Genomic DNA, 57671 nt, shown 5'->3' on the forward strand with positions numbered 1-57671 from the left:
CCAACGTCACCGGGTTGTTTGGCCCCCCCGGGTGCGCCGGCCGCGGCCCGGGTGGCCCCCCCCCCACGGGCGGGGGCGCCCGGCCGGGCGTGTCCCCACCCGCCCCCCCCGGCCGCGAGCACGTCGCTCCGCGTCAGGCCTGGTGAGCCGCCCTGGTGCGCTACGGGAAGGGTCAGAGGGAGGCGGCGCGTTCCGCTTTCCGGACCAGTTCGATCACCGGGCCGAATGCCTCCATCGCCGGGCGCTGCACGGTGAACGAGGTGAAGCCGTAGCGCTCGCGGTGGCGCAGGACCTGCTCGGCGATCTCCTCCACCGTGCCGATCAGGATGAACGGGCTCTCCAGTGCCTGCTCCGGCGTCAGGAACGGCTCTTCGGCGGCCACCGCTTCGGCCTCGGCCCAACGGTCGTCGGTCACCCGGACGTCCAGGACGAAGACGTCATGCTCGATCGCCGGCAGCCGATCGCCGGCCATCTTGCGGAAGAACCCCACCCGCTCGTCAGCGTGTTCGGCGGGAATGATGCCGAGCGTCCCGGTCGGCCGGCCGGGGACCTGCACCCAGCCGCTGAAGCTGACGGTGTCGGCCCGTTCGGCGGCGATCCGCAGCAGCCGGTCGCTGGTGCCGCCGAGCAGCAGCGCAGGTCGGGTCAGGTCGGTCTCCAGGGCGAAGAGCCGGTCCAACTCGTCCAGGGTCGACTCCAGCCGGTCCATTCGCTGCCGGAAGGGTGCGAAGGGGATGCCGGCGCTGTCGAACTCCGCCTTCACCACGCCCGCGCCGATACCGAGTTCGACCTTGCCCTCGGTCAGGCGGGAGAGCGTGGCCACCTCTCGGGCGAGGATCGACGCGTTCCAGAAACCGCAGTTGAGCACGTAGGTGCCCAACTGCAGCTGCTGCCCGGCATGGGCGGCGGCCAGCAGGGTGAGGAAGGGCGAGCTGCGGTTGGCGCCGAGGTGGTCGACCGTCACCGCCCTGTCGTAACCGTACGACTCGGCGGTGCGGACGGTCTCGGCCAGTGCGGCGGGCGTGCGGTGGCTGGCCAGCGTAAAGCCGAATCTGAAGCTGCGCATGTGGCTGATTGCTCCTGATACTTCGCCCGACTGCCACAAAGGGCGTCGGTGATCCCCCGGAAAAGTCCACGTCAAAGAGTCGGCGAACCAACCGGGGCCCAGGTGAGGCCAGTTGAGCGGAAGCGGTGGGTCCGGTCGTGACGAGATGACGATGGCTCCTGGAATCTAAAGTGTGCGACCAGGTGCGGTCAACACTCGCCCGGTCCGAATTTCAGTTCAACTCCGTTCTGCAGAGCCATTATTGACATTTTGACAGCGGACACGGACTCGGCGCTCGCACGGCTGTCCGGGTCATGTCGGCGGTAGGAATACCAGCTCACGCAGCGGTCGGGTCGAGCTGATGCGGCATCTTCCAACCTTCGGCGAGGCTCGACGGATGAACGTTGTGCCCACCGCCGAAGTACTCGCAGAACTTCATGATCAGCGGGTCCCAGCCGAGTGGGTCGATGTAGTGCGTCCCCGGGATGATCAGGTGCTCCTCGACGTGGGCGCGTAGCACCTCGACCTCGAATGCGGTGACGTCTGAGGCGCCGGCGAGCGAGTGCACCGCGACGACCCTGCACTCCAACTGGATCGGGCACTCCGCGACCCGGGGCGGCGCGACCAGCTCCGATGCCTGCTCGGTGAGTTGCGCCACCGAGAACTTGTCCGGCTCATAACGGTAGCCGCGTTCCAGCTTGAAATCCGAAAGGACGGGCGTTCCCGTAGTGAGCGCGATCCGGTCAACGGCATCGACCATCGACGATGACGGCAGGTTGAGCACGCACTCGCGCTCGCGCAGCAGATTCGCCGTCGTCTGATGCATGCTCCCCAGACCGAGCATGCAGGACTGGCCCAGCCACCACGCGGACGACATCGGAGCGAGGTTCGCGGTGCCGTCCTCGTTGCGTGAGCTGATCAGCACCACCGGAGTGCCGAAGTACAACACCTTGAGCCCGGGCACGACGTGCATTCGTACACCTTCCACGAAGTATGAATCGAACGGACTCGTGATCAGGAGCACGAGCCGTCAATGACTCTGCCCGGGGGCGGACGAATGCCGCTGGCGGTAATCGGACCTTGCATGTCTCTTGCCAACCCACGCTCCTAGCGGACGAGTTCGGGGTGGGTCTCAAGTACGGCGGTCAGCAGGCCGGGGAAGCAGGCGTCGAGGTCGCCGGTGCGCAGGCTGACGATCCGCTGCGCGCCCTGCACCCGCTCGCGCAGCACGCCCGCCTGCCGCAGCACGCGCTGGTGGTGCGAGAAGGTCGGCTGGCTGATCGTCAGGCCTGCGGCGTGGTGGAGGTCCACGCAGGGCGACTCGCCGAGGCCGGCGAGGGTGCGGACGATGCTGACGCGCACCGGGTCGGCGAGGGCGGCCAGCACCTTGACCAGTCGGAGGTCTTGGGTGGCGGGGTGGCGGTCGTCAGTCGTCGTCATGCGTTCAGGGTATCGACATTCATCAATCTCATCGACTACTGTCACGGACATTGATGATCGTCGATGACCGGGGGATGCCGTCATGACCTGGACCACTGCCTACCTCGCCGCACTCGGAGACCCGGCCGGAACGCCGCCGTTCATGCCGCAGCCGCGCACCTTCGCGCCGGCGGAGACCGTGCGCCAGTGGGTCCGCGTCCTGCGCGGCGGCACCGCGCTGCGCCTGGTGCTCAGCAACGAGTTCGGGCGCGCGCCGCTGGTCTTCGAAGCGGTCACGATCGCCGACGCCGGTGCGACGGTGACCCGTGAGGGCCGGACGCGCTGGGAGATCCCGCCGGGCGGGACAGCGACCAGCGATCCGGTCCAACTGGCCTTCGCCGCCGGGCAGGAGCTGACGGTCGACGTCACGCTCGGCAGCAGCGCCGAGGCCAGTGCCTACCAGACCGGCGTCTACCAGGCCGGTGCCTATCTGCACTCCGCACAACGGACCGGCGAGGTGCTCGGCTCCGGCGAGCGCTTCGCGTCGCTCTACTGGATCACCCGGGTCCTGACGGACGCTCCCGCGAGCGGCCCGGTCATCGTCACCTTCGGCGACTCGATCACGCGCGGCGACGGCACCTCGGCGGACCTCGACCAGCGCTACCCCGACCATCTCCAGCGCAGGATCGGCTCCGCCGGAACCGTCCTCAATGCGGGGATCGGCGGCAACCGCCTGCTCGGCCCGCTGTTCGGCCCCACCCTCCCCGACCGCTTCGCCCGCGACGTGCTGGGCACCCGGGAGGCCACCCACCTGCTGCTCCTGGCCGGCCTCAACGACCTCGCCTTCGGCGCCACGGCCGCGGAGATCACCGACGCGCTGTTCGCACTGGCTCGACTGGCGGAGGAGCACGGCATCCGCCCGATTCTCGGCACCCTGACGCCGATGATGGGCAGCGTCTACGAACCGTTCCGCGCGGCGGGCAATGAGGCGACGAGGCTTGCCGTGAACGAGGCGCTTCGCGCCCAATCCACGTGGCCCGTGGTCGACTTCGCCTCCGAGGTGGCCGATCCGCAGGACACCTCCCGCCTTGCCGCCGGCTTCGACTCCGGTGACGGCGTGCACCCGGGCGGCGCCGGGGCGGCGGCGCTCGCGGCGGCGGTGGACCTGGAACTGTTCGCGGGCACGGGAGTTGCGGCGACCCTCTAGTTCCGCGGTGATCAGTGGCTGGTGACTGTCACGCGAGTTGTCGGATGGGCTCCCGGCGGCGTGCGCGGAGTGTGAGAACTATGCGGTAACTTGATCATCAATCAGCGAAACGAATCAAGTTATGTTCTGATATCGGGGGATTCCTACGTTGCACTCTTTGCGTATCGCCTTTGCCATGGCCGCCGTCGCTCCGCTCGCCCTGGCGCTGACGGCCTGCGGTCCCGATGACACCGGCTCTTCCGGCTCCGCGTCCGGCTCGACCACGCCCGCCGCCACCGGTGCCGCGTCCCAGGCCCCGACGGGTGCCGCGCCCGCCGCGCCCGCCGCGTCGGGGGCGGGCAAGACGGGCAAGGCATTGACCCAGGACCAGCTCGTCAAGGCGCTGCTCACCGTGCAGGACATGGGTGCGGACGCGAACCGCTCCACTCTCGGCCCGGCCGGCAAGCAGCACAGGTCGACCGCGGACAAGCCCGCCTGCCAGCCCCTGGTGGACCTGACCGACGCCGGGAACGCCTCGCCGGCGCCGACCGGCGCCGCGACGGGCTTCTACTACGCCACCAACGGCCGCGAGTACCAGGAGATCCAACTCGCCCAGTACGCGCCCGGGCAGGCGGAGAAGGCCATGGCGGCCGCCGAGTCCGCGCTCGCCGGGTGCGCGAGCTTCAAGACCACCACCCCGGGCGCCCCCGTGCCGAAGGCCGCGGTCAAGTTCAGCAAGGGCACCTACCAGGCCCTCGGCGACGCCACCGTGGCCCTCCAGGCCGAGTACGACCAGGACGGGAGTGACCATTCGGTGATGGAGACCAAGGCCTATGTCTTCATCCGCACCGGTGACACGGTCACGATGATGGCCGACTCGGCCCTCGCGGACCCCGGTATGCCGGACCAGAAGTCGGTCAAGAAGCAGCTCGACAAGCTGCACACCGCCCAGTAGGGCTGATCAGCCACCCGCATCACGCGGGAGCATTCCGCGGTGCGTGGGAACGGAACGCCGCCGGTCTGCTCGGCACGGGGAGCACCTGCCGCTGACCGAGCGGATCGCCGAGCGGCTCGAACTCGACGCCGGTCTCCGAGGCTTGCCTTGGAGACCGGCGTCTTGTCGTTGTGTCAGAACGGTCAGCGGTCAGCGGCCCGTGATGGCTGCTGCCTCGGCGGCGTACAGCTGGGCCGGATCGAACCCCATGCCGCTGAAGTGGCCGGCGAGTTCGAGCGAGAGCACGCCGTGGAGGCGGGTCCAGAAGACGAGGGCGCGGTGCCGCGCCGATGATGCGGCGGGGCGTTGACCGCCCCAGGCCGGCTGGTCGACCGGCTGCGTCTGGAACGGTGACGGCGGCAGCTCGGGGAGTCCGTCGGCGGCGCAGGCGTCGAGGAGGACGGACATGACATCGTCGGCGGTGCGGGCGGTGTCCTCGGGGGCCTGGTAGCCGGGCACGGGGGTGCCGTAGATCAGCAGGTAGCGCTGGGGGTCGGCCAGGGCCCAGGCACGCAGGGCGTGGGCCAGGTCGGCGAGGTCGGCGCCGGCGGCGGCGCGGGCGCGGAAGGTGTCGGCCAGGCTCCGGTAGGCGTCCCTGATGAGCTCGGTGATCAGCTCGTCGCGGTTGGCGAAGTAGCGGTACAGGGCGGGCCCGCTCATGCCCATCTGCTTGGCGATGGCGTTCAGGGACAGGGCAGACGCTCCGGCGGTGGCGATCTGCCCCCAGGCGTGCTTCTTGACTTCGTCCCGTACCTGGGCGCGGTAGCGCTGCCTGGGCGTCGCCGCCTCCGACTCGTTCACGACCGTCTCCACCTTCTCTCTCCTCCCTCTCGACCAGTTCAGTTAGAAGGTATCACCAGTGCGATTGCCCATCGCCGACGAAAGGTGTTATAACTTCTAACGAACGCAAGACCTTCTAGGCCTTCTGGAGAAAGAGGAGTCGCCATGACCGACCACACCCTCGTCGAGGTGGTTCTGCCGGGCATCGTGGAACCGGAAGACCTGCAGGTCAGGGCCGCTTCCGTGGCACAGCCCGGCCCGGGGCAGCTCGTGATCGCCATGGAGGCGACCGGCGTCTCGTTCGCCGAGCAGCAGATGCGCCGCGGGCGGTACTACGACCAGCCCCCGTTCCCGTTCGTGCCCGGCTACGACCTGGTGGGCCGGGTCCAGTCGACCGGCCCGGGAGTCGATCCGGCCCTGACCGGACGGCGGGTGGCCGCGCTGACCAAGGTCGGCGGCTGGGCCAGCCACGTGCTCGTCGACGCCCGGGACGCGGTCGAGGTCCCCGAGGGCCTGACTGCGGAGCAGGCCGAGACCGTGGTAGTCAACGGTGTCACCGCCTGGCAGATGCTGCACCGCGCCGCTCGGGTGCGCGCCGGCCAGACCGTGCTGGTGCACGGAGCCGGCGGTGGGGTGGGACTGGTTCTGGTCCAACTCGCCCGCGCGGCAGGCGTGAAGGTGATCGGGACGGCCTCCGCCCGGCACCACGACGCGCTGCGCGCACTGGACGTCACCCCGATCGACTACCGCACCGGGAACGTGCCGGCCCAGGTCCGCGAGCTGGCCCCCGGCGGAGTGGACGCCGTGTTCGACCACGTCGGCGGCCGCAGCGTCATCGACTCCTGGCACCTGCTCGCCGCCGGCGGCACCCTCGTCGCCTACGGCAGCGCCTCGACCCGTGACGACACCGGTTCCAAGCAGTGGCCCGTGCTGAAGATCCTCGCCCGCACCTGGCTGTGGAACGCCCTGCCCAACGGTCGCCGAGCCCACTTCTACAACATCTGGGCCGGCAAGAAGCTCCAGCAGAACCGCTTCCGCGCCCGGCTGCACACCGACCTGTCCGAGGTCTTCGCGGCCCTGCGCCGCGGCGACATCTCCGCCCCCGTCGCCGCCCGGCTGCCGCTCGCCAAAGCCGGCGAGGCGCTGCGGCTGGCGGAGTCCGGCACCGTCACCGGCAAGATCATCCTGACGCCCTGACGATCACCGGGTACTGATCGGTCGGGTTCGGGCGGCGCGCAGCAGCAGGGCGATCCGGGCGACGGGCAGCACGCAGACCGCCTGCATCGCCGCGTACCAGGGCGGGCAGACGCCGGGGATCAGGTCGATGCCGACGATGGCGATCGGCATGACGACGGCGAGGGTGCGCAGGCGGTCGAAGGCGCGGCGGGAGCCCCCGGCGGCGGAGACCGCCAGACGGTGGATCAGGACGGCGACCACGGGCAGCAGCACGGCGGGTGCGGGCGGTGCTGGCCTATCTGAACAGGCAGTTCTGAACAGGCAGTTCTGAAGAGGCAGTTCTGAACAGGCAGGCGCGCTAGGGCCGCCAGTGGGGGGCTTCGTCGTCCGGGGTGTCCGGGCTGGCGAAGTGGAACGGGACCGCGAGGTGGGCGGCCAGGGCGCGGCCGGCCCGGTCGGCGGCGATGGCGGGGAGCGGGCGGGGGTCGGAAGTGTGCTGCGCGGCAAGGTGGTTCTTGGCCGTGGAGTAGTAGACGGTGGCGAGGTGGTGGTCCGTCTCGGGGTCCTCGGTGACGGCCAGCAGCTCCACGAACCAGTCGTGGACGGTGTCGCCGTCCCAGATCGCCTCGATCGCCAGGATGCGGCCGGGAAAGCCGGCGGCGCGGTAGGCCAGGGAATCCAGGTCGAGGGGACTGTCCGGGGTGCGGGCGATGCGGTCGCCGTAGTGCTCGTAGCGGTCGGCGACGATGGCCTGAGCGGTGTTGAGCCCGATGCCGTGGGAAGCGCGGCCGACATTGAAGACGAGGCGCACCGCCCCCATGACGGAGTCCTGGAGGACGTACCCGTCGATCTGCTCCCGGATCCCGGCAGGCAGGCTCTCCCACCACTCGGTCCTGGCTGCGTCACTCATGACCATCAAGCACCCCCTGCGCTGCGGTGGCTCCTCGCTCCGGGCGGAGTGAGGAGCCGTTGCGGCAGGTTACAGCGCCGTCAGGGCGCCGCCGTCGACCGGGATCATCACGCCGGTCAGGTAGGAGGCGGCCGGGGAGAGGGCGAAGGCGGCGACCTTGCCGAACTCCTCGGGGGCGCCGTAGCGGCCCAGCGGGATCGCGGCACTGGCGGCGGCGCGGGCGGCGGCGGGATCCGGGGCGAGGGCGTCGAGTTCGCGCACCCGGTCGGTGTCGATGCGGGCGGGCAGCAGGCCGAGGACCCGGATGCCGCGCGGGCCGAGCTCGTTGGCGAGCGACTTGGCGGCCATCGCCAGGCCCGGGCGCAGGCCGTTGGAGATGCCCAGGCCCGGGATCGGCTGGCGCACCGAGCTGGAGAGCACGAAGCCGATGACGCCGCCTTCGGTGAGGGACTCGGCGGCGGTGCGGGCCAGGCGCAGGGCGCCGAGGAAGACGGACTCGAAGGCGCTGCGCCAGTCGTCGTCGGCGGCCGTGAGGACGGGGCCGGCGGTCGGGCCGCCGACGCTGATCAGGACGCCGTCGAAGCGCCCGAACTGGTTGGTGGCGGCGGCGATCACCTGCTCGGCAGCGGCCGGGTCGGCATTGTCGGCCACCACGCCGTGCGCGTGGTCGGGGCCGCCCAGCACGGAGACGGCGGCGTCGAGGCGGTCCTTGTGACGGCCCGTCAGCACCACCCGGGCACCGTCGGCCACCAGCTCGCGGGCGGCGGCGAAGCCGAGGCCGCGGCTGGCGCCGGTGAGCACGTACACCTTGTCCTGCAGTCCGAGATCCATGGTGCTCATCCTGCCGCAGGGGGCGGGGGAGGTGGCGGAGGGGCTGCGTTCGGGACAGGGGGCTGGCCGGACGTGGTGATGGGCCCTGCGGTGCGGGGCGGTAGCGGTCGGGGGTTGGCCGGAGGTGGTGATGGGCCCTGCGGTGCGGGGCGGTAGTGGTCGGGGGTTGGCCGGAGGTGGTGATGGGCCCTGCGGTGCGGGGCGGTAGCGGTCGGGGGTTGGGTGGGGTGGCCACGTGGTGGGCCCGCCGGTGGGGGCGCTGGGGCGTGCCTGGGTGTGGGGAGGGCCCACCCGCTTGGGGGTGGTGGCCTTGGTAGCTGCCGGCTCTACCCGCGGGGGAGTGCGCGGCGGGCTGGGGCGTACCTGGGTGTGGGGAGGGGCCCACCGCCTGGGGGTGGTGGGCCCGCTAGGGCGTGCGGCCGGCGCCTAGCGGCGGCTGGGGCCCGGGGCCGGGTGGGGTGCGACGTCGGACAGGAGCTGGAGGAAGGCGTCCTCGCCGATCACCGGGGTGCCGACCTCGCGCGCCTTGCGGGCCTTGCCGCTCCAGCTGCCGGGCTCGTTGGTGACCAGCAGGCTGGTGAGCCGGCTCACCGAGGCGGCGATGTGCAGCCCGGCGGCGATCGCCCGGTCCTCGAGGAGTTCGCGGTCAGTGGCGGTGTCGCCGGTGATCGCCACCCGCATGCCCTGGATGAGCGGCCCGCCCTCCTGCCAGCGGCCCGGGTTGGGGTACGGGCACGGCGGCCGCTTGCGGATCTGGCGGTAGGAGGAGGACCAGGAGCCGCGCGCCGGGGCGAGCGGCGCCGCGGCGGTGTCCTCGCCGAGGTCGGTGACGGCCACGCAGGTGGTCAGCGGGAGCGGCACGCCGCCGCTGCGGGCCAGGTGCAGGCTGGGGCGGAAGGCCTCGGCGAGCACCCGGGCGTCGTCCAGCGCGTTGTGCGCGTGGCGCTGCTGCACTCCGAAGTACTCGGCGAGGGTGGCGAGTCGGCCGTTGGGCAGTGGCAGGCCGAGGTCGCGGGAGAGCACCATGGTGCAGACCCGCTGCTCGACCGGCGCGCGGGATCCGGCGCGGGCGAACTCACGCGAGATCATGTTCCAGTCGAAGAGTGCGTTGTGCGCCACCATCACCCGGCCGTGCAGTCGCTGCGCGAACTCCTCGGCGATCTCCGGGAAGGTCGGGGCGTCGGCCAGCATCGCGCTGGTCAGGCCGTGGATCCAGACCGGCCCTGGGTCGCGCTGCGGGTTGACCAGGGTGTACCAGTGGTCGATCTCGTTGCCGTCGGCGTCCAGCCGGTAGAGGCCGATCGAGATCACCCGGTCGGTGCGGCCCAGGCCGGTGGTCTCGACGTCGACCACCACGAAGCCGGCAGGCGCAAGGTCTTCCGAGGGTGCGCCGACCGCCGCACCGGTGGCCTCGGCCGGGCCGGTGCGCTGGAACGGGATCGGGCCGGCCGGCGGCTGGAGCGCATGCATGGTGCAACAGCTTAACCTCGCGCTCACGGGCCGATCACGGTCCGCTCGCGGTGCTGTTGCCGGGCGACCCGGGCAGCGGCACGGCCACCGGTCACATCGAAGCCGGGCAGGCGGATGCGTCAGGGGTGCTGGTCGTCGACGTATCCGGGGGTGGCGCCGCGGTGGAGCGGATCCGATCCGGCAGGACCCGTTCCCTACACTCGATCGGATGAATTCGTGTCCAATCCCTGTCGCTTTGGCGCGCTCGGTGCAGTGCGGGGGCTACCCACTTCGGGAATAAAGTGACCAATGGGATCAGTCGTACAAGCGGCACAATCTCTTTGTCGATGTGAGGAACAGCACTTATGCGCGCCACCGTGATCCACGGCCCGAACGACATCCGGATCGAGGAGGTCCCCGACCCGGTGATCCAGCAGCCCACCGACGCGGTGGTGCGGGTGGTCAACGCCTGTATCTGCGGCAGCGACCTGTGGGCCTATCGCGGGGTCGCGGCCCGTGAGGCCGGCCAGCGAATCGGACACGAGTTCCTCGGGATCGTCGAGGCGGTCGGCACCGAGGTGAACGGCGTCAAGCCGGGCGACTTCGTGGTGGCTCCGTTCGTGTGGTCCGACGGCGTCTGCGACTACTGCCGCGAGGGCCTGCAGACCTCCTGCCCGCACGGTGGCTTCTGGGGCAGCGTGGGTTCGGACGGCGGGCAGGGCGAGGCGGTCCGGGTGCCGTTCGCCGACGGCACCCTGGTGCGGCTGCCCAAGGAGGCGGCCACCGACCAGGCGCTGCTGCCGAGCCTGCTGGCGCTGTCCGACGTGATGGCCACCGGTCACCACGCGGCGCTGGCGGCCAAGGTGCGCCCGGGGGCCACGGTCGCCGTGGTGGGCGACGGCGCGGTGGGGCTGTGCGGGGTGCTGGCCGCGCAGCGGCTGGGTGCGGAGCGGATCATCGCGCTCGGCCGGCACGAGGTGCGCACGGCGATCGCCCGGCGGTTCGGGGCCACCGATGTGGTGGCCGAGCGCGGTGAGGCGGCCATCGAGGCGGTGCGCGAGCTGACCGGCGGTCAGGGCGCGCACGCGGTGCTGGAGGCGGTCGGGACCGAGGAGTCGATGCGGACCGCGATCTCGATCGCCCGCGACGGCGGCGCAGTCGGCTACGTCGGGGTGCCGCACGGCGGCAGCGCCGGTGTCGACATCGGCCAGATGTTCGGCCGGAACGTCGCGCTCGGCGGCGGCGTCGCGCCGGCCCGCGCCTACATCCCGGAGCTGCTCGTCGACGTGCTGAACGGCCGGATCGAGCCCGGCCTGGTCTTCGACCGCACGGTGGACCTGGACGGCGTGCCGGACGGCTACCGGGCGATGGACGACCGCTCGGCGCTCAAGGTGCGGATCGCGTTCTGATTCGCGCTTCTGTTCGCATTCTCATTCGAGGATAGAATTCAGGTTCGATTACCGCCCGCCACTAATGGGCATTATTAAACGGACCAGCAGATAATCTGAAGCGCCTGACGGGTGCTCAACTCTCCCACAGGGGCGGTGTCGTAGGTTGACACCGCCTCTGTGGACTTTTGGCGCACGTAAATTCGCCAAGCGATGTATTTCGGCCAGAGTTTGGGTACATCGATCCGAAGAACCGATTGGATGATCACGACGTCAGGAGAGATGGAGTGGACCATCCCGCTCAACCCGAGCCCCAGGCCGGCGGCGACCTCACCGCAACCGCCCCCGCCCCCGCCCTCGCGGATCAGATCACCCAGGACCCCGCCCTACGCACCCTGCGCAGCACCACCCGCGGTTTCGCCTTCCCGGTGACCGTCGGCTTCCTGCTCTGGTACCTGCTCTACGTGCTGCTCTCCAGCTACGCGCACGGCTTCATGGCCGCCACGCTGTTCGGCAGCATCAACGTGGCACTGCTGATGGGCCTGCTGCAGTTCGTCAGCACCTTCGCCATCGCCGCCTGGTACGCGCGGTTCGCGAACCGCCGGCTGGACCCGATCGCCGAGGACCTGCGGCACCGCCACGCCGCGCCCACCGTAGCCGAGCAGGCACCCCGCAACGCGACCCCGCAGGAGGCCGGCGAATGACCACCTGGACCCAGCTCACGGCAACCCGCCTGGCCGCGACCCACCCGGCCGCGACCGACCTCGCGGCCAACCCGGCCGCCGGCCACCGCGACCTGACCCTGGCGCTGTTCGCGTTCTTCGTCCTGGTCACCCTGGGCATCACGGTCTGGGCCGGCCGCCAGACCAGGACCGCCACCGACTTCTACGCCGGCGGCCGCGGCTTCTCCGGTCTGCAGAACGGCCTGGCGATCTCCGGCGACTACATGTCGGCGGCCTCTTTCCTGGGCATCGCCGGTGCCATCGCCCTCTCCGGCTACGACGGCTTCCTCTACTCGATCGGCTTCCTGGTGGCCTGGCTGGTCGCCCTGCTGCTGATCGCCGAACCGCTGCGCAACTCCGGCCGCTACACCATGGCCGACGTGCTGGCCTTCCGGATGCGCCAGCGGCCGGTCCGCACCGCCGCCGGCATCTCCACCATCGTGGTCTCGGTCTTCTACCTGCTGGCCCAGATGGTCGGCGCCGGCTCGCTGGTCGCATTACTGCTCGGCATCGACGGCAGCGCCGCCAAGACCTGGACCGTGGTCGTGGTCGGCGCGCTGATGGTGCTCTACGTCACCGTCGGCGGGATGAAGGGCACCACCTGGGTGCAGATCGTCAAGGCCGTGCTGCTCATCCTGGGCGCCGCGCTGATGACCGTGATGGTGCTGGCCAAGTACCACTTCAACCCGTCCACCCTGCTGGGCGCCGCCGCGCACGCCAGCGGCAAGGGCTCCGCCTTCCTGCAGCCGGGGCTCAAGTACGGCGAGAACGGCACCACCAAGCTGGACTTCATCAGCCTCGGCCTGGCCCTGGTGTTCGGCACCGCCGGCCTGCCGCACATCCTGGTCCGCTTCTACACCGTGCCCACCGCCAAGGCGGCCCGGAAGTCGGTGCTGTGGGCGATCGGGATCATCGGCGTGTTCTACCTGATGACGCTGGCGCTCGGCTTCGGCGCGGCGGCCCTGGTCGGCCCGAAGACCATCAAGGCCTCCAACGCGGCCGGCAACACCGCCGCCCCGCTGCTCGCCCAGTCGCTCGGCGGCGGCGCCGGCACCACCGGCGGCGCGATCCTGCTGGCGGTGATCTCGGCGGTGGCCTTCGCCACCATCCTGGCCGTGGTCGCCGGCCTCACCCTGGCCTCCTCGGCCTCGTTCGCCCATGACCTCTACGCCAACGTGATCCGCCGCGGCAAGGTGGGCGAACGCGAGGAGGTGCGCTCGGCCAAGCTGGCCGCCGTGGTGATCGGCGCGATCGCCATCGGCTTGAGCATCTACGCCGACAAGCTGAACACCGCCGCCCTGGTGGCACTGGCCTTCGCGGTCGCCGCCTCGGCCAACTTGCCCACCATGCTCTACTCGCTCTACTGGAAGCGGTTCACCACCGCCGGGGCGGTCAGCTCGATCTACGCCGGGCTGGTCAGCTCGGTGGCGCTGGTGGTGTTCTCCCCGGTGGTCTCCGGCGGGCCCGCCTCGCTCTTCCCGCACAGCGACTTCCAGTGGTTCCCGCTGGAGAACCCCGGCCTGGTCTCGATCCCGGTGGGCTTCCTGGCCGGCTGGCTGGGCACCGTGCTCTCCCGCCGCCCGGCCGACCCGGGGAAGTACGCTGAACTGGAAGTCCGCTCCCTCACCGGGATCGGTGCGCACTGATCACGGCCCGCTGAGCCGAGGTCTCAAGATGCCACTGGTCCAAAGATCATGCTGGTCCAAAGGTGGCCGTGGTCCAAAGCTCCAGCTGGTCTGAAGATCCACCTGGTCTAAGCTGGCGCCCGGTCCATCCCGACGGTGGGCCGGGCGCCACTTGCGACTGGGGAAGGTGCGCACCGTGCTCCTCGACACGTTCGGCCGCCAGGCCGTGGACCTGCGGGTCTCACTGACCGACCGGTGCAATCTGCGTTGCACCTACTGCATGCCGGAGCAGGGTCTGCAGTGGCTGGCCAAGCCGACCCTGCTGACCGACGAGGAGATCGTCCGGCTGGTCGGCCTGGCGGTGCGCGAGCTGGGGATCCGCGAGGTGCGGTTCACCGGCGGCGAGCCGCTGCTGCGCCCCGGACTGGTGTCGATCGTGGCCGCCTGCGCCGAGCTGGAGCCGCGCCCCGAACTGTCGCTGACCACCAACGCCGTCGGCCTGGCCCGCACCGCCGAGGCGCTGAAGGCGGCCGGCCTGGACCGGGTCAACGTCTCCCTGGACACCCTGGACGCCGAGACCTTCCACACCCTGACCCGCCGGCAGCGCCACCAGGACGTGCTGGACGGCCTGGCCGCCGCCGAGTCCGCCGGGCTCACCCCCGTGAAGATCAACACCGTGCTGATGCGCGGGGTCAACGACCACGAGGCCGCCGACCTGCTGGCCTGGACCCTGGACCACGGCTACCAGCTGCGCTTCATCGAGCAGATGCCGCTGGACGCCCAGCACGGCTGGACCAGGGACGGGATGGTCACCGCCGCCGAGATCCTGGAGCGGCTCGGCGAACGCTTCACCCTCACCCCCGAGCCGTCCGCCGCGCGCGGGGCCGCCCCGGCCGAGCGCTGGCTGGTGGACGGCGGGCCGGGCACCGTCGGGGTGATCGCCTCGGTCACCCGGCCGTTCTGCCGGGCCTGCGACCGCACCCGGCTGACCGCCGACGGCCAGGTGCGCGACTGCCTGTTCGCGACCGGTGAGACCGACCTGCGCACGGCGCTGCGCGAGGGTGCCGACGACGCCGAGCTGGCCGCGCTGTGGCGGGCGGCGATGTGGGGCAAGAAGGCCGGGGCCGGGATCGACGACCCCGAGTTCCACCAGCCCGAGCGGCCGATGTCGGCCATCGGAGGCTGACCCCCAACAGAGCTGCGCGGCAGCCGGGTTGACGGTCGGTCAGTCACCAGTCCAGTCGGCCAGTGGCACGGTGTCGCGCAGGAAGCCGCGCACGCCCAGGAACTGGCTCAGGTGTTCGCGGTGCTCCTCGCAGGCGAGCCAGGTCTTGCGGCGGTCCGGGGTGTGCAGCTTGGGGTTGTTCCAGACCAGGACCCAGTGCGCGTCGGCCCGGCAGCCCTTGGCGGAGCACTGCGGTGGCCCCTGCGGCCCCTCGGGCTGGTCGCCGAAGAAGTCGATGCTCATGATCGACAGTCTCTCATCCGCGCGGTGTGCCCGCGGACTATCGCGCCTGGACTATGCCTCAGTGAATATGCCGCTGTGACATGCATGATCGCTGGCATGATCGCGTCAACGAATGGGCAGCATCCCTCTGACGGCATGGCGACGCCGGGCAGCCACGGGGGGAGCCGCCCGGCGTCGGTCCGTCGCTCCGACGGGGGATGCGGAGCGCGTATGCAGTATGTCACGGCCCACAGGGGCATTGGCTAGGGCTATCAAGATTTATTTGAGCTTTTCCTGAGGTTCGCGGGCGTCATAGGCCAACAAAAACGGGCGAATCGGGCGCCATTATTCTGTGATGAGAATGTGGCGACCCGACCCGCCCGTCACGGAGAGTCAGTCTGACGGTCTGACAGGTTACGCTCAGAGGTTTTCGGTCTGGTCGGACTCCGGCGCCCCGGCACCGCCCCGGCCACCCGGGCCGAGCATCAGGGGTGTGGTGGGCGGCACATCGAAGGTGCTCGGCAGCCCAGGCGAGCGCTCCCGGCCGGCGTTGGCGATGACCACCGCGATGTACGGCAGCAGTACCCCGCCCGCCAGCGCGACGAAAGCCAGATAGCGCTCCACGTTCCAGAGCACCACGGCCAGCAGCACGCAGGCGGTGCGGATCAGCATCGAGATCACATAGCGGCGCTGCCGCCCGCGGACGTCCTCCGTGAGGCTGCTCCGGGCCCCGGTGATCCGGAACACCTCGCCGTCCGAGCTCCTGCCCATCTCTTCCGCCTCCGCTGAGTGCCCGCGCGGTACCGATTCCGCCTGCCCGGTTTGCCCGGGTAGCAGACACCACGGTACGCCGCGGTCCGCCGCCCGGGCAGACCGGGGCGGGCGGCTTCTCAGCCGATGGTGTGGCGGCTGAGGAAGGCGGGCGGCACGGTGTCGGTGAGCCACACGCCGTTGGCGCTGCGGCGGAAGAGATGGCCGGCGGCGGCCAGCCCGGCCGCGTCCACCCGCAGCACCACCGGGCGGCCGTGCCGGGCCCCGACCCGGGTGGCCGTCTCGACGTCCGCCGAGAGGTGGACGTCCTGGCGGCGCATCGGGCGCAGCCCCCCGCGGAAGATGGCCGCCACGCTCCCCTCAGCGGTGCCGTGGTAGAGCACCGCCGGCGGCGCGACCGGCGCCAGGCCCAGGTCCACCGAGACGGAGTGGCCCTGGCTGGCCCGGATCCGCAGCCCGTCCGCGCTGAACGCGAAGCGCCGCTTGTCGTTGGTGGCGACCACGTGGTCCAGCTGCTCACGGGTCAGGGCGGTGCCCCGCCGGGCCAGGGCGGCGAGCAGGGTGGCCACCGGCACCCAGCCGCCCTCGTCCAGCGTGATCCCGATCGCGCCCGGGTCATGGCGCAGCACCCGGGAGAGCAGCTTCGAGGTCTTGACGGTGCGTCTTGCGTCCAGCGGTATGGTCAAGTGCGGTTTCTCCTAAGAGGCTTGGCTCACTGAGCTCATGTTGAAGTCGCTGACCCGGACCGCCGGCATCGCGGCGCGGCTGAAGTAGTCGCTCCACTCGCGGGGCAGGGTCTGCTCGGTGCGGCCGACCTCGGTGATCCGGGACAGCAGGTCGACCGGGGACTCGTTGAAGCGGAAGTTGTTGACCTCGCCCACCACTTGGCCGTTCTCGACCAGGTAGACGCCGTCCCGGGTGAGGCCGGTGAGCAGCAGGGTGGCCGGGTCGACCTCGCGGATGTACCAGATGCAGGTGAGCAGCAGGGCCCGCTCGGTGGAGGCCACCAGCTCGGCCAGGCTCGGCGCGGCGGCCTGGTCGGCGCTCTCCAGCACCAGGTTGTCGGCGAACGGGCGGACCGGCAGCCCGGTCAGGGCGGCCGAGTGCCGGGTGGTGGTCAGGTCGTTCAGCACGCCCTCGCGGATCCAGTCGGTGGGCGCGATCGGCAGGCCGTTGTCGAAGACCGACTGGTCGCCGCCGGAGGAGTGGGCGATCACGAACGGCGCGCACTCCAGGCCCGGGGCGGCCGGGTCGGAGCGCAGGGTGAGCGGGAGTCCGGTGAGCCGCTCGCCGAGCTTGGTGCCGCCGCCGGGGCGGCTGAAGACGGTGCGGCCCTCGACGGCGTCCCGGCCCGAGGCACTCCACGCCAGATAGATCATCAGATCGGCGAGGGCGGACGGGGGCAGCAGCGTCTCGTAGCGGCCGGCCGGCAGGTCGATCTTCCGCTTGCCCCAGGCCAGTCGCTCGTCCAGCTGGGACTGCAGGGCGGCCACGTCGATCCCGCCGAAGTCCCGGGTCGCCTCGCCCACCCAGGCCGAGGTTCCGGAGGCCTTGGCATTGAACTCCACGGTGCCGGTGGGCTGGTCGTGCCGCAGCCGCAGGCCGGTGGAACTGCCCAGGTAGGTGGAGGTCAGCTCGTGCCGGGCGAAGCCGTAGAGCGCCTGGCCCAACGACCGGGCACGGGCGAACGCGGCGCCCAGCTCGGGGGCGAAGGCGTCGAAGACCGCGATCGAGGTCTCGGCCGGCGGCGCGGTGAAGTCCGGGGAGGCGGCCTCGCCGGACAGCAGCGGCTGGGCGTCCTCGGCCGGGCCGGCGTCGCGGGCGGCCGCCTCGGCGGCCCGGACCAGCTCCTCCAGGTCCGCCGCGCCGACCGCCTCCCGGGCCACCACGCCGGAGGCGGTGCCCTCGGCGCCGTCCACCGTCGCGATCACGGTCACCCGGCGGCCCCGGGTGACGCCGTTCGTCGTCAGGGCGTTGCCGGCCCAGCGGAGGTTGGCCGTGGTCTCCTCGTCCACCAGCACCACGCAGCCGTCGGCCCGGGACAACTCCAGGGCGCGCTCGACCAGTTCGTGCGGCGCGTTGTTCCGCGTCGTCATCAGTGACCCGCCTCCTGCTGCGTGTTGAGCACGTTCACCTGCTGGAACAGCGCCGACGGGCAGCCGTGGCTGACTGCGGCGACCTGGCCGGGCTGGGCCTTGCCGCAGTTGAAGGCGCCGCCCAGCAGGTAGGTCTGCGGGCCGCCGACCGCGGTCATCGAGCCCCAGAAGTCGGTGGTGGTGGCCTGGTAGGCGAAGTCCTTGACCTGGCCCGCCAGTTGGCCGTTCTTGATGGCGTAGGCGCGCTGGCCGGTGAACTGGAAGTTGTAGCGCTGCATGTCGATCGACCAGGAGCGGTCGCCGACGATGTAGAGGCCGTTCTCCACGCCCTCGAACAGGCCCTCGGTGTCCGGCCCGTCGATGGCGGGCTGCAGTGAGACGTTGGCCATCCGCTGCACCGGCACATGCGCCGGGGAGTCGGCGAAGGCGCAGCCGTTGGACCGGCCCAGATCCTTCAAGTGGGCCATGCCGCGGTCGAGTTGGTAGCCGGTCAGGATGCCGTCGCGGATCAGGTCCCAGGACTGGGTGGCCACGCCCTCGTCGTCGTAGCCGATGGTGGCCAGGCCGTGCTCGGCGGTGCGGTCGCCGGTGACGTGCATCAGCTCGGAGCCGTACTTCAGGGTGCCGAGCTGGTCGAAGGTGGCGAACGAGGTGCCCGCGTAGGCGGCCTCGTAGCCGAGCGCGCGGTCCAGCTCGGTGGCGTGGCCGATCGACTCGTGGATGGTCAGCCACAGGTTGGTGGGGTCGATCACCAGGTCGTAGCGGCCCGGCTCGACGCTGGGCGCCTTGACCTTCTCGGCCAGGTAGCCCGGGATCCGGCCCAGTTCGTCCGCCCAGTCCCAGCCCTCGCCGAGCAGGTACTCCCAGCCGCGGCCGGCCGGCGGCGCCACGGTGCGCATCGACTCGAAGGCGCCGGTGCGCTCGTCCACCGACAGCGCCTCCAGCTCCGGGTTGAGCCGGATCCGCTGCTGGGTGGTCACGGTGCCCGCGGTGTCCGCGTAGAACTTGTTCTCCTGCACGGTCAGCAGGGTGGCCGTCACATGCGACACGCCGTCGGCGGCCAGCAGCGCGGCGCTCCAGCCGGCCAGCAGCGCGGTCTTCTCGGCGTCCGGCACCTCGAACGGGTTGATCCGGTAGGAGGAGACCCAGACCGCGTCCCGGTGCACCGGCTCCGCGGCCAGCTCCACCCGGTCGCCGCCGCCGGCCGCCGCACTGATCCGGGCCGACAGCCGGGCCACCGCCACGGCCTGCTCGGCGACCTCCGCGGCCGCCTGCTCGGTCAGCTCCACGCCCGCCGCGAAGCCCCAGGCGCCGTCCAGCAGCACCCGGACCGCGAAGCCCAGTTGGACGGAGTCGGCGCTGCCCGCCAGTTTGGCGTCCCGCAGCCGCCAGCTGGCGCTGCGGACCCGCTCCAGGCGGAAGTCGGCATGGCTGACGCCCAGTCGGCGGGCCCGGTCGAGCGCGGCATCGGCCAGCCGGTGCGTCGGTAGCGCGAGGAAGAGCGGGTCGACGGGGTGGGCCGGCGGCGCGCTGCTGGGTGTCGGCGGCATCGGACTCCCTGAGGTGTGAGGACGCGGTGTCGGACCAGGACAGGTCCGACACCGCATCATGTCCCCTGCGGGCGGTTCGAGGCCAGAAGTTAAGGCCGCGCGTTGACGTTCCGTGGGGACGGGCCGTCAGGCCAGGCCCACCCACCAGGAGTCCGGCTCCGGCGGGTTCGCCACCTCGACCCGCTCGCCCGGGCGCGGCACGGCCACCGGCACGTCCTGCGCCTTGGCCTCGGCCAGCAGCCGCTCCACCGGCTCGGCCCACGGGTGCAGCGCGAGGTTGAAGGTGCACCAGTGGACCGGCAGCAGCAGACCGCCCCGCAACTCGCGGTGGGCCAGCACGGCATCCTCCGGGTTGAGGTGGATGTCCGCCCAGGCATCGTTGTAGGCGCCGATCGCCACCAGCGCGGCGTCGAACGGGCCGTGCTGCTCGCCGATCGCCCGGTAGCCCTCGAAGTAGCCGGAGTCGCCGGTGTAGAAGACCTTGCGGGTGGGGCCGGCGATCACCCAGGAGCCCCAGAGCGTGGTGTTGCGCTTGAGGGTGCGGCCGGAGAAGTGGTGCGCGGCGGTCAGGGTGACCGTCAAGTCGCCCAGGGTGCAGGTCTCCTGCCAGTCCAGCTCGATGATCCGGTGCTCCGGCACGCCCCAGCGGCGCAGGTGCCCGCCGATCCCCAGCGGCACCGCGAACGGCGCCGACTGGCTGCGCAGCAGGCCCTTCACGGTGGCCATGTCGAGGTGGTCGTAGTGGTCGTGCGAGATCAGCACCACGTCCACCGGGGGCAGGTCGGACAGCGCCACCGGCACCGGGTGCAGCCGCTTGGGGCCCAGGTTGGTCAGCGGGGAGCAGCGCTCGCTCCAGATCGGGTCCAGCAGCACCCGGCTGCCCTCGATCTCGACCAGCGCGGAGGCATGGCCGTACCAGGTGACCGCGACGCCGTCGGTCGGGGCGGTGGCGGGCGCCTCCCGGACCAGCGGCACCGGGCGCGCCGGGGTGCGGCCCTCGCTCTCGAAGAGCACCTTGCGCATCGTGTCGGGGCCGGGCCGCTCGCCCGACGGGGTGCGGGCCAGCGCGGACGGCGCGTTGTGGAAGGTGCCGTCCGCGTACTGCGGGGAGTTGCGGATCCGGTCGTCGCGGTCGTCCGGGTCGCGCCCGAAGGAGCCCGGCAGGCCGCGCGCGGCCCAGGCCGCGGCGCCCGCTCCGGCGGCGGCCAGTGCGGTCAAGGTGAGCAGCCGGCCCCGGCGCCTGGTCCGGAGGAGTGCATCGCTCATCGGGATGCCGCCCTTACTTGGAGTGAATCGGCAATCGGTCGCGGCGCGGCAGCGCATCGCCTGTGCCGCGCCGACGGTGCAACGGGCGTCCGGCCGCTGGTGTTCCCGTGCGTCGGATCGATCTGCGGGGCGCCGACCTGGGCGGGGGGCGGCGCGCAGAAATGGAGGGTCGATTGTCAGAAGGCGACAGTTCTGCGCCGAAGGGCCTGTCGAGGCTCGATTCGCCTGGGCGCGGAGCCGACCGATAGCGTCACAGTGCGTACGTTTCCCCCGCACAGCGGGACCACACAGGGAGAGGTGAATCGTGAGCCGGTCGGTTCTCGTTACCGGAGGCAACCGGGGCATCGGGCTCGCCATCGCCCAGGCCTTCGCCGAGGCGGGCGACAAGGTCGCCATCACCAGCCGCTCCGGCGAGGTCCCCGAGGTGCTCGCCAAGTACGACGTGCTGGCGGTCAGCTGCGACGTCACCGACGCCGCGCAGGTGGACGCCGCGCTGACCCGGGTCGAGGAGAAGCAGGGCCCGGTGGAGGTGCTGGTGGCCAACGCAGGCATCACCAAGGACACCCTGATGCTCCGGATGACCGAGGAGGACTTCACCTCGGTGGTCGACACCAACCTGACCGGGACCTTCCGGGTGGTCAAGCGGGCCTCGGCGAAGATGCTGCGGGCCAGGCGGGGACGGATCGTGCTGATCTCGTCGGTGGTCGGCCTGTCGGGCACGGCCGGGCAGGCCAACTACGCGGCGTCCAAGGCCGGCCTGGTCGGCCTCGCCCGTTCGCTGGCCCGCGAGTTCGGGCCGCGCGGCATCACGGTCAACGTGGTCTCGCCCGGGTTCGTGGCGACCGACATGACCGCGGTGCTCAGCGAGGAGCGTCGCAAGGAGATCGTCTCGGCGGTGCCGCTCGGCCGTTACGCCGCGCCCGACGAGATCGCCTCCACCGTGCGGTTCCTCTCCTCCGACGAGGCCGCGTACATCACCGGAGCCGTCATTCCCGTGGACGGCGGATTGGGCATGGGTCACTGAGCAACATGAGCGGAATCCTTGAGGGCAAGAAGATCCTGATCACCGGCGTGCTGATGGAGTCGTCCATCGCCTTCCACGCCGCGAAGCTGGCCCAGGAGCAGGGTGCCGAGATCATCCTGACCGCGTTCCCCCGGCCCAGCCTGACCGAGCGGATCGCCAAGAAGCTGCCGGCCCCGGTCAAGGTGCTGGAGCTGGACGTCTCCAACGCCGAGCAGCTGGCCGGCATCGCCGACCAGGTGCGGGCCGAGCTGGGCGACCGGCTGGACGGCGTCCTGCACTCGATCGGCTTCGCGCCGCAGGACGCGCTGGGCGGCAACTTCCTGGACACCCCGTGGGAGTCGGTGGCCACCGCGATGCACGTGTCGGCGTACTCGCTGAAGTCGCTGACCATGGCGCTGCTGCCGCTGATGACCGAGGGCGGCTCGGTGGTCGGCCTGACCTTCGACGCGCAGGTCGCCTGGCCGCAGTACGACTGGATGGGCCCGGCCAAGGCCGCGCTGGAGGCCACCAACCGCTACCTGGCGCGCTACCTGGGCGAGCGGGACATCCGCTGCAACCTGATCTCGGCCGGCCCGCTCGGGTCGATGGCCGCCAAGTCGATCCCTGGCTTCCCGCAGCTGGCCAGCACCTGGGACGTCCGCTCGCCGCTCAAGTGGGACCTCTCGGACCCGGAGCCGGCCGGGCGCGGCATCGTCGCGCTGCTGTCGGACTGGTTCCCGAAGACCACCGGCGAGATCATCCACGTGGACGGCGGGCTGCACGCGATCGGCGCCTGACACCGCCTCGTTCTCGTAAGTACCGCCCCGGCTGCGCGATGTGCGCGGCCGGGGCGGTACGTCGTTCGAGCCCGATGTCCCAGTCCGGTCAGTCGTGCTCGGGCTGGTTGCAGGTGTTGATCACCTCGGCGGACTCGCGGGCGGCGGCGGCCGCGTCCCGCTCCCGGATCGCGGCCAGGATCCGGTCGTGGCCGACGTACTTGTCGGGGGAGAGCACCGGGCCGACGTCCCGGCGCAGATGGGCCCGGAGCACCTCGCCCAGGTCGGCGTAGAGGTCGGCCAGCACCTCGTTGTGGGCGGCGGCCACCACCGACTGGTGGAAGGCGGCGTCGGCCTGCACGAAGACCTCGGCGTCGCCGCCGAACCAGGCTTCGTCGCGGCGGGCCAGCGCGGTCTCCATCAGCCCCAGGTCGCGGTCGGTGCGGCGCTCGGCGGCCAGCGACGCCGCCGAGGCCTCCAGCAGCGAACGCAGCTCGGCAACCTGGCTCTGCTCGGCGTCGGAGAAGCGGCGGTGCATCACCCCGGCCAGTTCGCTGGTGGCCAGCACATAGGTGCCGGAGCCCTGCCGGATGTCCAGCAGGCCGTTGTGGGCCAGCGCCCGGACGGCCTCCCGCACGGTGTTGCGGGCCACTCCCAGCTGTTCGACCAGGGCGGCCTCGGTGGGGATCCGGGAGCCGACCGGCCACTCGCCCGAGGTGATCTGCGCCCGCAACTGGGCGATCACCTGGTCGGCCAGGGGGGCGCGCCGGGGCGAGGACAGCGTCATTGGTCTCCTCGAAATCGAAGGGTCGGTCGGGTCTCAGCCGGTCGGGTCTCAGGGGCAGCCCGCTGCGGTCAAGGACTGTCCCGGGTCGTTCAGAAGCACCATCTTGCCCCTGAAACGCAGCAGCCCCGAATCGCCTTGGGCAAATTCATCCCATCATTCTATGATGCGATCCATGTCCACGGCCGAGAAGACCACCCAGCACCCCGAAACCCCCACCGCACCCGCGCCGCCCCGCACCAAGGGCACTGAGGACACCGAGGGCCGCGCCCGGCTGCTCGGCGCCCTGCTCGCGCTCGCCGTCGCACTCGCCGCGGTCAACCTGCGGCCGGTGGTCACCAGCCTCGGCCCGCTGCTCTCCAAGGTCCGCACCGACCTGCACATGAGCGCCACGGTGGCCGGCCTGCTCGCCGCCGTGCCCTCGGTCTGCTTCGCGCTGTTCGGCTTCGCCGCGCCCGCCCTGGCCCGGCGGTTCGGGCCGACGCTCGTGGTCACCGCCGGCCTGGGTGCCATCACCGCCGGGGTCGCGGCCCGCTCCTTCGCCGGGAGCACCGGGGTGTTCCTGCTGCTCACCGCGGTCGCGCTGGCCGGCGTCGCGGTCGCCAACGTGCTCATCCCGGTGGTCATCAAGCGCTACTTCCCGCAGCGGGTCGGCCCGATGATCGGCCTCTACGCGATGGCACTGTCGCTGGGCACCGCGCTGGCCGCCGCCGTCAGCGTGCCGCTGACCAACGCGCTGGGCGGCGGCTGGCGGCTCGGCCTGGGCAGCTGGGCGGTGCTCGCCGCGGTCGGGCTGCTGGTCTGGGTGGTCACCGTGGTGCTGCGCCGGGACGGCCGGGGCGACGGCTCACAGGGCGCGGCCGAGGGCCGGCTGCGGATCGCCCGCAGCGGCACCGCCTGGGCGCTGGCCGGGTTCTTCGGCTGCCAGGCGGGCGGCGCCTACGCCACCATGGGCTGGATCTCGCAGATCTACCAGGACTCCGGCCTCAGCGCCGGCACCTCGGGGGTGCTGCTCGCCGTGGTGATGGCGGTCGGCGTGCCGGTCTCCTTCGTGCTGCCCAACCTGGCCGCGCGCCGCGGCGACCAGCGGCTGTTCGTGGTGGTGCTGGCGCTCTGCGGGATCGCCGGCTACCTCGGCCTGGCGCTGGCGCCGGCCGGCGGCGCCTGGCTCTGGGCGCTGCTGGTGGGGCTGTCCAACTGCGCCTTCCCGCTCACCTTGACGATGATCGGGCTGCGGGCGCGCACCAGCGGCGGGGTGGCGCAGCTGTCCGCCTTCGCGCAGGGGGTCGGCTACCTGATCTCGATCCCGTGTCCGATCGTGGTCGGCATCCTCTACCAGGGCACCGGCGGCTGGTACCTGCCGCTGGCCTTCATGGGCGCCCTGCTGGTGCCGCAGCTGCTGATCGGGCTCCGCGCGGCGCGCAACCGCTTCGTGGAGGACGAGGTCGGGGCGGCCTGACCGGACCCCGGTGCGGGCCCTGTGGAAAGGGATGCGACACTCGGCACATGCCCGTTCTCGATCCCAACCCGCCGAACAGCCACCGCAAGCTGCTGGGGATCCTCGGCATGTTCCTCGGCGTGGTGGTCGTCGTCTCGATCATCGCCACCGTCGCCCAGTCGATGGGTTGATCCCCAACAGCTGAGCCGGCCGGCCGGTTTTCTGGGAAGCTGACCCCATGACCGACGACGCGACCGCCCGCAGGATCATCGTTCTCCGCCACGCCAAGGCCGACTGGCCGCAGGTGGACGACCATGAGCGGCCGCTCGCCGAGCGCGGCCGGGCGGAGGCGCCGGTCACGGGCGAGTGGCTCGCGGACTCCGGGCTCAACCCGGACCTCGTGCTCTGCTCCACCTCGGTGCGCACCAGGGAGACCTGGAAGCTGGTCTCCCACGAGCTGCCCAAGCGCCAGCGCCACACGGTCTTCGAGAAGCGGATCTACGACGCCACCGCGGGCGAGATCATCGAGGTGCTCAAGGAGACCCCCGACGACGTGGCCGACCTCCTCCTGGTCGGCCACAACCCCGGCGTGCAGAACCTCGTCGAGGTCCTCGCCGGCGACGAGTCCATGGGCGACGCCCTCACCCAGCTGCGCCAGCGCGGCTTCCCGACGGCGGGCGTCGCGGTACTGGCCTTCGAGGGCAAGTGGGACGGGGTGGAGCCGGGGGTGGCGAAGCTGGTGTCGTACTACGTGCCGGGGCTGGAGTGACGGGTCAGAGGGTGGCTCAGAGGCCGGTGAGGTCGACGTCGATCTGGAAGGGCGCGGTGGCCTTGACCAGCCCGGTGAAGACCTCGGTGGCGCGGTAGCTCATGGTCTCCGGGTCGAGTTCGTAGGTGAAGACCTTGGGCTCGGGGCCAGTGACCTGCTCGACTCGCCAGTAGTACCTGATGCCCGCCTGGGCGTACTGCAGCGGCTTGAAGACGCGATCGGTGGTCTCCGAGCCGGGGGAGACCACTTCGACCACGAGCAGGATGTACTGCGGTCGCATCGGTCGGGCATCGATCTTATCCGCCTGGTAGACCACGATGTCGGGGCAGCGGTTGGTGAGCGGGATGTCCTGCAGACGGACATCGAAGTCAGAGTCGGCGAACCACTCGGCGGGCGAGGCCGTATCCAGTGCATTGGCAAGGAGCCTGGCGATCCGGTTGTGCCGAGGTGTAGCGCTGGGGCTCATGACGACCATCCCGTCCACGATCTCGATATCCGCACACAGCTCCTCCGGCAGGGAGTCGTACTCCGCTGCCGTTATCGGCTGGTGCATCCAATCGGGCGCGGGGCGGTGCGAGGCGACGGTCTCAGCGGTCATGGCTGCCTCCAACAGGCATCTCAGTGCTCCACCGCCGACCATAGCGCGGGCCGGGGGTGTCGAGCCCGGCCCGCGGGGGTGGGTCACTCTTCCGGGGCGGCGTGGAGGTCGGCGGCCTCGACTTCCTCGCGGGTGATGCCGAGGAGGTAGAGGACGGTGTCCAGGAAGGGGACGTTGACGGCGGTGTCGGCGGCTTCGCGGACGACCGGCTTGGCGTTGAAGGCCACGCCGAGGCCGGCGGCGTTGAGCATGTCGAGGTCGTTGGCGCCGTCGCCGATGGCCACCGTCTGGGCCAGCGGGACGCGGGCCTGGTCGGCGAAGCGGGTGAGCCAGCGGGCCTTGCCGGCGCGGTCCACGATCTCGCCGCTGACCCTGCCGGTGAACGTGCCGTCCACCACCTCGAGGGTGTTGGCGGCGGCGAAGTCCAAGCCGAGCAGCTCCACCAGGTAGTCGGTGACCTGGGTGAACCCGCCCGAGACGATGCCCACCTGGTAGCCGAGCCGCTGCAGGGTGCGGATCAGGGTGCGGGCCCCCGGGGTGAGCCGGACCTCGGAGCGGACCTTGTCCACCACCGAGGCGTCCAGCCCGGCCAGCAGCTCGACCCGGGCCCGCAGCGACTCCGCGAAGTCCAGCTCGCCGCGCATCGCGGCGGCCGTCACCTCGGCCACCTCGGCCTCGCAGCCGGCGTGGGCGGCGAAGAGCTCGATCACCTCGTCCTGGATCAGCGTGGAGTCCACGTCCATCACCACCAGCCGCTTGGCCCGCCGCTCCAGCCCGGCCGCGACCACCGCGACGTCCACCCGCTGGGCCGCCGCCTCCCGGGCCACCGCAGGGCGGAGCAGCTCGGTGGCCACGCCGGAGACGGCCAGTTCGACCGCGGTGATCGGGTACTTGGCGAGCCGGAAGATCCGGTCGATGTTGCCGCCGCTCTCAGTGATCCGGGAGGTGACCGCCGAGACGGCGGCGGCGGTGAGCGGATGGCCGAGCACCGTGACATGCGAACGGCCTTCGGCACGCGGCCGGTTGTCGCCGGTGCCGGAGATGATCTCGGCCTGCAGCCGGTGGTCCTCGGCCCAGCGGTGCACGGTGGCCCGCAGCGCGCCCTCGACGCCGGGGCCGACCACGGCGGGCGGGGTGACCAGGGCGCAGAGCGTTATCCGGCCGCGGGTGACGACCTGCTCGATGTCGATCACGTCGACCTCGAAGCCGGCCAGGGTGGCGAAGAGGCCGGTGGTGATGCCCGGGCGGTCCTTGCCGAAGACCTTGACCAGCAGGGTGCGCTCGTCGTCGGCGATCCGGGGCTGCGGTGGTGTGCTGTCCATGGTGCTGCCCACGCTACCTGGCGAACCCGGGACGGCCAGGGGTCGTCCGGCTCGTGGACGCGCACCGTTCACCTCCCCGGCACCGCCCGTCACCGGGCTGCCGTGAGAACGTTGCCACCAGGTCACAGTCCGTGGGGCCGACTTTTCGCCCTCAGGGCCGAGCTGGAATGATTACCCCCCGTCAGACGCGATATTCCTCACCCTCCCCAATCCACACGGGGATGCCATCGGGGGACCGAGAGAGCGGGGCAGGCGGACAGTGCCGCAACTCCTTCTAGAAGTCAACGGACAGCAGCGGACGCTGGAACCGGGGCAGTCCTACACCATCGGACGGGATCCGCAGGCGGATCTCCCGTTCGACGACGCCAGGGTGTCATGGCGGCACGCCACCATCTCGTTCAACGGCGCCACTTGGCAGCTGGAGGACCACGGCAGCACCAACGGCACCTGGATCGGTGGCGGGCGGACCCTGCACACCCAGCTGCTGCCCGGCACCGTGCTCAACCTGGGCAACGCGGAGAACGGCCCCCGGCTGGCCTTCTCCGCCCCGGCGGCGCAGCCCGTGGCCCAGCCGGTCGGCCAGCCCATGGGGCAGCCGCCGATACACGAGGCGGAGACCTACCGGCACACCCCGCCGGCCCAGCCGATGGGCTACCAGCAGCAGGGTGCCATCCCGCAGCAGCAGGGCTACCAGCAGCAGGCCGGCTACCCCCAGCAGGCCGGCTACCCCCAGCAGGGCGGTTACCCGCAGCAGGGGGCCATCCCGCATCAGCAGGCGCAGCAGCCCCAGCAGCAGCCGTACCCCGGGGTCCACCAGGACTTCGGCCACGGCGTCGGCGGCGGCCCGGTCGGCTACGTCAGCGAGCGCAACCCCACCATGATCCGGAACCTGACCTCCGCGATGCGGATGGTCCGGATCGGTCGTGCCCTGGACAACGACATCGTCGTCTCCGACCTGCAGGTCTCCCGGCACCACGCCGAGCTGCGCCAGCTCACCGACGGCCGCTACGAGATCGTCGACCTCGGCTCGCACAACGGCATCTACGTCAACGGCCAGCAGGTGCAGCGTCAGCTGCTCGGCCCGCAGGACCGCCTGACGGTCGGCCACTCGTCCTTCCAGCTAGTCGGCGACCAGCTGCAGGAGTTCATCGACAACGGCCCGGTCTCCTTCTCCGCGCACCACTTGACCGTCGAGGTCGAGCACAAGGGCGGCAAGAAGGTGCTGCTCAACGACGTCAGCTTCGGTGTTCCGGAGAAGTCGCTGGTCGCGGTGATCGGCCCCTCCGGCTCCGGCAAGTCCACCCTGCTGCGCGCGCTGACCGGCTACCGACCGGCCGACCGCGGCGAGGTGCTCTACGACGGCCGCAACCTCTACAAGCAGTTCGCCGAGCTGCGCCAGCGCATCGGCCTGGTACCGCAGTCGGAGATCCTGCACAAGGAGCTGACGGTCCGCACCGGTCTGAAGTACGCGGCCCGGCTGCGCTTCCCCGGCGACACCGAGCCGTCCGAGCGCCAGCGCCGGATCGACGAGGTGCTCTACGAACTGCGCCTGGACAAGCGGGCCGAGAACCGCATCACCGCGCTCTCCGGCGGTCAGCAGAAGCGCGTCTCGGTCGCCCTGGAGCTGCTCACCAAGCCTTCGCTGATCTTCCTGGACGAGCCCACCTCGGGCCTCGACCCGGGCATGGACCGCGAGGTCATGCAGATGCTGCGCGGCCTGGCCGACGACGGCCGCACCATCCTGGTGGTGACCCACTCGGTGGCCGAACTCGCGCTCTGCGACCGGCTGCTGGTGATGGCGCCGGGTGGTTCGGTGGCGTACTTCGGTCCGCCGGACGAGGCCCTGCACTTCTTCGGCTACGAGACCTGGGCGGACGTCTTCCAGGCGTTCGAGAACTACCCGGACCACGACTGGGCGGGCCGCTACAAGGGCTCGGTGCACTACCAGCAGTACGCGGCGGCCGTCGACGGCGTGGCGGTGCAGCAGGCGCCGGTCAACCAGCAGCCGGTGCTGCCGCCCAAGCCGCAGAGCTGGGGCTCGCAGCTGTGGACGCTGATCCGCCGCTACCTGTCGGTGATCGGCTCCGACAAGGGCTTCATGGCGCTGTCGGTGATCCTGCCCGCGGTGCTCGGTGTGGTCTCCACCGTGGTCCCGGCCACCTTCGGCCTGCGGGCCAACCCGCACGGCACCAACAACGCGGCCGGCACCATCATGCTGGTGCTGGCGATCGGTGCCTGCTTCTCCGGGGCGGCCAACTCGGTCCGTGAGTTGATCAAGGAACGGGCGATCTACGAACGAGAACGAGCGACCGGCCTGTCCCGGAGCGCGTACCTGATGTCGAAGATCATCGTGCTCGGGTTCTTCAGCCTGCTGCAGGGCACGATCATCGCCGCGGTCGGCTTCTCCACCCGCAAGCTGCCCACCTCGGGCCTGCTCTTCTCCAGCGCGCCGGCCATCGAGATGGCGATCGGCATCATCCTGCTGTCCTTCACCTCGATGATGTTCGGCCTGGTGATCTCGGCCCTGGTGAAGACGGCGGAGAAGACCATGCCGCTGCTGGTGATGTTCGCCATCATCCAGGTGGTCTTCACCGGCTGCCTCTTCCAGCTCTTCGACAAGGCGGGCCTGGCCCAGGTGGCCTGGCTCATGCCGGCCCGCTGGGGTGTCGCCACGGTCGGCACCACGCTGGACCTCGGCCACATGATGATCCTCGACCCCGCGCACATGAACGAGCACGACGGCCTGTGGAAGCACAGCGTCGCGCAGTGGGCGATCGACGCGGGCATGCTGGTGGTGCTCTCGGTGCTGCTGGCCTTCGTGGTCCAGCGGCTGCTGCGCCGCCACGAGCCGGAGGTCATGCAGAAGGGCTGACCCGGCCTCACCTGGACTGTTGCGGGCGGTATCCCCTGAACGGGGGTACCGCCCGTAGTCGTATCTCATGGATGAGATATCGTCTCGCCCATGGCAGATGACTACCTGGCGCGCATCGGCAAGCTCATTCGGGACGCCCGCAAGCACCGCGGTTGGACCCAGGCGGAACTCGGCACGGCCCTCGGCACCAGCCAGAGTGCCGTCAACCGGATCGAGAACGGCGGGCAGAACATCAGCCTTGAGATGATCGCCCGGATCGGTGAGGCGCTGGACAGCGAGATCGTCTCGCTCGGCTACGCCGGACCGATGCACCTTCGGGTGGTCGGCGGCCGCCGGCTCTCCGGCAGCATCGAGGTCAAGACCAGCAAGAACGCCTGCGTCGCGCTGCTCTGCGCCTCGCTGCTGACCACCGGTCGCACCACGCTGCGCCGGGTGGCCCGGATCGAGGAGGTCTACCGCCTGCTGGAGGTGCTCAACAGCATCGGCGTGAAGACCCGTTGGATCAACGACGGCGCCGACCTGGAGATCACCCCGCCGGCCGAGCTCGACCTGGACGCCATGGACCAGGCCGCGGCCCGCCGCACCCGATCGATCATCATGTTCCTCGGCCCGCTGATGCACCGGGTGGACCGCTTCAAGCTCCCCTACGCCGGCGGCTGCGACCTCGGCACCCGCACCGTCGAGCCGCACATGGCCGCGCTGCGCCGGTTCGGCCTGGAGGTCACCGCCACCACCGGCATCTACCACGCCGAGGTGGACCGCGCCGTCAGCCCCGACCGCCCGATCGTGCTGACCGAGCGCGGCGACACCGTGACCGAGAACGCGCTGCTGGCCGCCGCCCGGCATGACGGCGTGTCGGTGATCCGCAACGCCAGCCCCAACTACATGGTCCAGGACCTCTGCTTCTTCCTGGAGAAGCTGGGCGTGCGGATCGAGGGCATCGGCACCACCACCCTCACCGTGCACGGCCTGCCCCAGATCACCTGCGACGTGGACTACGCGCCCAGCGAGGACCCGGTGGAGGCGATGAGCCTGCTGGCCGCCGCCGTGGTCACCGGCTCCGAACTGACGGTCCGCCGGGCGCCGGTGGAGTTCCTGGAGATCGAGCTCGCGGTGCTGGAGGAGATGGGCCTCGACTACGACCGCGGCCCCGAGTACTTCGCCGACAACGGCCGCACCCGGCTGGTCGACCTGACGGTCCGCCCGTCCAAGCTGCGGTCGCCGATCGACAAGATCCACCCGATGCCGTTCCCCGGCATCAACATCGACAACGTGCCGTTCTTCGCCGCCATCGCGGCAACCGCCCAGGGCTCCACGCTGATCCACGACTGGGTCTACGAGAACCGGGCCATCTACCTGACCGAGCTGACCCGGCTGGGCGCCAACGTGCAGCTGATGGACCCGCACCGGGTGCTGGTGGAGGGCCCGACCCGCTGGCGGGCGGCCGAGATGATGTGCCCGCCGGCGCTGCGCCCGGCCGTGGTGGTGCTGCTGGCGATGCTGGCCACCGAGGGCACCTCGGTGCTGCGCAACGTCTATGTGATCAACCGCGGTTACGAGGAGCTGGCCGAGCGGCTCAACTCGATCGGCGCCCAGATCGAGACCTTCCGCGACATCTAGGGACGGTCGTCACGGTCGGGTTGCGCGGGCCGCAGCCCGACCAGGTCGGCGGTGATCAGCGGGTGCGGTGGACCTGCCCGCGCTGCGGGCCGCTACGGCGGCCAACACGGGTTGTGGGGACTGCCGTTGGGATCTGGAGGAACTGCTCGACGGCTGACGGGGACCCGCCGGGGCGCCGTCAGCCGTTCTCCTTCGGGAGCGCGGCGATCGCGGCCTCGATGCCGGCCAGCGCCATCTCCAGGCCCTGGTCGAACTGGCGGTTGCGGGCGCTGGCGAAGTCCAGGTGCCGGTCGTAGCCGAGTTGCTGCTCGAACTCGGTGAAGCGGGAGTCGTGGGCGGACAGCATGTCCTGCATCTGCCGGTAGACGGTGTTCTCGTCGTTCTCCAGCTGCCGGACCCGCCGGGCCCACATGGACTCGGCCATGGCGACGCCGTAGGCGAACTGGAAGACCAGTGCGACCGCGCCGGCCAGGGCGTCGCCGGTCAGCCCGGTGCCGGAGAGCGCGCTCATCGAGCTGCTGGCCATCAGCATCGCGTTCGGGCCGACCGACAGGTAGCGGCCGACCATCTCGGCAGCCCACGGATGCTCCAGGTAGCACTTGCGGTACTCATGGGCCATCACGTAGATGTGCCGGCGCCAGTCGCCGTGGTCCTCCAGCGGCGGCACCTTCATGGTGCCGAAGGCCGCGTCCAGGGCGAGTTCGAGCAGATCGTCCTTGCTGTCCACGTACCAGTAGACCGACATCGGGGTGACGTCGAGCTCGGCGGCCAGCCGGCGCATCGAGAACGCGTCGATCCCCTCGTCGTCGAGCAGCGCCACCGCGGTGTCGATGATCCGCTCCCGGCTCAGCCCGGTCGGCGCGGAACCCCGCTTCTTCCGCTTGGGCGGGGTGAGCCAGACGCTCATGGCGGGGTCACGGGGCTTGTCTGCCATGCCTGCTGCCCTCTGTCCTTCGTGCTGCGGTTCTTCGGAACGCGGTTCTGCCTGGTGGTACGACGACGGCACGGCCGCCCGCATCCGAGCGGACGGCCGTGCTGTGATGGTAGATCGTCGCCATGCCTCAGCCAGCCTGGGCCACCGGCTGGTCGGTGGGCTGGTCGCCGGGGGCGGCCACCGGCGGCTCGACCCGGCCCGCCCGCTGGATCAGCCAGCCCGCCAGCAGACCGCCGATCAGCACCGCCACCGCGCCGATCAGCTGGCTGTTGGTCAGGCTGTCCCCGAAGGCGGACCGCACCTGGTGCTCGCCGGCCGTACCGGCGGCGGCCAGCGCCTCCGGCAGCGAACGACCCACCGAGGACGGCAGACCGGCCGGCAGCTTGCCGGTGAACCCGGCGGTGAGCACCGCGCCGAGCACCGCGACGCCGAGCGAGTTGCCCAACTCGCTGAGCGTGCCCATCAGTCCGGAGCCGACACCGGCCTTCTCCGGCGGGATCGACGACATCACCGAACCGGCCATCGCGGGCTGCGCACAGGCCACCCCGGCCCCGATCAGCACCAGGCCGAGCAGGATGCCCGGGTAGGAGCCGTGCCGGCCGAGCTCGGCGATCGAGGTCAGACCGAAGGCCAGCAGGGTCAGGCCCAGGGCGATCGCCACCCCCGGCTTCAGCTTGCCGGTCAGCCGCATCCCGGTGCCGGTGAGGTTGAGCAGCACCACGGTCAGCGCCATCGGCGCGGTCCGCAGACCGGCGCTCAGCGGGCCGTAGCCGAGGACGAACTGCAGGTGCTGGGTCAGCAGGAAGAGCGAACCGCCCATGCCGAAGCTGACCAGCACACCGCCGGAGACCGCGCCGCGGAACTTGCCGTTGCGGAAGAACCCCATGTCGAGCAGCGGGTGTTCGATACGGCTCTCCCAGAGCGCGAAGACCACCAGCAGCAGCAGGCCGAGGCCGCCGGAGACCAGGGTGCGGGCCGAGGTCCAGCCGGCCTCAGGGCCCTGGATGATCCCGAACACCACGCCGACCATGCCGGTGGTGGAGAGCAGCACGCCGAGCACGTCGGGCCGGGCACCGCGCGGGTCCTTGGACTCCGGCACCAGGCGGGCGACCGCGATGAGGCCGAGCACCACCACCGGCAGGTTGACCATGAAGCAGGCGCCCCACCAGAAGAACTTCAGCAGCACACCGCCGATCACCGGGCCGACGGCGAAGCCCAGCATGGCCACGGCGGACCAGGCCGCGATCGCCTTGGGCTGCTCCTCCGCGTCGAAGGTGCGCACCACGATCGCCAGGCTGGTGGCCAGCAGCAGGCTGCCGCCGACGCCCATGCCGGCCCGGGCGGCGATCAGCTGCGCCGGGTCGGAGGCGAGCGAGGCGCCCGCCGAGCCGAGCCCGAACAAGGCCAGTCCGATCAGCTGCACCTTCTTGCGGCCGTACCGGTCGGCCATGCCGCCGGCGGCGATCAGCAGGCCGGCCTGGGCCAGCGAGTAGGCCCCGATGACCCATTGGAGCTGCCCGGTGTCGGCATGCAGGCCGGTGGCCAGCGACGGCAGCGCAACGTTGAGGATGGTGTTGTCCAGGATGACGACCATCTGCACCAGGCAGATGACGGCTAGCACCAGCCAGCGGTCTGGCCGGCGTGTTACGGCGTTTTCTGGCATGGCTGAGCCCCCGGTTTTTCCGCGCACGGCGGTGTCGCCGCGCACTCTCTTGTACGGTGTAGAAGTGTTCTACACCGTACAAGGGATCGTGGGGGCGCGCCAGTCGGTTCTGAACGCGTGTCAGGTCTGGATGACCGTCAACTGGTGGCCGACTCGGTGAGGTTGATGCGCCAGTCGTTGCTGAGCATGAAGCGGCCGGGCGGGTACTCGAACTCGGTCTCGCCCGCCAGGGTGAAGCCGGCCCGGCGGCAGACCGCGTTGGAGGCCGGGTTGTCGACCGAGGGGAACGCGTGCAGCCAGGTGTGCCGCTTGGTGGCCGCCGCGTGCTCGGCGGCCAGCCGGGCCGCTACGGCGGCGATGCCGCGCCCCTGGAACGGGGGGAGCACGTTCCAGCCCATCTCGAAGACCTGCTCGCCGTGCCAGCGGCGGGAGTAGTAGCCGACGCTGCCCGCCTTGGTGCGGCCGGTGACGATGCGGAACATCTGGCCGGTGCCGAGGCCGGGGAACTCCAGGTAGCGCCGGTGGCGCACCAGCAGGGCATCCGGTCCCTCCGGGCCGCCGACGTGCTTGCGCATCTCCTCGGTGTTGATCAGTCGCAGGAGGTCGAGGTCGTCCTCGGCCCAGGGTTCGATGCGGACATCGGCGGCGGACGTGGTCATGCGGTGCTCACTCTCAGGACGTTGCCGGTGAGCTCGCGACCCTAGCCGGTGGGTGGTCGCCCGGCACCTGGGATTTGCCGGCAGCCGAGCCTTGCCGGGAGGCGGCTGCGCCCGGCCTCGCGAGCCTACGCCCCCTTGCGGAACATGCGGTTCAGGGCCTTTCCCGCCTGGAGGTCGGGAACCGGGCCGGCGACGGTAACGCCGAGCTCCTCCGCCAGCGTCTTCAGGTGCAGGTCGACGGTCGACTCGATGAGCTCGGCGTGCAGCGCGGCAGCCCGCCGGCCGCGGCTCCAGGCCACCAGCCCCGCCGCGATCCCGGCCACCGCTGACGGCCACCAGAACAAGCCCAGCACGACGTAGCAGACGGCCCACGTCGACCCGTTCACCGCCGCACTGAAGCGGGCCCGGGAGGTACGCAGCTCTGCCCGGACGGGCTCCGGCAGCACGAGCCACAGCCGTGTCCAGCAGGAGGCGAGGTCGATGCCGTACTGGTTCCGCAGCCGGCTGTCGGTCGCGGCGAACCGGTCACCGGTGAAGGTCGGTTTGCTCGGCACGGCGAGTGCGATCCCGTCGCGGCGGGCGGTGAGCTCGTCGATGGCGTCCCGCGTCTCCTCCCCGCGCCGAGCTGCCGGTACCACCGCGCGGAGCCTGTTGATCTCCCGCTGGACCTCCTCCCAGCGCGCTCGCCGCCACGAGGTCAAGCGCTTCGCCGGCTGCCTCGCCGGGGCGGGCCAGTCTCCGGTCCAGACCCGCTCGACGCCCCCGGCGCACGTCTGCACGAAGGTCCCCACCGCGACGGAGCCGAGGACGATCACCGCGACCGCGGCCAACTGCCCCACGGTGGACCACTTGCCCGCCTCCGCCGCCCAGTGCCCGACCCGCTCGCGCAAGGCGGTCAGGTCGAGTGCGGCTCCCTGGCCGAGCACCGCGCCGGTCGCCGCGGCGGCCATGAACAGCAGACCGGGGACGGCCAGCGCGGACAGCCACTTGTCGACCAGCTTCTCGCCCAGGCCGTCGAGGATCGTGGCCACCGCTTCACGCCTCGGTGACGAGCAGGGCGCGGTCGCGCAGCCAGCAGCGGCCCCCGGCCGGAACGGGCCCGCCCGGCTCCCGGACCAGGCTCAGGCTGCACCAGCCGTCGGGGCAGCGGTACGACTCGCCCGCGGCGCGCGGCCTGGCTCCGATCATGTCGCCGGGCCCCGGCTCCTCCCCTCGCACCGGCCCGGTCTCCTCCAGTACGTACTGCGGGATGCCCAGCGCCGCCACTGCCACCAGGACCGGTGTGTCCGCCAGCACCGCCCGCACGGCGGCCGCCAGTTCAGCCGCCCTGCCCTGCGCCGCCAGGTCCTCCGTCAGCCAGGGCAGGGCCGAGCAGAGCGCGGCCCGCCGATCCCGATCCAGGTTCATCTACTGTCTCCCTCCCGGGGCCGACTGCGGCCCGCTGTGAATCACGGCCCGCTGTGAATCATCGAAGCCCAGAACAGCGGTTCGCCGTAGCGCGGATGACCGCGCAGCGCTCCCACCGCTTGGTGCAGGACCCGCGCAACATCCGGTGCGGCAGCTGCGGCGAGCCGCCGGTACACCTCGCGGGCCAGTAGCGGACCCATGTCGTCCTCCACGGTCCACAGGCTTCCGATCACCTGCCGGTAGCCGCACAGTTGGAAGGCCGAGGCGACCGAGATGGCCTCATTGGCCAACTCCTCGCCCGGCGCGGCACTGTGGCAGGCGGAGAGATAGGCGAATTCGGCACCGAGCAACCGCTCCGAGGCTAGCTGACGCAGCGTCAGACTGCCGCTGTGCAGCAGGAGTCTGCTGTTCGACGGATCGGAAGGGTCCCGCACGCCGTGGCAGGCCAGATGGGCGTGCGAGTGCGTGCGCAGTGCCGCCAGCACCGCATCCGGGGTGGCGTCGGTGTGACGGAGTTCGGACCGGGGGCCGGGCAGTTGAACCGTCGCCGCCAGTTCGTCGTCGAGGGCGGTGAGCCGCGGGTAGGCGTTCCCCGCGTCCACGGCGACGGCAAGGAGCGAGGACTGGCCGCCAGCCGGCGCGGACCTGGCGCGGGCGTGGAGCAGCGAGCTCAGCGTCGGCACATAGGAGGAGACCACGCGGTCGTGCGCGTACCCGGGAGTCGGGTGCTGCTGCCGCTCGGGGCTGTCGAGAACGGCCGCGTGCAACGGCAGTTGGGAGAGCGCACCGGTGAGGCACCACCACAGTCTGGGCAGGGGCTTGCCCGGCCGCGCCGGGCGGTCGAAGCCCAGCCGGTCGAGGACCGGGCCCACGACGGTCTCGCCCAACCATCGGAGCGCCTGCTTCATTTCGCGGTCGTACCGGTACTTCTCGCCAGGCGGGGTGCCCGGCGTCGTGAGCTTCGCGACCGCCGCCCGGAAGGTTGCGGCCCGGCTGTCGATCTCCTGGACCGTGACGTCCGGCAGCGGCAGCACCTCGATGACGGTACGGCCGAACCGGCGGCGCAGCAGGAGGACGTCGCAGCGCACCATGGAGACGTTGACAACGGCGACGGGCCCCTGAGCTGCGGCCTCCCTCAGGCGCTTCCAGTCCGGTGGACGGTGGAAGTCCGCGAATCCGGGAAGCGCGCGAATCTGCCGAACCACCTCTTCGAACGCTGCCGCCGAAGCCTTGCGCTCCTCCCGTCCGCCCTGCTGCTCGACCAGCTCCTCGCAAATCTGCTCGAAACGCTGGGCGAGTCCGGGCGCGGCCGCACGCAGGTCGTCGTGCCGTCCGCGCAGCTGGAGCGCTTGAGCCAGCAGGACGCCACGTCCCTGTTCCAGCCGGATCAGCGCCTCGCGGGGCCGACCCGCCGTGATCTCCACGGCAGCCGCGTCGTTGGCCAACGCGCCCACCAGCCGCAGCCGCACCTCCTGGGCGTCCCTGCTGAGTGCCCGTCCGGTCAGCTTGGGCAGCAGGTCGTTCAGCGCCACGCCGTAGGCCGTGCGCGCCTGCGCCAGGTCGCCCAGCGTGACGCAGCTCATCGCCCACAACTCCGCGCCGTACAGCCGGGTCCGCACGTCCTGCGTCGGTGCCAGCGCGGTGATGCGGGACTGCGTGACCGTATCGACCAGGTCGGCGCCGGTGTTCCGGCTCAGGCCCCGCACGGCCAGCAGGCCGCTCAGCTCCACGCGGGCGATCGGCTGGGTCAGCCCGGTGTCCGAGGGCTGCCCCGCCACCTGCCTGAGGATCGCCTCGGCGGTGGCGAGGTCTTCGTCCCGGGCCGTGTGCATGCCGCGTTTCCGCAGCGCGACGGCGAGTTTGACCAGCATCACGGGGTAGTCGTGCTGGGACGGCGGAGTGACGGCTACCGCGTGCCTCAGGTGCGCCACGGCCTCGTCCAGTTCGGCGGGATCTCCGTAGGCGTCGAACCGCGTGGTCAGGACGCCGGCCAGGTTGGTGAGCCGCTGGGAGTGGGCGGGCGAGGCGGCCGTCCCGGTGGTCTGCCCATCGCGGACAGCCGCCGTGGCCGCGTCCAGATCGGCCGGGCTTCCCAGTGAGGCGTATCGGTCGAGGTAGGCCAGGCCCAGGAACGAGGAGGCCGACGCCCGCTGCTCGTCGTCGAGCGGGCCGGCCAGGGCGTCCGTGAGTTCGCTGATCGACTCGTCGAGGTCGTCGAGGTCGCCGTTGATCTCGAAACGCATCCGCAGGACCTGGCCCAGTTCGACGCGGCGGTGGGTGCGGCCCGGTTCGGCCGCCGTGGCCACCGTGGCTCGCAACTCGTTGATCATCGCGTCGAGCCGGGCCGGATCCGGGTCCCGGTGGTACTGCTCCATCTCGACGCCGATGCTGCCTTCGTACACCGCGACCGACGGCGCCTTCGCCTGGGTCTGTGCGATCCGGGCCAGCATCGGCTCGCGCGAGGGATCCCCGAGGGGCAGCAGGGCGAGCGCCTCGCGCATGTGGTGGAGGGCTGCGGCCCGCAGCCCCTCCGGGTCACCGTCACCGCCGAGGTCGGCCAGTGTGGTGAAGACCGTGCCGAGATTGAAGCTGATGGCCGCCTCGGACTCCCGCCCCCGCGCACCCGCCAGCGCCTCGATCATGAGCGCTGCGGCCAGCGCGAACTCGTCCGCGTCCGAGGCCGGTTCGCTCGCCAGGAACAGCGCAATGCCGACCGCGTGCAGGATCTCGTACACGGGCACCAACTGCGGCGGGTCCTTCTCGAACGCCTCGCGCAGCACCCGTGGCACCGCGTCGGGACGCAGTGCGTGCACGACCGCGAAGAGGAAGACGGACGTGTGGTGCTCCCACTCGCTCTTGCCCTCGGGTAGTCGCTTGATCCGCGCAAGGTAGTAGCAGGCCGCCATGAACACCGTTTCAAGGTCGACACCTTCAGGCCCGCCGGCCTGATCGGGAGTCAGCCGCTCCCGTGCGTCGTACACGATAGAGGCCACCAGGAAGTGCGCCTCCTGGCTCAGCACGGGTTCCGGCTCGTCGGCCAGGAACGGCAGCCCGTCGTCCGGCGCGGCCATCGCCTTCCGAACGGCGGCGCGAAAGGCCGCACTCAACTCGGACACCAGTGGTCCCCCCACTTTCCGCGCCCCGGGTGACGGTCACCGTACCTGGTGAGGGTGGCCGCGTGTGCGCCGAATGGCCAAAGATCTTCCAGCCGGCTCAAGGTGCTTCAGACCGGGGCGTTCGGCGCGCCACCGAGTCGGCTGACCGGCCCATGTCCAGCTGTGGCAGCGGGCTTCGAGGTGGTCGCTCAGTAGCGGGCTGCCGGGATCCCGATGGCCTGGGTGGGGCGGTGGTGCTCGGGGTCGGGGAGCGGGCGGCGGTCGGCGGGTGGGATGGCGTCGCGCTTCTGCAGCCAGGCGCGCAGGCGGTCGGTGGCCGGCTTGGCGGTGCCGGCCTCCTGGAGCAGCACCCGGGCGGGGCGGGGCGCCTCGGGCGGGTCGACGGCCAGCACGGTGAACGAGGTGCCCGGGGCGAAGACCACCACCGGCTCGTCACCCGGCTCACCGCAGGCCGAGGTCCGCCGCGCGGTACTGGACCAGATGGCGAACTCCAGCTCCGCGTCCGGTAGGAGAGCGGTGTCCGGTGAGGTCAGCCCGGTGATCGGCGCCGGCTCGGTGAGGACCGCTCCCGGGGTGTAGGCGGCCAGGTCGACCGGGCCGGCGGGGGCGACGGGGGTGGCGACCAGCACCGCGCCATGGTGACTGGGCAGGCGGCGCAGCCCGGCGCCCAGGCAGCGCAGGACGGGGAGCAGCGGGTCGGCCGGGTCAGCGGAGTGCGCGGCGGCGGCCAGCGCGGTGCGGGTGCCGGGGGTGGGGCCGTCCAGGTGGTGCAGCAGGACGGCCACCAGGTCGGTGGTGGCGGGGGGTTGGGCGGTGGCGGTGGTGGTGGTGCGGAGGGAGGGGAGGCGGGTGGCGAGCTGCTCGGCGCGGCTGGCCCAGCGGTGGTAGGCGGGGCCGAGGAGGCGCTGGACGGCTTCGCGGTCGGTGGTGGGGGTGGGGTCCGGGGCGGGGTCCGGGGTGGGGGTGGGCTTTGGTACGGGGGTGGGTGCGGGTACGGGTGTGCGTGCGGAGTCCGGGGTGGGTGCGGGTGCGGGTGTGCGGGCGGGTTCCGGCGCGGGGGCGGGTGCGGGGGGCGGGGGTGACGGGACGGGAGTGGGCGCCGGGGTGGGGGCGGTGATCGGGGCGAGGTTGAGGGTGGGGGCGGGGTCCAGCTCGGGTGCGGGCTCCGGCGCTCGCTCCGGGGCCGGTGGGATGGCTGGGGGTGCCGGCTGCGGGGGAACCACCGGCGGCGGCGTCACATGAGAGACGCCGGCCGTGCGCTCCAGCCACCGCAGCTTGTACAGCCGCGCGCTGAACCGGGCCACCGCCTCCGACTCGGTGTCCATCGGCCCGTCCACCAGCAGCCCCGGCGCGGCAGCGCCGAGCGGCGGCAGGGCGCCCAGCAACTCGCCCAGGTGGTCCCAGACTTCCTGCGGCACCATGTACTCCGGGTGGCCCACGATCAGCACCGGCTGCGCGGGGTCGGGCTCGCGCAGCCGCGCCGCGCCCAGCGGGCGGACCGGTACGGTGTCGGGCCGCAGCCACAGCCCGGCCGGTACCGCCTCCAACTGCCAGCCGGGAAACGCCTGGTAGACGGCCGGTGCGACCGGGGCCCAGGCACCGGGACGGGCCCGCCAGGCGCTCGGGGTGACGGTGCGCGAGGCAGGCGAGGCGGCCAGCTCGGTGAGGCACGGTTCCCAGGTGGGGGCGGCGTCGGCGTCGAGCAGCACACTGGCGTCGCCGCCCGGGGTGCGCCGGGGCAGGCCGATGGCGAGGCGGACCTCGCGGTCGAGCGACGCGCAGAGCACGGTGGCCAGCTCGATCAGCTGCGCCGGTGCGGCCCAGGGGGCGCTGAGCAGCAGACCGCGCGGACGCGGCTGCGCGGACGGCGCGGCGAGCAGACCGACGGCGAGATCGGTGAGTTGGCGCGCGGTGGGGAGCGCCGGATGCTCGGGCTGGCCGAGCACCAGGAGCAGGGAGTGCGGGGCGGTGACGGCCGTGTTCAGCACCGGGAGCGGATGGGCTGGCGGGGTGGCGGTGACCCAGTAGCCGGCGGCGAGCGGGGTGACGGTGACGTTGGTGGGGCCAGTAGGGCCGGTGGGTTCGGCGGGGCTGGTGGGGCCGGTGGGCTCGGTGGGTGCGGTGGGTGCGGGCACGTGCGCGGTCATCGGTGCGGGCGCGGGTGCGGGCGCGGGCGGGGGCACGTGCGTCGTCACCGGCATGGGTGCGGGTGCGGGCACGTGGGCGGTCATCGGTGCGGGCGCGGGTGCGGGCGCGGGCGGGGGCACGTGCGTCGTCACCGGCGTGGGTGCGGGCCCGTGGGCGGTCATCGGTGCGGGTATGGGTACGGGTGCCGGTGCGGGTGCCACCGGCCAGTGCGGGCCGAGCCGCTCCGCCGCCCCCGCCGGGTGGCAGCGCCACCAGGAGCCCTGGCCCGTTCCCGGCTCACCCGCGCTCAGCCGGCCGTCCGGTTCCACCGTCACCCCGGCGTCCGAAGCGATCACCGTCAGGCCCGTCAATTCCGGTAGTGCGGCGAGCTGTTCGGCGGGCCGACGGCCGCGCGGCCCGGGCGCGGCGAGCCCGGAGGCGGCGACCACCAGGGTGTCCGCACCCCGCTCGGCCGCCGCCCGGGCCAGCTCGGCGAGGCCGGCGCGGAGCACGGGCGCCGCGTCCGCCGCCGCGGCCAGCACCACCAGCGCGCCGGGCAGCGGCGGCAGCGGGGCGAGCGCTGCGGCCAGCCCGTGCTGCTCGGCGCCGGGCGGGGCGATCACGAAGTGCGGGCCCAGCCTGCGCAGGGTGGAGCGGTTGGCGGTCGTCGGACTCGCCGAGGACATGGCCCGGCCTCCGTTCTGGCGGTGTGCGATGCGGCCCTACCTGGGGAAACGCGCCGGTGCGGGCTCCCGGTTCAGTCCTTCTCCACCCACCCCGTCTGCACCTGTACCGTCCGCCGCCGGGTGATGTAGAGGCCGCGGCCGGTGGTGAGCTGGCGTGGCTTCACATTGCCGAACAGGTAGCCCTCCGAGGGCGGGCAGGAGAGCAGCAGCGCCGGGGAGTTGACCTCCTGCAGCTTGCGCAGCAGCGGGTCGCCCAGGCCTCGGCCGGCCCCGTTGGCGCTGCGGGCGACGATCAGGTGCAGGCCGATCTCGGTGCCCTGGGCGAGGTGGTCGAGGACCGGGGCGAACGGGTGGGTGCTGGAGCTGCCGCCGAGCAGGTCGTAGTCGTCGACCACGATGAACAGTTCGGGACCGTCCCACCAGTCGCGCAGCTTGATCCGGGAGGGCGGCAGTTCGGCGGGCGGCACCCGGTTCTTCATGGCGCGGGCGGCGCCGTCCACGATCTGGCGCAGCATGTCGACGCCGACCGCGTAGCCGAGCCGGTACTCCTCCGGCACCGTCTCGTACAACTCCCGCCGGTAGTCGATCAGCATGATCCGGGCCTCGGCGGGGGAGTAGCCGGCCACCACCGAACGGATCATCAGCTTCAGCAGGTTGGTCTTGCCGGACTCGCTGTCGCCGACCACCAGCAGGTGCGGGCTCTCCTCGAAGTCGTGCCAGAGCGGCGCGACCTCGGTGTCCTCCAGGCCGATGGGCACCCGCAACCGGCCTTCGGGGGCTGGGAGTTCGGAGGCATCCAGGGTGAGCGGCAGCATCCGTACCTCGGGGGCGCGGCGGCCGGTCCAGTGCTCGGCGAGCGCGTCCACCAGATCGGCGACGCCCTCCGCGAGGTCGTCGGAGCGGCCGCTGCCGTCGATCCGGGGCAGCGCGGTGAGGAAGTGCAGCTGCTCGTCGGTGAGTCCGCGACCGGGCAGCTTGGGCACCCGCCCGGCGGCCCGCATGTTGATCACCGAGTCGACCGGGTCGCCGAGCCGCAGCTCGAACCGGGTCTGCAGCAGATCGCGCATGCCGTTGCCGATCTCGCCCCAGCGGGTGGTGGCGATGAGCAGGTGGACGCCGTAGTTGAGGCCGCGCTGGCAGATCAGGGTGAGCGGTTGCACCAGGTCGTTGAACTCCTGGCGCAGCGTGTTCCAGCCGTCGATCACCAGGAAGACGTCGCCGTGCGGGTCGTCGGGCAGGCTGCCCTCGGCCTTGCGGCGGCGGAAGCTGCTCACCGAGTCGATGCCCAGCTCGGCGAAGTACTTCTCCCGCCGGGTGATGATGGCGTTGACCTCGGCGACGGTGCGCAGCACCCGCTCGGCGTCGTGCCGTCCGGTGACCCCGCCCAGGTGCGGCAGGCCGCGCAGGGTGGCGAGCGTGCCGCCGCCGAAGTCCAGGCAGTAGAACTGGACTTCCTCCGGGGTGTGGGTGAGCGCCAGCCCGGCGATCAGGGTGCGCACCAGGGTGGACTTGCCGCTCTGCGGGGCGCCGGCGATGCCGATGTGGCCGCCGGCGCCGGAGAGGTCGGCCAGCATCAGGTCGCGCAGCTGGTGGAACGGGCGGTCGACCACGCCGACCGGGACGCTCAGCGTGCCGGGGCCGGTCAATCCGTCGATGGTCAGGCCGCGTTCGGGGTGCGGGGCGAGCGGCGGCAGCAGCTCGTCCAGGGTCGGGGGCACGTCCAGCGGGGGCAGCCAGACCCGGTGGGCCGGCGGACCGGCGTCGGTGAGCCGGGCCGCCGCGAGCTCCAGCAGCGATTCGGCGGACTCGACCTCCTCGGGTTCCGCTGCGGCGAACGGCAGATGACGGGGCGTCACATACTCGGTGTCGTACTTCACCACCTGCCCGGCCACCACGGCCTGCTGGGACGGGCGGCGCTTGGGGCGGTACGGGCCGGAGACGTACGCCGCCTTGAAGCGGGTCAGGGTGGAGATGTCGCTGCGCAGGAAGCCGTTGCCGGGCTGCGAAGGCAGCTGGTAGGCGTCCGGCACGCCGAGCACGCCGCGGCTCTCCATCGCGGAGAAGGTGCGCAGGCCGATCCGGTAGGACAGATGCGACTCCAGGGCGGCCATCCGGCCCTCGTCCAACCGCTGCGAGGCCAGCAGCAGATGGACTCCGAGCGAGCGGCCGAGCCGCCCGATCATCACGAACAGCTCCATGAAGTCCCGGTGGGCGGCCAGCAGTTCGCTGAACTCGTCGACCACCACGAAGAGCGTGGGCAGCGGCGACAGCGGGGTGCCGGCGAGCCGCGCGGTCTCGTACTCCAGCAGCGAGGCGTAGTTGCCGGCCGAGCGCAACAGCTCCTGGCGGCGCACCATTTCGCCATGTAGGGCGTCGCGCATCCGGTCCACCAGGGCGGCCTCGTCGGCCAGGTTGGTGATCACCGCCGAGGTGTGCGGCAGCCGGTCCAGGCCCAGGAAGGTGGCGCCGCCCTTGAAGTCGACCAGGACGAAGTTGAGCACCTCGGAGGAGTGGGTGAGGGCCAGTGCCAGCACCAGGGTGCGCAGCAGCTCGGACTTGCCGGAGCCGGTGGCGCCGATCAGCATGCCGTGCGGGCCCATGCCGCCCTGCGCGGACTCCTTGAGGTCGAGGTCGACCGGGCGGCCGTCCGCACCCAACCCCAGTGGCACGCGCAGCCGTTCGGGAATGCCGCGGCGGTCCCAGAGCTTCTCCACCTCCAGCTGCCGCAGATCGGGGATGCCGAGCAGTGCGGTCAGGTCGAAGTCGGTGGCGAGCGGCTCGCCGGCCTCCACGGTGTCGCCGATCCGGTAGCCGGCCAGTCGGGTGGCCAGCCGGGTGGCGGCCCGCACGGTGAGCGCGTCGGGGCGGCCCAGTTCGGTGACGGTGTCCTTGCGGTTGCGGTCGGCGCCGACCATCGCCAGCCGGCCGTCCGCGATCCGCAGCCGCAGGGTCGGGCGGGCCGGCTTCCACTCCAGCGACTCGGCCAGGTCGATCACGACGGCGTTGCGGTAGCCGGCCAGCGCGGCGCGGCCGGCCCCGTGGTTGCCCGCACTGTCCAACACCAGCACGGTGAACGGCTCGTCGCGGTGCGGCACGGCCTCCGGCTCCCAGGCCGGGCGGCCGGTGAACTCCTCGCCGAGCAGTTGCTCGGCCTCGCCCAGGGTGGCGGCCACCAGGCGGACCGGGCCGGCGCCGTCGCTCTCGGCCGGATGCAGGGCGTGCGGCAGCCACTTGGTCCACTCCCAGTGCGGCCGCTGCTCGGGGCCGGCCACGATGGCGATGCGCAGCTCGTCGGGCCCGTGCACCGCGGCCAGGGAGCCGAGCACGGCCCGCACCAGCGCCCGAGCAGCTGACTGATCGTCAGAACGCAGCAGCAGCTGGGCGAAACCGCGCAGGTGGATCGCCACCGGCTGGTCGTCCAGGGTGCCGTAGGCGTGGATGAAGCGGCGCAGCGCGTGTGCGCACAGCGGTTCCAGATCCTCCACCGGCTTGGTGGCGAGCGGCGCCAGCCGGACCGCCAGGCGCTGCGAGCCGGTGGCGATCCGCACGTCGCTGAAGTCCGGGTGGGCGGCCCGCCGTTCCCACAGCCGGGAGGTGGCGACCAGCGAGACCAGCTCCTCGGGCGCCGGGTGCCGCCAGGCCAGCGCCTCCTGCTGGCCGGCGATCGAGCGGCGCACCTGGCGGCGGATCTGGGAGAGGTAGCGCAGGTAGTCGCGGCGTTCGGCGCGCAGTTGCTGCTTGCGGTCGCTGGAGCCCTTGATCAGCTGGGTGACCAGCATGCCGAGCGCCGAGAGCGCCATCATGCCGACCGCCACATAGGTCATCGCGCCGCCGCCCCCGCCGTCGGGGTGCAGGAACATGAAGACCATCGAGAGCGAACCGAGCGCCATCGGTGCCATGCCGACGATGCTCGACATGCCGCTCTGGCGCTCGGGCAGCGTCGGGGGCTCCTGCAACTGGATCTCGCCGTCCGGCATTTCCGGTCCCGGACGGCGTGCCGTGCGGTTGACCAGGACAACGCTCACCCAACAGCTCCTCACTCGCGCCCGTCGACCGGGTCTACGACGGCGCCGCGTGGATCGGTTCACCGAGTGCTGAACTCGGCGCCGGGTGCGGTCCGTAGAGCGGGGCGTGACCAACAGCGCCGTGGCCGGACTGTGCCGGCTCAGGTTCCACACGCCGCAGGCCGCCTTCGAGCTCGCCGTGCCTGCCGACGTGCCGCTCGCCGACCTGCTGCCGGCCGTGCTCTCGTACGCCGGTGGCGAGTTGGCCGAGCAGGGCCTCGACCACGGCGGCTGGGTGCTGCAACGGCTCGGCGACGAACCGCTGGACGAGGAACAGAGCGCCGACGCCCTGGAGTTGCGCGACGGTGACACCCTCTACCTGCGCCCGCGCCGCGCCGCGCTGCCGCCGGTGCACTTCGACGACCTGGTGGACGGCGTGGCCACCGGCGTGCAGGAACGCGGCGACAGCTGGCGACCCGAACTGACCCACCATGTGGCCGTGGCCGTCGTGCTGTTGGCACTGGCCGGCGGGCTCGCCCTGCTGGCGCTGCCCGGACCGGCCGGGCCGCGGGCGATCGGGGCGGCGGCGGCCACCGTACTGCTGCTGCTCGGGGCGGCCAGCGCCTCGCGGGCGATGAGCGACACCGGCGCCGGGATCGCGCTGGGCACCGCCGCCGTGCCCTACCTGGGGCTGGCCGCGCTGCTGCTGCCGAGCGGGCCGGGCGGGCACGAACTGGTGGGCTCCCGGGTGCTGGCGGCGGGCTCGGCGGCGGCCGGGGCGGCGGTGCTGGCGCTGGCCGCGGTCGGCGGCGGGGCGCCGGTGTTCCTGGGCCTGCTGCTGGTGGCGCTGCTCGCGGCGCTGGCCGGCGGGCTGCTCATCGGCGGGCTGACGGCGGAGCAACTCGCCTCGGTGCTCTCGGTGGTGGCGGTGCTGGCGGGGGCCTTCGTGCCCGGGCTGGCGTTCCGGCTCTCCGGGCTGCGGCTGCCCGCACTGCCGCGCAACGCCGAGGAGCTGCAGGAGGGCATCGAGCCGTTCCCGGCCGAGCGGGTGCTGGCCCGCAGCCTGGTCGCCGACGACTACCTGATGGCGCTCTACACCGCGGTGGGCGCGGTCTGCGCGGGCTGCCTGGTGCTGCTGGCGTTCGCCGGCACGGGGTGGGCCGCGCCCGCGCAGGCGGGGGCGCTGGCGGTGCTGCTCCTGCTGCACGGCCGGGTGATCGGCAGCGTGCGGCAGCGGTTGGCGCTGCTGCTGCCGGGGGTCGGCGCGGCCGGGCTGCTGGTGGCGCGACTGGCCATGGGGGAGTCGGCCGGGGCGCGGCTGCTGGTGCTGGGCGGGCTGCTGGTGGCCGGGTTGGCGCTGCTGGTGGTGGCCTGGACGGTGCCGGGGCGGCGGTTGCTGCCGTACTGGGGGCGGGCGGCCGATGTGCTGCACACCCTGAGCGCGGTGGCGCTGGTGCCGCTGGCCCTGCTGGCGTGCGGCGTCTACCACGCGATGCGGGCGATGAACGGCTGACCGGGCCACCAGACTTCAGGCACGGAACCCAGGCGCGGACCTCAGGCACCCAACCGGAACCCAGGCGACCTCAGGAGTAGCACGATGCAGTCCCGACGCGACCAGGTGCAGGCGCATCTGTTCGTGATGAGCAGGCTCGCCTCCGGCATGCTGCGGGCCGAGCCCGACGCCCCGGACACCCCCAGCGGCCGCACCACCCGTGGGGCGGTGGGCGGGCTGGCCCTCGGGGTGCTGGTCGCCCTGGTGGTGACGGTGATCGGGGTGTTCAAGCCCGGCGGCAGCACCGCCTGGTCGAAGCCGGGCACGCTGGTGGTGGTCAAGGAGACCGGAGCCCGCTACCTCTACTTGGGCGGCGCGCTGCACCCGGTGCTGAACCAGGCGAGCGCCAAGCTGCTGGCGGGGGACCAGCTGACCGTTCAGCAGCTGAGCGAGAGCTCGCTCAGCGGCGTCGAGCGCGGTGCCCCGGTCGGCCTGCTCGGGGCGCCCGACGGGCTGCCGGCGGCGGCGGACCTGGGCGTCCAGCAGGCTTGGCTGGTCTGCGTCGGTCAGGCCGCCAAGCTGTCGGTGGCGATCGGCCCGCACGGCGAGGGCAGCCCGCTCACCCCGACCCAGGGCCTGCTGGTGGCGGCCCCGGACGGCAGCCACGACCTGCTCTGGCAAGGGCGCCGGCTGCGCATCGACGTCCACGGCGGCGCTGAGCAAGCGCTTGGTTATGCGACCACCGCACCGGTCCCGGTCAGCGCCGCCTTCCTCGACACGCTGCCGGCCGGCCCGGACCTGGCCGCCCCCGACCTGGCCGGGCGCGGCACGCCGGGCCCGGTGCTGGCGGCCCGGCCGACCCGGATCGGCCAGCTCTTCGAGATCCCCGGCGGCAGCCGCTACGTGCTCACCCAGGGCGGCCTGGTGCCGCTCAGCCCGCTCGAGTACGAGTTGCTGCGCGGCGACCCGCGGATCCAGCGCGACGCCTACGCGGGCGCCGCACCGGCCCCCGCGCCGATCGGCCCCGAAGACCTGGCCGCGCACACCGCCACCACCCAGCCGAACGACCAACTGCCCGCCGACCTACCCGCGTTGGTCACCCCCACCGCCGGCCAGGCGCTCTGCAGCGACCTGCACCCGGCCACCGACCCCGGCGGCAGCCGCAGCTCGGTCACCCTGCTCGACACCACCGCACTCGGCGGCCAGCCCCCGGCCGTCCAGCCCGGTGTGGCCGGCGCCTGCGCCCCCGCCGACCGGATCGCCGTGCGCCCCGGCGGCGGCGCCCTGGCCCGCGCCACCCTGGCCGGCGGCTCCGCGGGCGACGCCGAGTTCCTGGTCGCCGATAACGGCGTCAAGTACCCCGTGCCGGCCGCCGCGACCAAGCAGCTCGGCTACGCCGCCGTCACCCCGGCCGCCGTCCCCGCCGCGCTGCTGGCCCTGCTGCCGACCGGCCCGAGCCTCGACCCGAACGCGCTCGCGGGCGGCGGCGTCCCCTCGCCCGCGAGCGCCGGAAACCAATGCTGACGTGATCTCAGATCTGAACGGCCGTCGTCCAAAGGCCCGTTCCACCAGCTACGGGGCCGCGACCGCGGTCCCGTCCGAGCGAGACAGGAGTATCCATGGGCACCTCCGGCCAGCTCTCCGCGAGCGACCAAGCCTTCATCACCGCGCTCAACGGCCTCGACCACCAGCTCTCCGCGATGATGCAGGCCGGCCAGACCGTGGAGCGGATCAACGAGGAGATCGCCGCCGGCTACATCTCCCAGGCCAGCAGTGCGTTCCAGGCGAAGGTCAATGACTGGGTGGAGCGCTACAAGCGTGTGATGCAGGCCTTCCAGCAGCTGCAGGATGCCACCGGCAACGCCAGCAACGTGCTCAACAAGGCTGAGGACGAGGCCCACATCCTCGGCGGCAACTGGGGTACCTCGGACGGCGTCTACTCGGGCGCATCGCAAGACGTCTTCACCACCCTCAACGGCTGAGCCCTCCCGCCCCGACCACACCCGAGGAGCAACCGCGATGGCGGACATCAAACTTCAGCACGAGACGATCGACCAGGCCTTCGACGAGCTGATCCAGGCCGGGCAGAAGATGCAGAGCAACCTGGACGACCTGGTCAACACGCTCAAGCCGCTGGCCGAGCAGTCCGGTAGCTACAAGACGGCGTTCGACGCGTTCTTCAAGGTCGTGCACGACAACGAGACCGAGATGCACCAGGACATCCACAAGGGCGCTCAGATCCTCGACCAGATGCACCACACGATGAAGTACGCCGACGAAGCTGCTGCGAAGGGTTTCTGAGTAGGCCGGGATGAGTACCCTCAAGATCACGGATGAGTACCTCAAGACCCTTGCCGACGGCCAACTCCTCGACCTGATGCGGTCGATGAGCGGGACCAACGACAAGGACAGCAACGGGAAGAACGTCATCCACCACATCTACGGCTTCGCGAGCGGCACCGGCGGGCTGCCCGACTACGGGGACGACTACACCGCACTGCTCGGCGGCGCCAAGCCGTTCACCGACGCGGTGAGCCTGGCGAGCGGCTTCACCAAGTTCGTCGGCCTGATCAAGGGCCAACTCGACTCCCTGGGCACCTCGTTGCAAACCCTTCGGGATTCGGCCTACGACGCCCAGCAGACCTTCAACAACGCCGATCAGGACGCGCTCGACGCGACCCAGATGTTCCAGGTGCTGAGCGGCTCGTCGGGCTCGCCGACCGGCGGACCGCCCACGTCGAAGAACGGTCCGTCGACCTGAACCACGGTCCGGCGGTGCACCAACGAGCCGTTCCGCGCCGCCGGACCATCGCCGCACCCACCACCTGCTCAGGAGACGAACGTACGTGAACTGGGAACAAGCCATGCAGGCGTTCGCCGGCACCGGCAAGACCGGCAGTATGGCCACGCGCGACGAGGTGGCCACCGGTGACTGGACGCCGAACCGCGGGGTCAAGTTGGTTCCGGCGAACGGCTACGACCCGAAGAGCTACGACGTCTCCTGGGCCTCCGACCCGGTCGACCTCACGACGTACACCTACGTCCGCGAGTTCGCGTACCCCTCGACCAGCTCCTACCGGGTGATCGTGTGGACCAACCTGACCTGGTCCGACTTCACGTCCTCCGACTCCCAGCACCTCACCGCGCTCGACAAGTTCAGCGGCGCCTCGCTCGACATCCTCAACCAGGCCAACCCGCCGAGCGAGAGCGACACCACCAGCGTGGGCAGCTTCAACGCGGCCATCACCATGCTCACCGGGCTGGAGTCCTGGATCAACCAGGACATGCACAAGATGATCACCGGGCTGGCGGACCAGATCGACGCGTCGGACAGCGACTTCCAGGGCAGCGCGGCCGGCGAGCTCAAGTCGTACCTGCTCAGCGTCGACCGGGTGCTGACCGACATGTGGCGGGACCTGCAGGCCCAGGGCGACCCGGTGACCAGGCTCACCACCGCCCGGGACGACCTCCAGAACGGCCTGCACGACCTGCTCGCGGCCTACTGGAACTGGCGCGGTGACAAGAACACCAGCATGAACGCGGCCGAGAAGACCCAGTACGCGTCGAAGATGTCGGATCCGAGCCTGGCCTACCCGGTCAACTGCGTGGCCAACGCGCTCTTCAACGCCCTCACCGGCGCCACGCTGCAGCCCGACGGCTACAACAACTACAAGGTGATCGCGAACGGAGTCGACGTCAGCTCGGACGGGTTCTGGGCGTCGGTGAGCGACTCGGCCAAGAACATCTGGAAGCAGGCGGTGGTGGATCATCTGGACGCCGCCGTCACGACGTTCATGAACAAGGTCGCCGGCCCGAACGGCTCCTTCTCCAACGCCGCCCAGAAGCTCAACGCCACCAGCGTCCCGCAGCGGACCCCGCAGGGCACCGCGATCACGCCTCCCGACCCCAACGGAGGCAACGGGCCGGGCGGATCCACCAATCCGAACGACCCGAACGGTCTCAACGGGCCGAACGGCGCCAACGGGCCCGGCGGCGCCAACGGTTCCAAGGACCTCAACGGGCCGGGCGGCAAGGGGCCCAAGCTGGACGGCTCGAACACCAACGGCCCGAACGGCCTGACCACGCCGCCGCCACCGCACGCCATCGGCCTCAACCAGAACAAGAACTCCGGCCCGCCCACCATCGACACTAGCGGCACCGGCGGCAACGTGCCGCTGCTGGACGCCAACGGCAAGCCGCTGACCCAGCCGAACGGCCAGCCCTGGACGGTGCCGCCCGGTTCGACCATCGACGCCAACGGCAATGTGATCGGCCCGAACGGCAAGCCGCTGATCGGCCCCGACGGAAAGCCCGAACGGGTGCCCAAGGGAACCAAGGTGGGCACCTCGAACGTCGAGCAGGGCCCGATCTCGCTCGGCGGCGGCCCGTACGCCGTCCCGCCGGGCTCCAAGGTGGACGGCAACGGCATGGTGGTCGGCCCGGACGGCAAGCCGGTGCTCGATGCCAACGGCAACCCGGTCTACGCGGGCAAGAACGCCACCATCAACAAGAACGGGCAGATCCTCGGCGCCAACGGCAAACCGGTCAGCCAGCAGGACCAGCTGCTGGCCAACGAGGAACACGCGATGACCCAGCCGCCGACGCTCAACCTCACCGGCGGCACCACCACCGGCTACACGCCCGGCGAGGACCTCGGCGCCTCCCTCACCGGCGGGTCCACATCGCTCGGCGACAGCCTCGGGCTCGACGGCCTGGAAGCCGCCAAGCAGATCTCCACCGTCGGCGGCACCCCGCTCACCGGCGGGACGCTGGGGATCGGCCCACGAGCGCTGGAGAACGGCGGTGCGCTCTCCGCGAGCGACGCCGCCGCGCAGGAGGCGATGGCCGCCGAACGCACCGCGGCCGGCGAGCAGTCGGCGATGAGCGCGGCCGAGGAGGCCCAGCTGATGGGCCGCTCGGTGGCCACCACCGGCGGCTCCGGGATGCCCCCGATGATGCCGGGCGGCGCAATGGGCGCCGGTGCCGGGCAGGGTGCCAACCAGGAGCGGCAGCGCACCACTTGGCTGGCCGAGGACGAGGAGGTCTGGGGCACCGGGACCAGCGCGGTCGACGGGGTGATCGGGCGCTGAACTGCGCCATGGCCGGGGCCCGTAGCAAGAGATGTCGTCAGCGTCACCGAGATCGTCGAAGGAGTGAGATGCCGGCCACCCCGTTCGCCGAGCAGATCGAGCAGGCGATGGCCACCCTGCGCGAGCAGCAGGCCAAAATGGCGGAAGCCACCCGCGAGTTGCAGACGGCCACCGCCTCGGCGACCTCCAAGGACCGGATGGTCACCGCCGTGGTCGGCGCCCAGGGCCAGGTGGTGTCGCTCACCTTCCACACCACCGCCTACCGCACCATGGCGCCGGCCCAACTGGCCACCGCGCTCACCACCGTGCTCAACGAGGCGCGGGCCGACATGGGGGCCAAGGTGCTGGAGTCGATGCGCTCCTTCGAAGGCGTCGGGGAGATGCTGCGCACCTCGATGACCGGCGGCACCGAACTCGACGAGCTGCTGGCCCCGTTGCAGGCGATGCGGCCCGGCTACCGGGCCGCCGAGGGCTGGCAGGCACCTGGGCGGCGGCAGGAGGAGTTCAGTGGCTGACCAGTTCACCGCGCTCTCCGACCTGAAGTCCGCCTTCGGCAAGTTCGGCGACATGTCGGACCTGCTCGACCGGATGCGGGGCCGGGTCGACGAGATCAACGCCTTCAACAAGAACGCGGCCGGTGACGACGACATCGGCAAGCAGTACCACCAGACGGTGGACAAGCCGACCGCGGACCTCACCGACCTGCTGGACGGCGTCCGCAAGGCCATCGACAAGGTCGGCCAGCACGGGCAGGACTCCACCGACCAGTTCAACAGTGCCGACCAGGACAACACGGACAGCGCCAACGCGTTCTGAGCCAGCGGGTGGTGACGGAACGTCAGGAGAACACATCGCATGTCGATCATGATCCCGGACGACCTGGCCAAGCTCTTCTCGGGCCTGACCGGCATGCAGTGGCCGCAGGCGGACGAGGACAAGCTGCGTCAGGCCGGTGAGGACTACCAGACCGTCGCCGACGACATGCCGCAACTCAAGCAGTACATCAACGAGATGGTGGCGGTCTGCACCGGGCAGTTCGAGGGGCAGGCCGCCGACGCCTTCGTCGCCACGATGAAGCAGCTGACCGGCGCGACCGGCGGTGACGACTACCTCAGCCTGTCCGGTGAGCAGGCCGCCCAGCTGGCCAAGACCGCGCACGACACCGCCAACAAGGTCGAGTACACCAAGTGGATGGCGATCGCCCAACTGGTGCAGCTGGCCTTCGAGATCGCCTTCGCGATTGCCTGGATGCCGTTCACCGGCGGCGCCTCGCTGGGGTGGATCGTCGCGGAGAAGCTGATTGCGCAAGCCATCCTGCGCAAGATCATCGCCTGGCTGATCGACCAGATCGCCATGCACGTGTTCATGGGCGTGGTCGGCGGCCTGGCGCTGGACGCGATCATCCAGACGTTGCAGATCGCCGTGGGCCACAAGGGCCGGAACGAGTGGGACACCAGCTCCACCTTGCAGGCCGTGGAGTTCGGCGCGCTGGGCGGCCTGATCGGTGGCCCGCTCGACCTGATCGGCTCCGGTCTCGGCAAGCTGTTCGGCGGCGCCATCGGCAAGGCGCTGGGCAAGAGCGGCGGCGAGGCGCTGGCGCACGGTCTGGGTGATGTCTCCAACCTGCTGGCCAAGGACCTCGCCGACAACGGCCTCAGTACGGTCGAGAAGGACCTGGCCAAGAGCGGACTGGGCGCGGGCGCCAGTGACCTGGTCAAGAACACGGTGGGCGCGGGTGGCAAGGACCTGGCCAAGGATGCGGTGGGCGCGGGCGGGAAGGACCTGGCCAAGGATGCGGTGGGCGCGGGCGGGAAGGACCTGGCCAAGGATGCGGTGGGCGCGGGCGGGAAGGACCTGGCCAAGGACACGGTGGATGCGGGTGGCAAGGACCTGGCCAAGGACACGGTGGATGCGGGTGGCAAGGACCTGGCCAAGGATGCCGCGGACGCGGGCGGGAACGACCTGCTGAAGCAGGGCGCCAAGGACGTCGCCGACCAAACCGAGCACGTGGTACAGGACTTCGCCGACAAGACCGGTGGCCAGTGGCTGGGCAAGGACGCCGCCAACGCGTTCGGCAAGGACCTCGGCGACCTGCTCGGCAAGAACCACTCGGGGTTCGCATCCGGATTCCGTGACGGGCTAGGCAACTTGGGGAAGGGCGCCGACAAGTTCGCCGCGGACATGGGGGCGACCTTCGAGAAGCACCTCGGCGACCTGCTCGGCAACGACACCGCCAAGGAACTCGGCCAGGACTTCGGCAAGGCGCTCGCCCAGAGCGCGGGGCACGGCGCCGGCCAGGACGTGCTCAAGGACCTCACCGAGGTGCTGGGCAAGGACGGCCTGCTGCACGGGGACGCCGTGAAGACCCTGGCGGACCAGGTGCCCGGCCTGATGAGCACGATCGGCGGCGACACCGTGCTCTTCAAGCTCGGTGCCGCGGTGGGTGGTTACCTCAAGAGCGGAGTGCAGAACAGCCTCACCGAAGGCTTCTACAACCTGACCTTCGGCGAGGACCACACCTTCTCGATGACCTGGCAGACGTTCGTCTCCGGCGTCGGAATGGGTGCGCTCGGGCACCTCGGCCACGTCGTCACGGCGCCGATCCAGCACAAGTGGACCAACTTCGTGCAGGAGTGGCTGCACGATCCCAACGCGACCAGCAAGTACTACCCGCCGACGCACCCGCTGACCATCCTGTCCGTCATCTCCAACCTGACCGGCCACAGCGCCCCGATCCCGGTGCTGCGGCCCGCCGCGCCCCGGCCGCGCCCGGGCGGCGAGCAGGAGCACCTGGCGGCTCCGGTGGCGAAGCCGAACACCGTTGGTGGGGAGGGCAAACCGAGCAAGCAGCCCGACGGGGCGGAGGGCGACCAGGCGCCCGGCAAGCCCGCGCCGATCAAGGTGCAGAGCGGCGGGCCCGAGGAGCAAGAGGCGTCGCAGCCGCACCAGGGGTCGCAGGTGCACGAGGGTTCGACGCGGGACGGAGGCTCGGAGTCGATCACGGCGCCGAAGCCGGTGCACACCCAGTCAGCGGGGCATGGCGGCGGCGGGGTGGTGCAGACCCATGAGCAGCAGGAATCGGTGGCGCCGCCGCCACCGCACGCGACGGCGACCACCGGCGGGGGATCGGCCCACCAGACGGTGGGCGGCGCGCCGCATCACGAGCAGCCGGGTGACACCACGCAACACCAGCAGCGTGCCCTGGGGCCGCATCACGAGCAGCCGGGTGACACCACGCAACACCAGCAGCCTGCCCCAGCGCCGCACCACGAGCAGCCGGGTGACACCACGCAACACCAGCAGCCCTCCACCCCCGTGCCGCACTCCGCCTCGGCCGCGCCACAGCACACCCCCTCCGGCCACGCCTACCACTTCACCCCCGCACCCCCGCACCCCTCGCGCACGGACCACACCGACGACTCCCGCGCCGATCAGTGGCAGCAGGCCCAGCGCGATCTCCAGGACAGCTACGACGGCAAGCTGGCCGAGGCGGCGGCCAAGCCGTCCGACCACGACGTCAACGACCTGCTCAACGAGGGCTTCAGCGGCTCCTTCCACCTGCCCGAGGGCGCCGACCCCGCGCTGCGCGACGCCATCCAATCCCGCGCGAAGGAGCTGCTCCAGCAGGAGCTGGCGAACCGGCAGCCGCATGACCCGCCGGTCGACCTGGGCGGCATCATCCACCTCGCCGCCGTCCGCGAAGGCGCGGTGCGGGTGGCCATGCAGCGGTACGACCGCACCGTCACCGACTGGGGCTGGAACCCGCACGCGCCCATCGAAACCGGCATCCCCGACACCGGCGCGCCGCCGCGCAAGTTGCCGCCCGCCACCCTGGCCCGCATCCGCCAGGATCTGCGGCCCGCCTTCCAGGCGAAGACCGAGCAGGCCGTGGCCGAGCTCTACGCCACCTCTGACCATCTCACCGACGAGACCAACGCCAAAGCGCAGCAACAACTGGGGCTGCTCACCGCCGAGTTGACGCGCAATCTCGACCTGCGCGCGGACTTCGAGTCCATGCTCGACACGGCCGACCGCCTGCTGGCGAAGACCACGGCCGACTGGCACGGCAACCTCGACCAAGCGGACAAGGAGCTGCTGGCCAAATCCGGCGCTCCCGAGCACCCCGAGCTGTCGTCCGAGAGCCTGGCGCACCTCAAGGAGTCGTTGCGCGGCAAGCTCACCACCGACTTCAAGGAGATCGTCGGCTCCACCGACACCGCTGCCGACATCCATCGCGAACGCCACCTCGCCCAGGCAGTGGTGGAATCGGTACTCGCGCATTACGCGGCCGACCTGCCACATGAGTTCGCCGTTCAGGCCGCCCGCGAGGCGGTGATTCGGCACGCCGTGGACAAGGTCGCCGAAGCGGCCGACACCTGGAAGCCTGGCGAGGCGCTCAAGGACTTCAAGGTGACGGATGGTCACCTGTCGAAGGCCTGGCACACCGTGACCCGTGACGTGGCCGCCGAGTTGGACCGCCGGATCACCGAGGGGAAGACGGAGGACCTCCATGAGCTGACCGATCCGGCGCGGCTCCAATCGCTGCTTGACCAGCAGGCGGCGCGGCAGGCGGTCACGGAGGCGGCGGGCTACCACGCGCGGGCCGAGGCCCGGAGCCGTGGCCTGTCGGACGACTCGGCAGACCGGGTCGCCGAG

The 57671-nt window shown here is 71.5% G+C and carries 48 protein-coding genes (1 of these 48 running past the window's edge); 23 read left to right on the forward strand and 25 right to left on the reverse strand.

Going from position 1 to position 57671, the window contains the following annotated elements:
• Positions 1-172 precede the first annotated feature (172 nt).
• The 3 genes from P3T35_RS28850 to P3T35_RS28860 all read right to left on the reverse strand — a co-directional run bounded on the left by P3T35_RS28850 (position 173) and on the right by P3T35_RS28860 (position 2485).
• A complete protein-coding gene (locus P3T35_RS28850) occupies positions 173-1066 on the reverse strand; it encodes a TIGR03621 family F420-dependent LLM class oxidoreductase (RefSeq protein ID WP_101382857.1) in 894 nt (297 codons plus the stop codon).
• A gap of 316 nt (positions 1067-1382) precedes the next feature.
• A complete protein-coding gene (locus P3T35_RS28855; protein ID WP_101382858.1) occupies positions 1383-2018 on the reverse strand; it encodes a flavin reductase family protein in 636 nt (211 codons plus the stop codon).
• A gap of 134 nt (positions 2019-2152) precedes the next feature.
• The gene (locus P3T35_RS28860) at positions 2153-2485 is read right to left on the reverse strand and encodes a metalloregulator ArsR/SmtB family transcription factor (RefSeq protein ID WP_101382859.1); all 333 of its coding nucleotides are present in this window, start codon (positions 2483-2485) and stop codon (positions 2153-2155) included.
• Between the two features lie 82 nt (positions 2486-2567).
• Between P3T35_RS28860 and P3T35_RS28865 the strand changes: the two genes are divergently transcribed.
• Together P3T35_RS28865 and P3T35_RS28870 are read left to right on the forward strand one after the other, a co-directional pair.
• Positions 2568-3671 (forward strand): GDSL-type esterase/lipase family protein, encoded by a 1104-nt coding sequence (locus P3T35_RS28865; RefSeq protein WP_101382860.1) that lies wholly within the window; start codon positions 2568-2570, stop codon positions 3669-3671.
• Between the two features lie 175 nt (positions 3672-3846).
• Positions 3847-4605 carry a hypothetical protein gene (locus P3T35_RS28870; RefSeq protein ID WP_101382861.1) on the forward strand — a complete coding sequence of 253 codons (759 nt, stop codon included), beginning with the start codon at positions 3847-3849 and terminating at the stop codon, positions 4603-4605.
• Between the two features lie 189 nt (positions 4606-4794).
• On the opposite strand, the gene P3T35_RS28875 is transcribed toward P3T35_RS28870, so the two are convergent.
• Positions 4795-5445: a TetR/AcrR family transcriptional regulator gene (locus P3T35_RS28875; protein WP_101385358.1), complete on the reverse strand. Its 651-nt coding sequence runs from the start codon at positions 5443-5445 to the stop codon at positions 4795-4797.
• A gap of 144 nt (positions 5446-5589) precedes the next feature.
• Here P3T35_RS28875 and P3T35_RS28880 point away from each other — a divergent pair, with 144 nt between their 5' ends.
• Positions 5590-6621: a medium chain dehydrogenase/reductase family protein gene (locus P3T35_RS28880; RefSeq protein WP_101382862.1), complete on the forward strand. Its 1032-nt coding sequence runs from the start codon at positions 5590-5592 to the stop codon at positions 6619-6621.
• Between the two features lie 3 nt (positions 6622-6624).
• Here P3T35_RS28880 and P3T35_RS28885 read toward each other — a convergent pair whose 3' ends face one another.
• From P3T35_RS28885 to P3T35_RS28900, 4 genes are all read right to left on the reverse strand, one after another.
• Complete coding sequence (locus P3T35_RS28885) at positions 6625-6873, reverse strand: hypothetical protein (RefSeq protein WP_280708362.1); 249 nt, start codon at positions 6871-6873, stop codon at positions 6625-6627.
• An 85-nt stretch (positions 6874-6958) separates the two neighbouring features.
• Entirely contained in the window at positions 6959-7510 is a 552-nt protein-coding gene (locus P3T35_RS28890; RefSeq protein ID WP_101385359.1) for a hypothetical protein, read from the reverse strand.
• 69 nt (positions 7511-7579) lie between these two features.
• Entirely contained in the window at positions 7580-8341 is a 762-nt protein-coding gene (locus P3T35_RS28895; protein WP_101382863.1) for an SDR family oxidoreductase, read from the reverse strand.
• 426 nt (positions 8342-8767) lie between these two features.
• Positions 8768-9811 (reverse strand): DEDDh family exonuclease, encoded by a 1044-nt coding sequence (locus tag P3T35_RS28900; RefSeq protein WP_101382864.1) that lies wholly within the window; start codon positions 9809-9811, stop codon positions 8768-8770.
• Between the two features lie 344 nt (positions 9812-10155).
• On the opposite strand from P3T35_RS28900, the gene P3T35_RS28905 reads away from it, so the two are divergent.
• The 4 genes from P3T35_RS28905 (at position 10156) to moaA (ending at position 14711) form a co-directional block, all read left to right on the forward strand.
• Entirely contained in the window at positions 10156-11199 is a 1044-nt protein-coding gene (locus P3T35_RS28905; protein ID WP_101382865.1) for a zinc-dependent alcohol dehydrogenase family protein, read from the forward strand.
• Between the two features lie 347 nt (positions 11200-11546).
• On the forward strand, positions 11547-11882 hold the full coding sequence (locus P3T35_RS28910; protein WP_180356902.1) for a DUF485 domain-containing protein: 336 nt from the start codon (positions 11547-11549) through the stop codon (positions 11880-11882).
• Positions 11879-13546 (forward strand): cation acetate symporter, encoded by a 1668-nt coding sequence (locus P3T35_RS28915; RefSeq protein WP_101382867.1) that lies wholly within the window; start codon positions 11879-11881, stop codon positions 13544-13546. Before P3T35_RS28910 ends, P3T35_RS28915 begins: the two co-directional genes overlap by 4 nt.
• A 175-nt stretch (positions 13547-13721) precedes the next feature.
• On the forward strand, positions 13722-14711 hold the full coding sequence (gene moaA / locus P3T35_RS28920; RefSeq protein ID WP_101385360.1) for a GTP 3',8-cyclase MoaA: 990 nt from the start codon (positions 13722-13724) through the stop codon (positions 14709-14711).
• Between the two features lie 39 nt (positions 14712-14750).
• On the opposite strand, the gene P3T35_RS28925 is transcribed toward moaA, so the two are convergent.
• The 6 genes from P3T35_RS28925 to P3T35_RS28950 form a co-directional block, all read right to left on the reverse strand.
• Positions 14751-14993 (reverse strand): hypothetical protein, encoded by a 243-nt coding sequence (locus tag P3T35_RS28925; protein ID WP_101382868.1) that lies wholly within the window; start codon positions 14991-14993, stop codon positions 14751-14753.
• 399 nt (positions 14994-15392) lie between these two features.
• Entirely contained in the window at positions 15393-15743 is a 351-nt protein-coding gene (locus tag P3T35_RS28930) for a DUF3099 domain-containing protein (RefSeq protein WP_101382869.1), read from the reverse strand.
• A 119-nt stretch (positions 15744-15862) separates the two neighbouring features.
• Positions 15863-16417 (reverse strand): RNA 2'-phosphotransferase, encoded by a 555-nt coding sequence (locus P3T35_RS28935; RefSeq protein WP_101385361.1) that lies wholly within the window; start codon positions 16415-16417, stop codon positions 15863-15865.
• Between the two features lie 24 nt (positions 16418-16441).
• Positions 16442-17839, reverse strand: coding sequence for a metallopeptidase TldD-related protein (locus P3T35_RS28940; protein WP_101382870.1), 1398 nt, complete (start codon positions 17837-17839; stop codon positions 16442-16444).
• Positions 17839-19389, reverse strand: coding sequence for a TldD/PmbA family protein (locus tag P3T35_RS28945; RefSeq protein WP_101382871.1), 1551 nt, complete (start codon positions 19387-19389; stop codon positions 17839-17841). The genes P3T35_RS28940 and P3T35_RS28945 overlap by 1 nt, the downstream gene beginning before the upstream one ends.
• 126 nt (positions 19390-19515) lie before the next feature.
• On the reverse strand, positions 19516-20655 hold the full coding sequence (locus P3T35_RS28950; protein WP_101382872.1) for an MBL fold metallo-hydrolase: 1140 nt from the start codon (positions 20653-20655) through the stop codon (positions 19516-19518).
• A 304-nt stretch (positions 20656-20959) separates the two neighbouring features.
• Here P3T35_RS28950 and fabG point away from each other — a divergent pair, with 304 nt between their 5' ends.
• Entirely contained in the window at positions 20960-21679 is a 720-nt protein-coding gene (gene fabG, locus P3T35_RS28955) for a 3-oxoacyl-[acyl-carrier-protein] reductase (protein WP_101382873.1), read from the forward strand.
• 5 nt (positions 21680-21684) lie between these two features.
• Positions 21685-22455, forward strand: a complete 771-nt coding sequence (fabI, locus tag P3T35_RS28960) for an enoyl-ACP reductase FabI (RefSeq protein ID WP_101382874.1) — start codon at positions 21685-21687, stop codon at positions 22453-22455.
• Positions 22456-22543: 88 nt separating this feature from the next.
• Here fabI and P3T35_RS28965 read toward each other — a convergent pair whose 3' ends face one another.
• Positions 22544-23221, reverse strand: coding sequence for an FCD domain-containing protein (locus P3T35_RS28965; RefSeq protein WP_101382875.1), 678 nt, complete (start codon positions 23219-23221; stop codon positions 22544-22546).
• A gap of 172 nt (positions 23222-23393) precedes the next feature.
• On the opposite strand from P3T35_RS28965, the gene P3T35_RS28970 reads away from it, so the two are divergent.
• Genes P3T35_RS28970 through P3T35_RS28980 form a run of 3 tightly spaced genes read left to right on the forward strand, consistent with a single transcriptional unit; the run spans position 23394 to position 25425 of the window.
• Positions 23394-24677, forward strand: coding sequence for an MFS transporter (locus tag P3T35_RS28970; protein ID WP_101382876.1), 1284 nt, complete (start codon positions 23394-23396; stop codon positions 24675-24677).
• A 47-nt stretch (positions 24678-24724) separates the two neighbouring features.
• The gene (locus tag P3T35_RS28975) at positions 24725-24847 is read left to right on the forward strand and encodes an SGM_5486 family transporter-associated protein (protein WP_280708371.1); all 123 of its coding nucleotides are present in this window, start codon (positions 24725-24727) and stop codon (positions 24845-24847) included.
• Between the two features lie 47 nt (positions 24848-24894).
• Positions 24895-25425, forward strand: coding sequence for a histidine phosphatase family protein (locus P3T35_RS28980; RefSeq protein WP_101382877.1), 531 nt, complete (start codon positions 24895-24897; stop codon positions 25423-25425).
• Positions 25426-25441: 16 nt separating this feature from the next.
• Here the strand turns inward: P3T35_RS28980 and P3T35_RS28985 are convergent, their stop codons facing one another.
• Complete coding sequence (locus tag P3T35_RS28985) at positions 25442-26023, reverse strand: Uma2 family endonuclease (protein ID WP_101382878.1); 582 nt, start codon at positions 26021-26023, stop codon at positions 25442-25444.
• A gap of 83 nt (positions 26024-26106) precedes the next feature.
• A complete protein-coding gene (gene serB / locus P3T35_RS28990; protein WP_101385362.1) occupies positions 26107-27345 on the reverse strand; it encodes a phosphoserine phosphatase SerB in 1239 nt (412 codons plus the stop codon).
• A 259-nt stretch (positions 27346-27604) separates the two neighbouring features.
• Here serB and P3T35_RS28995 point away from each other — a divergent pair, with 259 nt between their 5' ends.
• Both P3T35_RS28995 and P3T35_RS29000 read left to right on the forward strand, forming a co-directional pair.
• Complete coding sequence (locus P3T35_RS28995) at positions 27605-30217, forward strand: FHA domain-containing protein (protein ID WP_101382879.1); 2613 nt, start codon at positions 27605-27607, stop codon at positions 30215-30217.
• Between the two features lie 90 nt (positions 30218-30307).
• Entirely contained in the window at positions 30308-31837 is a 1530-nt protein-coding gene (locus P3T35_RS29000; RefSeq protein WP_101382880.1) for a UDP-N-acetylglucosamine 1-carboxyvinyltransferase, read from the forward strand.
• Positions 31838-32015: 178 nt separating this feature from the next.
• Here the strand turns inward: P3T35_RS29000 and P3T35_RS29005 are convergent, their stop codons facing one another.
• The 8 genes from P3T35_RS29005 to eccCa all read right to left on the reverse strand — a co-directional run bounded on the left by P3T35_RS29005 (position 32016) and on the right by eccCa (position 46406).
• The gene (locus P3T35_RS29005) at positions 32016-32771 is read right to left on the reverse strand and encodes a TetR/AcrR family transcriptional regulator C-terminal domain-containing protein (RefSeq protein WP_180356650.1); all 756 of its coding nucleotides are present in this window, start codon (positions 32769-32771) and stop codon (positions 32016-32018) included.
• A gap of 127 nt (positions 32772-32898) precedes the next feature.
• Positions 32899-34434, reverse strand: coding sequence for an MFS transporter (locus P3T35_RS29010; RefSeq protein ID WP_101382882.1), 1536 nt, complete (start codon positions 34432-34434; stop codon positions 32899-32901).
• Positions 34435-34571: 137 nt separating this feature from the next.
• Positions 34572-35093 (reverse strand): GNAT family N-acetyltransferase, encoded by a 522-nt coding sequence (locus P3T35_RS29015; RefSeq protein ID WP_101382883.1) that lies wholly within the window; start codon positions 35091-35093, stop codon positions 34572-34574.
• 125 nt (positions 35094-35218) lie between these two features.
• Positions 35219-36124: a hypothetical protein gene (locus P3T35_RS29020; RefSeq protein WP_101382884.1), complete on the reverse strand. Its 906-nt coding sequence runs from the start codon at positions 36122-36124 to the stop codon at positions 35219-35221.
• Between the two features lie 4 nt (positions 36125-36128).
• Positions 36129-36500, reverse strand: coding sequence for a hypothetical protein (locus P3T35_RS29025; protein ID WP_101382885.1), 372 nt, complete (start codon positions 36498-36500; stop codon positions 36129-36131).
• Positions 36501-36541: 41 nt separating this feature from the next.
• Positions 36542-39616, reverse strand: a complete 3075-nt coding sequence (locus P3T35_RS29030) for a CHAT domain-containing protein (RefSeq protein WP_101382886.1) — start codon at positions 39614-39616, stop codon at positions 36542-36544.
• A gap of 188 nt (positions 39617-39804) precedes the next feature.
• Positions 39805-42429, reverse strand: coding sequence for a hypothetical protein (locus P3T35_RS29035; protein ID WP_101382887.1), 2625 nt, complete (start codon positions 42427-42429; stop codon positions 39805-39807).
• A 71-nt stretch (positions 42430-42500) separates the two neighbouring features.
• Positions 42501-46406 carry a type VII secretion protein EccCa gene (gene eccCa, locus P3T35_RS29040; RefSeq protein WP_101382888.1) on the reverse strand — a complete coding sequence of 1302 codons (3906 nt, stop codon included), beginning with the start codon at positions 46404-46406 and terminating at the stop codon, positions 42501-42503.
• A 154-nt stretch (positions 46407-46560) separates the two neighbouring features.
• On the opposite strand from eccCa, the gene eccD reads away from it, so the two are divergent.
• The 9 genes from eccD to P3T35_RS29085 all read left to right on the forward strand — a co-directional run.
• Complete coding sequence (gene eccD / locus P3T35_RS29045; RefSeq protein WP_101382889.1) at positions 46561-47946, forward strand: type VII secretion integral membrane protein EccD; 1386 nt, start codon at positions 46561-46563, stop codon at positions 47944-47946.
• 84 nt (positions 47947-48030) lie between these two features.
• A complete protein-coding gene (gene eccB / locus P3T35_RS29050) occupies positions 48031-49449 on the forward strand; it encodes a type VII secretion protein EccB (protein WP_101382890.1) in 1419 nt (472 codons plus the stop codon).
• A gap of 95 nt (positions 49450-49544) precedes the next feature.
• Positions 49545-49907, forward strand: a complete 363-nt coding sequence (locus P3T35_RS29055) for a hypothetical protein (RefSeq protein WP_101382891.1) — start codon at positions 49545-49547, stop codon at positions 49905-49907.
• A gap of 37 nt (positions 49908-49944) precedes the next feature.
• On the forward strand, positions 49945-50226 hold the full coding sequence (locus P3T35_RS29060) for a hypothetical protein (RefSeq protein ID WP_101382892.1): 282 nt from the start codon (positions 49945-49947) through the stop codon (positions 50224-50226).
• Between the two features lie 10 nt (positions 50227-50236).
• Entirely contained in the window at positions 50237-50686 is a 450-nt protein-coding gene (locus tag P3T35_RS29065) for a hypothetical protein (RefSeq protein ID WP_101382893.1), read from the forward strand.
• An 85-nt stretch (positions 50687-50771) separates the two neighbouring features.
• Positions 50772-53015: a hypothetical protein gene (locus P3T35_RS29070; protein WP_143676933.1), complete on the forward strand. Its 2244-nt coding sequence runs from the start codon at positions 50772-50774 to the stop codon at positions 53013-53015.
• Positions 53016-53083: 68 nt separating this feature from the next.
• Positions 53084-53530 carry a YbaB/EbfC family nucleoid-associated protein gene (locus P3T35_RS29075; protein WP_180356651.1) on the forward strand — a complete coding sequence of 149 codons (447 nt, stop codon included), beginning with the start codon at positions 53084-53086 and terminating at the stop codon, positions 53528-53530.
• Positions 53523-53831, forward strand: coding sequence for a hypothetical protein (locus tag P3T35_RS29080; RefSeq protein WP_101382896.1), 309 nt, complete (start codon positions 53523-53525; stop codon positions 53829-53831). The genes P3T35_RS29075 and P3T35_RS29080 overlap by 8 nt, the downstream gene beginning before the upstream one ends.
• 39 nt (positions 53832-53870) lie before the next feature.
• Positions 53871-57671: the start of a protein-glutamine glutaminase family protein gene (locus tag P3T35_RS29085; RefSeq protein WP_280708387.1), read on the forward strand. Its footprint extends 13464 nt past the window's final position; 3801 of the gene's 17265 nt are visible here — the first part of the coding sequence; it begins with the start codon at positions 53871-53873; the stop codon falls past the right edge of the window.

Source organism: Kitasatospora sp. GP30, from assembly GCF_029892145.1.
Classification (GTDB): domain Bacteria; phylum Actinomycetota; class Actinomycetes; order Streptomycetales; family Streptomycetaceae; genus Kitasatospora; species Kitasatospora acidiphila.

Excerpts from the sequence above, each read along its gene's own strand:
- P3T35_RS28900 (WP_101382864.1), bottom strand. The coding sequence starts at position 9,811 with ATGCATGCGCTCCAGCCGCCGGCCGGCCCGATCCCGTTCCAGCGCACC.
- P3T35_RS28890 (WP_101385359.1), bottom strand. The coding sequence starts at position 7,510 with ATGAGTGACGCAGCCAGGACCGAGTGGTGGGAGAGCCTGCCTGCCGGG.
- P3T35_RS28945 (WP_101382871.1), bottom strand. The coding sequence starts at position 19,389 with ATGCCGCCGACACCCAGCAGCGCGCCGCCGGCCCACCCCGTCGACCCG.
- P3T35_RS28975 (WP_280708371.1), top strand. The coding sequence starts at position 24,725 with ATGCCCGTTCTCGATCCCAACCCGCCGAACAGCCACCGCAAGCTGCTG.
- P3T35_RS29000 (WP_101382880.1), top strand. The coding sequence starts at position 30,308 with ATGGCAGATGACTACCTGGCGCGCATCGGCAAGCTCATTCGGGACGCC.
- P3T35_RS28895 (WP_101382863.1), bottom strand. The coding sequence starts at position 8,341 with ATGGATCTCGGACTGCAGGACAAGGTGTACGTGCTCACCGGCGCCAGC.
- P3T35_RS28915 (WP_101382867.1), top strand. The coding sequence starts at position 11,879 with ATGACCACCTGGACCCAGCTCACGGCAACCCGCCTGGCCGCGACCCAC.
- P3T35_RS28870 (WP_101382861.1), top strand. The coding sequence starts at position 3,847 with ATGGCCGCCGTCGCTCCGCTCGCCCTGGCGCTGACGGCCTGCGGTCCC.
- eccB (WP_101382890.1), top strand. The coding sequence starts at position 48,031 with ATGCAGTCCCGACGCGACCAGGTGCAGGCGCATCTGTTCGTGATGAGC.
- P3T35_RS28940 (WP_101382870.1), bottom strand. The coding sequence starts at position 17,839 with ATGACGACGCGGAACAACGCGCCGCACGAACTGGTCGAGCGCGCCCTG.
- P3T35_RS29015 (WP_101382883.1), bottom strand. The coding sequence starts at position 35,093 with ATGACCACGTCCGCCGCCGATGTCCGCATCGAACCCTGGGCCGAGGAC.
- fabI (WP_101382874.1), top strand. The coding sequence starts at position 21,685 with ATGAGCGGAATCCTTGAGGGCAAGAAGATCCTGATCACCGGCGTGCTG.
- P3T35_RS28850 (WP_101382857.1), bottom strand. The coding sequence starts at position 1,066 with ATGCGCAGCTTCAGATTCGGCTTTACGCTGGCCAGCCACCGCACGCCC.
- P3T35_RS28930 (WP_101382869.1), bottom strand. The coding sequence starts at position 15,743 with ATGGGCAGGAGCTCGGACGGCGAGGTGTTCCGGATCACCGGGGCCCGG.
- P3T35_RS29055 (WP_101382891.1), top strand. The coding sequence starts at position 49,545 with ATGGGCACCTCCGGCCAGCTCTCCGCGAGCGACCAAGCCTTCATCACC.
- serB (WP_101385362.1), bottom strand. The coding sequence starts at position 27,345 with ATGGACAGCACACCACCGCAGCCCCGGATCGCCGACGACGAGCGCACC.
- P3T35_RS28980 (WP_101382877.1), top strand. The coding sequence starts at position 24,895 with ATGACCGACGACGCGACCGCCCGCAGGATCATCGTTCTCCGCCACGCC.
- P3T35_RS28860 (WP_101382859.1), bottom strand. The coding sequence starts at position 2,485 with ATGACGACGACTGACGACCGCCACCCCGCCACCCAAGACCTCCGACTG.
- P3T35_RS29010 (WP_101382882.1), bottom strand. The coding sequence starts at position 34,434 with ATGCCAGAAAACGCCGTAACACGCCGGCCAGACCGCTGGCTGGTGCTA.
- P3T35_RS28950 (WP_101382872.1), bottom strand. The coding sequence starts at position 20,655 with ATGAGCGATGCACTCCTCCGGACCAGGCGCCGGGGCCGGCTGCTCACC.
- P3T35_RS28925 (WP_101382868.1), bottom strand. The coding sequence starts at position 14,993 with ATGAGCATCGACTTCTTCGGCGACCAGCCCGAGGGGCCGCAGGGGCCA.
- P3T35_RS28880 (WP_101382862.1), top strand. The coding sequence starts at position 5,590 with ATGACCGACCACACCCTCGTCGAGGTGGTTCTGCCGGGCATCGTGGAA.
- P3T35_RS29060 (WP_101382892.1), top strand. The coding sequence starts at position 49,945 with ATGGCGGACATCAAACTTCAGCACGAGACGATCGACCAGGCCTTCGAC.
- eccCa (WP_101382888.1), bottom strand. The coding sequence starts at position 46,406 with ATGCCGGACGGCGAGATCCAGTTGCAGGAGCCCCCGACGCTGCCCGAG.
- P3T35_RS28965 (WP_101382875.1), bottom strand. The coding sequence starts at position 23,221 with ATGACGCTGTCCTCGCCCCGGCGCGCCCCCCTGGCCGACCAGGTGATC.
- P3T35_RS28865 (WP_101382860.1), top strand. The coding sequence starts at position 2,568 with ATGACCTGGACCACTGCCTACCTCGCCGCACTCGGAGACCCGGCCGGA.
- P3T35_RS29065 (WP_101382893.1), top strand. The coding sequence starts at position 50,237 with ATGAGTACCCTCAAGATCACGGATGAGTACCTCAAGACCCTTGCCGAC.
- P3T35_RS28905 (WP_101382865.1), top strand. The coding sequence starts at position 10,156 with ATGCGCGCCACCGTGATCCACGGCCCGAACGACATCCGGATCGAGGAG.
- P3T35_RS29025 (WP_101382885.1), bottom strand. The coding sequence starts at position 36,500 with ATGAACCTGGATCGGGATCGGCGGGCCGCGCTCTGCTCGGCCCTGCCC.
- P3T35_RS29075 (WP_180356651.1), top strand. The coding sequence starts at position 53,084 with ATGCCGGCCACCCCGTTCGCCGAGCAGATCGAGCAGGCGATGGCCACC.
- P3T35_RS28985 (WP_101382878.1), bottom strand. The coding sequence starts at position 26,023 with ATGACCGCTGAGACCGTCGCCTCGCACCGCCCCGCGCCCGATTGGATG.
- P3T35_RS28855 (WP_101382858.1), bottom strand. The coding sequence starts at position 2,018 with ATGCACGTCGTGCCCGGGCTCAAGGTGTTGTACTTCGGCACTCCGGTG.
- P3T35_RS29035 (WP_101382887.1), bottom strand. The coding sequence starts at position 42,429 with ATGTCCTCGGCGAGTCCGACGACCGCCAACCGCTCCACCCTGCGCAGG.
- P3T35_RS28970 (WP_101382876.1), top strand. The coding sequence starts at position 23,394 with ATGTCCACGGCCGAGAAGACCACCCAGCACCCCGAAACCCCCACCGCA.
- P3T35_RS29005 (WP_180356650.1), bottom strand. The coding sequence starts at position 32,771 with ATGGCAGACAAGCCCCGTGACCCCGCCATGAGCGTCTGGCTCACCCCG.